36 protein-coding genes and 6 tRNA genes (1 of these 42 running past the window's edge) are annotated in these 42,316 nt (G+C 71.4%); 28 read left to right on the top strand and 14 right to left on the bottom strand.

Translation table 11 applies throughout. The annotated features are described in order from the left end of the window. The 9 genes from QQA02_RS03255 (at position 1) to msrB (ending at position 3,411) form a co-directional block, all read left to right on the top strand. Positions 1-73 (top strand) — tRNA-Gly (locus tag QQA02_RS03255). 24 nt (positions 74-97) lie between these two features. Beyond that, positions 98-169: transfer RNA gene (locus QQA02_RS03250), tRNA-Val, on the top strand. A 23-nt stretch (positions 170-192) separates the two neighbouring features. After that, positions 193-265, top strand: a tRNA-Gly gene (locus QQA02_RS03245). A 51-nt stretch (positions 266-316) separates the two neighbouring features. Next, positions 317-387 (top strand) — tRNA-Cys (locus QQA02_RS03240). A 17-nt stretch (positions 388-404) separates the two neighbouring features. Then, positions 405-476: transfer RNA gene (locus QQA02_RS03235), tRNA-Val, on the top strand. A 23-nt stretch (positions 477-499) separates the two neighbouring features. Then, positions 500-575, top strand: a tRNA-Gly gene (locus QQA02_RS03230). A 122-nt stretch (positions 576-697) separates the two neighbouring features. Next, complete coding sequence (locus tag QQA02_RS03225; RefSeq protein ID WP_284775038.1) at positions 698-1,513, top strand: pyrimidine reductase family protein; 816 nt, start codon at positions 698-700, stop codon at positions 1,511-1,513. A gap of 97 nt (positions 1,514-1,610) precedes the next feature. Continuing rightward, a complete protein-coding gene (locus QQA02_RS03220) occupies positions 1,611-2,969 on the top strand; it encodes a glycosyltransferase family 87 protein (protein ID WP_284775040.1) in 1,359 nt (452 codons plus the stop codon). Between the two features lie 19 nt (positions 2,970-2,988). Then, positions 2,989-3,411 carry a peptide-methionine (R)-S-oxide reductase MsrB gene (msrB, locus tag QQA02_RS03215; protein WP_284775042.1) on the top strand — a complete coding sequence of 141 codons (423 nt, stop codon included), beginning with the start codon at positions 2,989-2,991 and terminating at the stop codon, positions 3,409-3,411. A 102-nt stretch (positions 3,412-3,513) separates the two neighbouring features. Here the strand turns inward: msrB and hemQ are convergent, their stop codons facing one another. After that, positions 3,514-4,221 (bottom strand): hydrogen peroxide-dependent heme synthase, encoded by a 708-nt coding sequence (hemQ, locus tag QQA02_RS03210; RefSeq protein ID WP_284775043.1) that lies wholly within the window; start codon positions 4,219-4,221, stop codon positions 3,514-3,516. 147 nt (positions 4,222-4,368) lie between these two features. On the opposite strand from hemQ, the gene QQA02_RS03205 reads away from it, so the two are divergent. Beyond that, positions 4,369-4,992 carry a DUF3000 domain-containing protein gene (locus tag QQA02_RS03205; RefSeq protein ID WP_284775119.1) on the top strand — a complete coding sequence of 208 codons (624 nt, stop codon included), beginning with the start codon at positions 4,369-4,371 and terminating at the stop codon, positions 4,990-4,992. Positions 4,993-5,108: 116 nt separating this feature from the next. Beyond that, a complete protein-coding gene (locus tag QQA02_RS03200; protein WP_284775045.1) occupies positions 5,109-6,308 on the top strand; it encodes a ribonuclease D in 1,200 nt (399 codons plus the stop codon). Here QQA02_RS03200 and dxs read toward each other — a convergent pair. The 4 genes from dxs to dut all read right to left on the bottom strand — a co-directional run bounded on the left by dxs (position 6,274) and on the right by dut (position 11,231). After that, positions 6,274-8,277, bottom strand: a complete 2,004-nt coding sequence (gene dxs / locus QQA02_RS03195) for a 1-deoxy-D-xylulose-5-phosphate synthase (protein ID WP_284775046.1) — start codon at positions 8,275-8,277, stop codon at positions 6,274-6,276. The two genes, QQA02_RS03200 and dxs, sit on opposite strands and share 35 nt — an antisense overlap. 109 nt (positions 8,278-8,386) lie before the next feature. Beyond that, positions 8,387-9,862 (bottom strand): class I SAM-dependent RNA methyltransferase, encoded by a 1,476-nt coding sequence (locus tag QQA02_RS03190; RefSeq protein WP_284775047.1) that lies wholly within the window; start codon positions 9,860-9,862, stop codon positions 8,387-8,389. A 6-nt stretch (positions 9,863-9,868) separates the two neighbouring features. Further along, positions 9,869-10,753: a DUF3710 domain-containing protein gene (locus QQA02_RS03185; RefSeq protein ID WP_284775048.1), complete on the bottom strand. Its 885-nt coding sequence runs from the start codon at positions 10,751-10,753 to the stop codon at positions 9,869-9,871. A 43-nt stretch (positions 10,754-10,796) separates the two neighbouring features. Then, the gene (gene dut / locus QQA02_RS03180) at positions 10,797-11,231 is read right to left on the bottom strand and encodes a dUTP diphosphatase (protein WP_284775121.1); all 435 of its coding nucleotides are present in this window, start codon (positions 11,229-11,231) and stop codon (positions 10,797-10,799) included. Between the two features lie 139 nt (positions 11,232-11,370). Here dut and QQA02_RS03175 point away from each other — a divergent pair, with 139 nt between their 5' ends. Next, positions 11,371-11,883 (top strand): DUF3093 domain-containing protein, encoded by a 513-nt coding sequence (locus QQA02_RS03175; protein ID WP_284775050.1) that lies wholly within the window; start codon positions 11,371-11,373, stop codon positions 11,881-11,883. Positions 11,884-11,977: 94 nt separating this feature from the next. On the opposite strand, the gene QQA02_RS03170 is transcribed toward QQA02_RS03175, so the two are convergent. Continuing rightward, a complete protein-coding gene (locus QQA02_RS03170; RefSeq protein WP_284775052.1) occupies positions 11,978-12,271 on the bottom strand; it encodes a DUF4193 domain-containing protein in 294 nt (97 codons plus the stop codon). 192 nt (positions 12,272-12,463) lie between these two features. Continuing rightward, complete coding sequence (locus QQA02_RS03165) at positions 12,464-13,300, bottom strand: inositol monophosphatase family protein (RefSeq protein ID WP_284775054.1); 837 nt, start codon at positions 13,298-13,300, stop codon at positions 12,464-12,466. A 114-nt stretch (positions 13,301-13,414) separates the two neighbouring features. On the opposite strand from QQA02_RS03165, the gene ppgK reads away from it, so the two are divergent. The 3 genes from ppgK to QQA02_RS03150 all read left to right on the top strand — a co-directional run bounded on the left by ppgK (position 13,415) and on the right by QQA02_RS03150 (position 16,954). Next, the gene (ppgK, locus tag QQA02_RS03160; protein WP_284775057.1) at positions 13,415-14,176 is read left to right on the top strand and encodes a polyphosphate--glucose phosphotransferase; all 762 of its coding nucleotides are present in this window, start codon (positions 13,415-13,417) and stop codon (positions 14,174-14,176) included. Between the two features lie 53 nt (positions 14,177-14,229). Beyond that, positions 14,230-15,120 carry a nitroreductase family protein gene (locus tag QQA02_RS03155; RefSeq protein ID WP_284775058.1) on the top strand — a complete coding sequence of 297 codons (891 nt, stop codon included), beginning with the start codon at positions 14,230-14,232 and terminating at the stop codon, positions 15,118-15,120. A 235-nt stretch (positions 15,121-15,355) separates the two neighbouring features. Then, positions 15,356-16,954 (top strand): RNA polymerase sigma factor, encoded by a 1,599-nt coding sequence (locus tag QQA02_RS03150; protein WP_284775060.1) that lies wholly within the window; start codon positions 15,356-15,358, stop codon positions 16,952-16,954. A 152-nt stretch (positions 16,955-17,106) separates the two neighbouring features. Here QQA02_RS03150 and QQA02_RS03145 read toward each other — a convergent pair whose 3' ends face one another. Both QQA02_RS03145 and QQA02_RS03140 read right to left on the bottom strand, forming a co-directional pair. Then, a complete protein-coding gene (locus QQA02_RS03145) occupies positions 17,107-18,825 on the bottom strand; it encodes a DEAD/DEAH box helicase (protein ID WP_284863324.1) in 1,719 nt (572 codons plus the stop codon). A gap of 11 nt (positions 18,826-18,836) precedes the next feature. Beyond that, complete coding sequence (locus QQA02_RS03140) at positions 18,837-19,076, bottom strand: DUF3039 domain-containing protein (RefSeq protein ID WP_075664881.1); 240 nt, start codon at positions 19,074-19,076, stop codon at positions 18,837-18,839. Positions 19,077-19,137: 61 nt separating this feature from the next. Between QQA02_RS03140 and QQA02_RS03135 the strand changes: the two genes are divergently transcribed. The 6 genes from QQA02_RS03135 (at position 19,138) to galE (ending at position 24,902) form a co-directional block, all read left to right on the top strand. Then, positions 19,138-19,671 (top strand): DUF3099 domain-containing protein, encoded by a 534-nt coding sequence (locus QQA02_RS03135; RefSeq protein ID WP_284863276.1) that lies wholly within the window; start codon positions 19,138-19,140, stop codon positions 19,669-19,671. After that, on the top strand, positions 19,668-21,254 hold the full coding sequence (locus tag QQA02_RS03130; protein ID WP_284863274.1) for a DUF7782 domain-containing protein: 1,587 nt from the start codon (positions 19,668-19,670) through the stop codon (positions 21,252-21,254). The genes QQA02_RS03135 and QQA02_RS03130 overlap by 4 nt, the downstream gene beginning before the upstream one ends. 87 nt (positions 21,255-21,341) lie before the next feature. Beyond that, positions 21,342-21,773, top strand: coding sequence for a D-aminoacyl-tRNA deacylase (gene dtd / locus QQA02_RS03125; protein ID WP_284863272.1), 432 nt, complete (start codon positions 21,342-21,344; stop codon positions 21,771-21,773). 100 nt (positions 21,774-21,873) lie between these two features. Continuing rightward, positions 21,874-22,869, top strand: a complete 996-nt coding sequence (locus QQA02_RS03120) for a sigma-70 family RNA polymerase sigma factor (RefSeq protein WP_284775066.1) — start codon at positions 21,874-21,876, stop codon at positions 22,867-22,869. 345 nt (positions 22,870-23,214) lie between these two features. After that, positions 23,215-23,901, top strand: a complete 687-nt coding sequence (locus QQA02_RS03115) for a metal-dependent transcriptional regulator (RefSeq protein ID WP_284863271.1) — start codon at positions 23,215-23,217, stop codon at positions 23,899-23,901. Between the two features lie 14 nt (positions 23,902-23,915). Continuing rightward, positions 23,916-24,902, top strand: coding sequence for a UDP-glucose 4-epimerase GalE (gene galE / locus QQA02_RS03110; protein ID WP_284863322.1), 987 nt, complete (start codon positions 23,916-23,918; stop codon positions 24,900-24,902). 79 nt (positions 24,903-24,981) lie between these two features. On the opposite strand, the gene QQA02_RS03105 is transcribed toward galE, so the two are convergent. After that, positions 24,982-26,097, bottom strand: a complete 1,116-nt coding sequence (locus tag QQA02_RS03105) for a DUF4192 domain-containing protein (RefSeq protein ID WP_284863269.1) — start codon at positions 26,095-26,097, stop codon at positions 24,982-24,984. 272 nt (positions 26,098-26,369) lie between these two features. On the opposite strand from QQA02_RS03105, the gene QQA02_RS03100 reads away from it, so the two are divergent. The 3 genes from QQA02_RS03100 to QQA02_RS03090 all read left to right on the top strand — a co-directional run bounded on the left by QQA02_RS03100 (position 26,370) and on the right by QQA02_RS03090 (position 31,233). Beyond that, positions 26,370-27,389: a PAC2 family protein gene (locus tag QQA02_RS03100; protein ID WP_284775070.1), complete on the top strand. Its 1,020-nt coding sequence runs from the start codon at positions 26,370-26,372 to the stop codon at positions 27,387-27,389. 126 nt (positions 27,390-27,515) lie between these two features. Continuing rightward, positions 27,516-30,065, top strand: coding sequence for a DEAD/DEAH box helicase (locus QQA02_RS03095; protein ID WP_284863268.1), 2,550 nt, complete (start codon positions 27,516-27,518; stop codon positions 30,063-30,065). A 214-nt stretch (positions 30,066-30,279) separates the two neighbouring features. After that, positions 30,280-31,233 carry a hydrogen peroxide-inducible genes activator gene (locus QQA02_RS03090; protein ID WP_284863267.1) on the top strand — a complete coding sequence of 318 codons (954 nt, stop codon included), beginning with the start codon at positions 30,280-30,282 and terminating at the stop codon, positions 31,231-31,233. A 254-nt stretch (positions 31,234-31,487) separates the two neighbouring features. Here the strand turns inward: QQA02_RS03090 and QQA02_RS03085 are convergent, their stop codons facing one another. After that, the gene (locus tag QQA02_RS03085; protein ID WP_284775074.1) at positions 31,488-32,561 is read right to left on the bottom strand and encodes a DUF2189 domain-containing protein; all 1,074 of its coding nucleotides are present in this window, start codon (positions 32,559-32,561) and stop codon (positions 31,488-31,490) included. 124 nt (positions 32,562-32,685) lie between these two features. Between QQA02_RS03085 and hrpA the strand changes: the two genes are divergently transcribed. Further along, positions 32,686-36,615: an ATP-dependent RNA helicase HrpA gene (gene hrpA, locus QQA02_RS03080; RefSeq protein ID WP_284775076.1), complete on the top strand. Its 3,930-nt coding sequence runs from the start codon at positions 32,686-32,688 to the stop codon at positions 36,613-36,615. A gap of 39 nt (positions 36,616-36,654) precedes the next feature. On the opposite strand, the gene nrdR is transcribed toward hrpA, so the two are convergent. Next, positions 36,655-37,113, bottom strand: coding sequence for a transcriptional regulator NrdR (gene nrdR, locus QQA02_RS03075; protein WP_284775077.1), 459 nt, complete (start codon positions 37,111-37,113; stop codon positions 36,655-36,657). A gap of 81 nt (positions 37,114-37,194) precedes the next feature. Continuing rightward, entirely contained in the window at positions 37,195-37,593 is a 399-nt protein-coding gene (locus QQA02_RS03070) for a hypothetical protein (protein WP_284775079.1), read from the bottom strand. Between the two features lie 302 nt (positions 37,594-37,895). On the opposite strand from QQA02_RS03070, the gene lexA reads away from it, so the two are divergent. Both lexA and sugR read left to right on the top strand, forming a co-directional pair. Further along, on the top strand, positions 37,896-38,588 hold the full coding sequence (lexA, locus tag QQA02_RS03065; RefSeq protein ID WP_284775080.1) for a transcriptional repressor LexA: 693 nt from the start codon (positions 37,896-37,898) through the stop codon (positions 38,586-38,588). 328 nt (positions 38,589-38,916) lie between these two features. Next, a complete protein-coding gene (gene sugR / locus QQA02_RS03060) occupies positions 38,917-39,696 on the top strand; it encodes a transcriptional regulator SugR (protein WP_284775083.1) in 780 nt (259 codons plus the stop codon). A gap of 168 nt (positions 39,697-39,864) precedes the next feature. Here the strand turns inward: sugR and ptsP are convergent, their stop codons facing one another. After that, positions 39,865-41,553: a phosphoenolpyruvate--protein phosphotransferase gene (gene ptsP, locus QQA02_RS03055; protein WP_284775085.1), complete on the bottom strand. Its 1,689-nt coding sequence runs from the start codon at positions 41,551-41,553 to the stop codon at positions 39,865-39,867. Between the two features lie 173 nt (positions 41,554-41,726). Here ptsP and QQA02_RS03050 point away from each other — a divergent pair, with 173 nt between their 5' ends. Continuing rightward, positions 41,727-42,316 carry the 5' portion of a 1-phosphofructokinase family hexose kinase gene (locus tag QQA02_RS03050; protein WP_284775087.1) on the top strand. It continues 382 nt past the right edge of the window, so 590 of the gene's 972 nt are visible here — the first part of the coding sequence; it begins with the start codon at positions 41,727-41,729; its stop codon lies beyond the right edge, outside the window.

The raw sequence follows: 42,316 nt of genomic DNA, 5'->3' as shown, positions 1-42,316 counted from the left end.
GCGGATGTAGCGCAGTTGGTAGCGCATCACCTTGCCAAGGTGAGGGTCGCGAGTTCGAGTCTCGTCATCCGCTCCGGGAATTTCGATTCCCTTCCCCGCGCGATTAGCTCAGGGGGAGAGCGCTTCCCTGACACGGAAGAGGTCACTGGTTCAATTCCAGTATCGCGCACAGAGAACCTTCGGGTTCTCGATGCGGATGTAGCGCAGTTGGTAGCGCATCACCTTGCCAAGGTGAGGGTCGCGAGTTCGAGTCTCGTCATCCGCTCCGGTACCCGGTTTTCCGGGCACCCAATCAGGTGGGCCGAGGTCCTCCTGCGGTGGAATGGCCGAGTGGTGAGGCAACGGCCTGCAAAGCCGTGCACACGGGTTCGATTCCCGTTTCCACCTCGTAGTTCATCTACCCCGCGCGATTAGCTCAGGGGGAGAGCGCTTCCCTGACACGGAAGAGGTCACTGGTTCAATTCCAGTATCGCGCACAGAGAACCTTCGGGTTCTCGATGCGGATGTAGCGCAGTTGGTAGCGCATCACCTTGCCAAGGTGAGGGTCGCGAGTTCGAGTCTCGTCATCCGCTCCACCACCCCGCCGGTCCTTTTCAGGGCCGGCGGGGTTTTCCGTGTCCGGGGCCGGTCGGTCTGGACTCGGGTGGGGACTGTCCGGCCGGGACCGGCGGCCGCGGAGCGCGGCTAGTCTCGGGGTATGGACTCCGAGGACACACACCAGCCCCGCGGCACGGACGACGCCACCGCGACCGGCCCCGACGCGCTACTCGATGAACTCGTCGGCCCGGACACGCCCGCCCACGGGGAGACCGGCGCCCCGGCAGCCGGCGGCCGCCCGGCCGAGGTCCGCGCCATCATGGTCAGCGCCCTGACCGGGTCCGCGGCTGTCGACGGGACCTCGGGAGGACTCGGCAACGACCTGGACGCCGCCCTGCTCGCCGCGGTGCGCCAGTGGGCCGACGCGGTGCTCGTCGGTGCGGGCACCGTGCGCGCCGAGGACTACGGCCCGGTCTGCCCCGACCCCGACTACACCGCCCGGCGCGCCGCACGCGGCCAGGCCGCGGCCCCGGTGCTCGCGGTGCTCTCCGGCTCACTGGCCCTCGACACGTCCGCCCGTCTCTTCGCCGCCTGCCGCGGCGAGGCCCCCGGCGCGCGCCCGCCGCTGATCCTGACCGACTCCTCCGGCGCCGCCTCCGCGCGCGCCGAGACGCTCCGGAGTGCCGGAGCCGAGGTCGTCGACACCGGTGGAGGCGACGTGCGCGCCGCCGTCGACACGCTCGTCGCGCGCGGGGCGCGCCGCATCGTCTGCGAGGGCGGGCCGAGCCTGCTGGGCGCGGAGATCTCCGCCGACCTGATCGACGTGCTCTACCTGACCCTCTCCCCCGTCCTCTCCGGCGCGGTCGAGCAGCCCCTGGTCACCGGCGCGGAGACGACCGCCCGCCCGATGGAGCTGGAGAACCTGCACCGCGACGCCGACTCCACGCTCTTCCTGCGCTACCGCCGCAGGCGCTGAGTCGCGCGTCGGTCGCCGAGCCGTGCCCCGGGCGCCGGACTCGCGCCGCGCGCCGGGGCTGCCGGGAAGGCCCATTCCATTCAGTAGGGTGGACCGCGTGAAATCTCTTCGCAGCGACCCGTTCGCCGGCTTCTGGGTCGGCGCCGTGCCCGCGGCCGACGCCGCGGGTCGCGCCACGGCCCCCGCACAGTCCGCCGACTCGACTGCCGGGCTGCGCGACCTCGGCCGCCACGACGGCCTGCTGCGCGTCATCCTCTGGCCGCTGGCGGTGCTGCTGGTCGTGCACACCGTCCTCGTGCGCGCCGTCGCCGGCAGCGTCACGGACGACTTCACCACGGTCTACCTCGCCGCGCGCCGCTTCCTGGACCGGGTGCCCGTCTACGACGAGATCTACCACCACGTCGACCCGCACTACCTCTACAACCCGGGCGCGACCCTGCTGCTGAGCCCGCTGGGGATGAGCCACCACCCGAACGCGGTGCGTATGGTCTTCATCCTCGTCGGTGCCGCCGCGATCATCGCTGCACTGGCCTGGCTGACCCGTCTGTTCGGCTACCGCGCCACCTCGGCCGTGCTCCCCCTGGCCGTCTGCGCGGCGTTTCTGACCGAGGCGGTGCGCAACACGCTCGTCTTCGCCAACATCAACGGCGTCCTCCTGCTCGTCTTCGTCGCCTTCCTCGCCTGGCTGCTGCGCGGCCGCGACTGGGCCGCCGGCGTCGCACTCGGCCTGTGCATCCTGATCAAGCCGATGTTCGCCCCGCTGATCGTGCTGTGCATCGCCGTGTGGCGCTGGCGAGCGGTCATCGCCGCAGTCGCCGTGCCGGTCGTGGCCAACCTGGTCGCCTGGCCGCTGGTGCCCGGCGCCGGTGACTACCTGACCAAGCTCGCCCCGTACCTCGGCGAGGTCCGCGACTACGCCAACAGCTCGCTTCCCGGCATCGCCGTCTACTTCGGCTGGCCCGGGTGGCTGCGGCTGACACTGACCGCCGTGTGCGCCGCCGCGGTGGCCGTGGCCGTCATCGTGCTGGCCCGCTACCGCTTCACCGCTCCCCTGATGTGGCTGATCACCTCGTCGTCGGTGCTGCTGGCCGGGGTGTTCCTGCTGTCCTCGCTGGGCCAGCAGTACTACTCGATGATGCTCTTCCCGCTGGTCTTCACCGTCCTGCTGGAGCGCTCCGTGGTGCACAACTGGCCGGCGTGGGCCGCCCTGGCCGCGGTCTTCTCCCCCTTCGACTGGGACGCCGAGGCCTGGGGCCGGTGGGGCCGCTGGGTCGGCCAGTTCGCCAACACCGCCGGCTGGGCGACACTGCTCGCCGTCGCCGCGGCCGTCGCCGTGGCCTGGTGGCGCTCCGAGCGCGCCACGGGCGACCGGGCTGCCGGGCCAGCCGGGGTCACCGGCGACGCCCGGAAATACCGCACCCGCCGCGTACGCTTCAGTGAGAGGCAGCGCAAGTGAATCCCCGAGGAGGCAGACCGTGACCGACTTCAAGATGATCTCCGACGCCGAGTGGCGCGAGCGCCTCAACGACGAGGAGTACCGGGTGCTGCGCCAGGCCGGCACCGAGGCGCCGTTCGTCGGCGAGTACACCGACACCACCACCGAGGGCGTCTACAGCTGCCGGGCCTGCGGCGCCGAGCTGTTCCGCTCCGAGCACAAGTTCGCCTCCCACTGCGGCTGGCCGGCGTTCTTCTCCCCGCTGGCCGGCGACCGCGTCGTCGAACGCACCGATGACTCGCTGGGCATGCGCCGCACCGAGGTGCTCTGCGCCAGCTGCGGCTCCCACCTGGGCCACGTCTTCGCCGGCGAGGGCTACGACACCCCGACCGACCTGCGCTACTGCATCAACTCCGTGTGCCTGACCCTCGAGCCCGCCGAGGGCGAGGCCGGGGACAGGTAACCGCGCAGCCGAGACAGCGGGACCCGCGCACACAGCGAAGCGAGAGAGGACCGCCGGTGGGATACCACCGGCGGTCCTCTCTCATGGACCTGTCAGAGCCTCCTAGGGCAGCAGGTCGACCATCGCCGAGATGTCCTCGTAGCGCTGGCCGCTGTAGAACGGGATCTCCACGCGCACGTGCAGACGGGCCTCGGTGTAGCGCATCTGGTGCATCAGGTCGACGATGCGGTCGAGCTTGTCGGCCTCGAAGTTGAGCATCCACTCGTAGTCGCCCAGCACGAAGGCGGTGGTGGTGTTGGCGCGCACGTCGGCGTAGTCGTGGGCGTTCTGGCCGTGCTCACGCAGGATCTGCGAGCGCTTCTTGGCGTCCATGTAGTACCACTCGTAAGAGCGCACGAACGGGTAGACCGTCATCCACTCGCGCGGCTCCTCGCCCATGACGAAGGCCGGCAGGTGGCGCTTGTTGAACTCCGCGGGGCGGTGGACGCCGTTGCCGGTCCACACCAGCTCCGAGGCGCGGCCCAGGGCGGTGTCGCGGCGGAAGGAGTTCAGCGCCTTCTGCAGGTCGGTGAACGTCTCGGCGTGCCACCACACCATGAAGTCCGCGTTCGCCTGAATGCCGGAGGTCAGGTAGACCCCGCGCACCGTGACGACGCCCTCCTCGGCGAGCTTGTCGAAGAACTCCTGCGCCTCACGGCCGACCTCAGCGCGGTCGGCGGGAAGCTCACCGGGCAGGGTGCGGAAGACCGCGGTCTGGATGTAGGCCTGGAGGCGGTTGAGCGCCACGTAGTCGATGTCGTTGTCAGCCATGCCGACGGGACCCTCGCTTTCTGGTGATGTCTCGGGAAACCGAATTGGGTCCATCATAAGTTGTACTTCGGACGTCGCGCCAACCGACCCGCGCAACGGCGCGCCTCCCCCGCAGCCGCGCGGGCACCCGTTAGCTTGGGGGTCGTGATGTTTTCCGAGCAGTCTACGATTCCGCCGTCCCGGGACGGCCGCGCGGACGACGAGGCACTGCCCGCGGACTTCTCCGCCGCCGTCGAGTCCCTCTACCACGCGCGCCTGCGCGACGAGCTCTCGCTCGGCACGATCCGGCCACCCCAACGGCTCGCGCCCTACAGCCACGCGGTCGGCCTCGAGGTCGACCGCGGCGAACACCCCGATGACCCGCAGACCGACTCGGACGGCGACGCCTTCGGCCGGCTGATCCTGCTGCATGACCCGCAGGCCGAGGAGGCCTGGGACGGCTCGATGCGGCTGGTCGCCTACATCCAGGCCGACATGGACGACGAGGTCGCCTCCGACCCGCTCTTGCCCGACGTCGCCTGGCAGTGGCTGACCGAGGGACTGGAGAACCTCGAGGCGGGCCACACCAACCTCGGCGGCACGGTCACCTCGACGTCCTCGATGCGCTTCGGTGAGATCGGCGGCCCGCCGCGCGCCCACCAGCTGGAGATGCGCGCCTCCTGGACCGCCACCGGCACCGACCTGTCCGCGCACGTGGAGGCCTTCGCCGACGTGCTCGCCCACGTCGCCGGCCTGCCGCCCGAGGGTGTGCGCACCCTCGGCGCTCACTGACGGTGGGCGGCGCGGGGCCCGTCCGGGGCCGGGCCCCGGGCAAAGGCCAGGCCCGGGGTCAGACGCACGCGGAGCCCTTCCACACCGAGGCCGAACCCGCCGACCTGCTGCCTCGGGTGCTCGACACCCCGGAGCTCTTCGCCGCCGGCGCCAAGGTGCTCGCCGAAGGCCGCGGCCCCTTCGCCGTCGACACCGAGCGCGCCTCCGGCTTCCGCTACGACGACCGCGTCTTCCTGCTGCAGGTGCGCCGCCGCGGCGCCGGCACCCTGCTCTTCGCCCCGGAGGGCCGCCGCGAGAAACTGACCGCGGCACTTGCCCCCGTGATGACCGGCGCGGACTGGATCGTGCACGCCGCCGTCACCGACCTGCCGCCGCTGGCCTGGCTGGGACTCGTCCCCGGCCGGCTCTTCGACACCGAGCTGGCCGGGCGCCTGCTCGGCTACGACCGGGTCAACCTCGGCGCGCTGCTCGAGTCCACCCTGGGCGTGCACCTGGACAAGGGCCACGGCCAGGAGGACTGGTCGACGACCCCGCTGCCCGAGGACTGGCTCGTCTACGCCGAGGGCGACGTCGCTTACCTGCTGGAGCTGGCGGACTTCCTGGCCGAGGCGCTCGACAACGAGGGCAAGCTCAGCTGGGCCGGAGAGGACTTCGACCATATCATCGCCACCCACACCGACCCCGCCCCCGAGCGCGACTGGAAGAAGACGAAGGGGCTGCGCCGCCTGCGCCGCCCCCGCCAGCTCGCCGTCGCACGTGCGCTGTGGCAGACCCGCGAGGACCTCGCCGTCGCCGAGGACAAGAACCCGGCGATCCTGCTTCCGGACAAGGCGCTCGTCGCCTTCGCCGCCGCCGGGGTCTCCGACGCCGACCGACTGCTCAACACCGCACGCCTCAAGCCCACCCAGTACCGCCGGGTTGCCTCGCGCATCAGCTTGTGGGCACGCACGGCCGCCGAGGCGCTCGCCTCGGACCCGGCGGACTGGCCGCGCCCGGCCCCGCGCCACGACTCGATCCCGCCGCACTCGCACTGGCCGGAACACCACCCGCAGGCCGCGGAGGCCTGGGAGAAGATCCACGAGAACCTCCTCGAGCTCTCGGTGGAGCTGGGCATGCCGGTGGAGAACATCGCCGCCCCGAAGGTGCTGCGCCGTGCCGTGTGGGAGTCCACCGAGGGCCACCAGCTGCACTCGGTGAGCGAGCTGGTGGACTTCCTCGTCGACTACGGGGTGCGCGACTGGCAGATCGAGCTGGTCGTGCCGGCCTTCACCGCCGCGGTGTTCACCGCTGACGGGGGTCGTCGGCGAGGCTGGTGATCCAGCCCTCGATCGAGGTGCGCATGCCCTCGGCGTCGAGACCGACCTCGGAGAGCAGCTGCCCGCGCGAGGCGTGCAGCGGGTAGACGTCCGGGAAGGCCAGGTGGCGCACCGGGGTGTCGATCTCGGCGGCCTGCATGGCCTCGGCCAGCTGGGAGCCGATGCCGCCGCGGATCACGCCGTCCTCGACGGTGACCACCAGGTCCGCGCCCGCTGCCGCCTCGAGCAGCTCGGCGCGCACCGGCGAGACCCACCGCGGGTCCAGCACGGTCACCGCGACGTCTCCGCCGCGGTCCACCCGGTTCTCCAGCCCGTCGACGGCCTCGAGCACGGTGCCGGCGAGCGCGCCGATCGAGACCACGAGCAGCTGGAACGGGTCAGCGGCCTCCTCGGCGGCGGCGCCCTCGGCGCCGCCCACCGCAGCCGCGGCGTCCGCGCCCGCGTCACCACGCGCGGCGTCGTCAATCGGCCCCGTCTCGACGAGCACGTCGGTGCCGCCGTCGGTGCGGCGCAGCGTGGGGATGTCCGAGGGCTTCTCGCCCTTGGGGAAGCGCACCACGGTCGGGCCGTCGGAGACCTCGATGGCCTCGTCGAAGAGCTCGACGAGCTGCTGTCCGTCGCGCGGGGCGGCCAAGCGCAGGCCGGGCACCAACGAGGTGATCGCCATGTCCCAGACACCGTTGTGGCTCGCGCCGTCCGAGCCGGTCACCCCGGCGCGGTCGAGCACGAAGGTCACGGCACGGTCGATCAGCCCGACGTCCATGAGCAGCTGGTCGAAGCCGCGGTTGAGGAAGGTCGAGTAGAGCGCGACCACCGGGTGCAGCCCGGCCAGGCTCATGCCGGCGGCGCTGGTCACGGCGTGCTGCTCGGCGATGCCGACGTCGTAGAAGCGGGAGGGGAACTTGTCGTTGAACGCGGAGAGCCCCGTCGGCCCGCCCATCGCGGCGGTGATGGCCACCAGGTCGGGCCGGCGCGCCCCGGCGCGGACGAGCTCGGCGGAGAACGCCGAGGTCCAGCTGGGCCCGGCGACCTTGCGGGACTTGCCGGTCACGGGGTCGATGACCCCGGTGGAGTGCATCAGGTCCGGCGACTCGGTGGCCGCCGGGGCAAAGCCGCGGCCCTTCTCGGTCACGGCGTGCACGATGATCGGGCCCTCGAACTCGCGGGCGTAGCGCAGCACGTTGCCCAGTGCCTTGAGGTTGTGGCCGTTGACCGGCCCGATGTACTTGATGCCCAGCTCCGGGAACATCTGGTCCGGCAGCACCTGGGACTTCACGCCCTCCTTGAAGGCGTGGAGGGCCTCGAAGGTGCGCTCGCCGACCCAGCCGAGCGACTTCAGCGTCGACTTGCCCTGCTCCATGACGCGGTCGTAGGTGCGCAGCATGCGCAGGTCCGCCAGGGCGTCGGCGAAGCCGCCGATGGTCGGCGAGTAGCTGCGGCCGTTGTCATTGACCACGATGACGACGTTGCGGTCGCGGCCGGCGGCGATGTTGTTGAGCGCCTCCCAGACCATGCCGCCGGTCATCGCGCCGTCGCCGACGACGGCGACGACGTTGCGGTGCGGCTCCCCGCCCAGGGCGAAGGCCTTGGACATGCCGTCGGCCACGCTGAGTGCCGCAGAGGCGTGCGAGGACTCGGTCCAGTCGTGCTCGGACTCGGCGCGGCAGGTGTAGCCGGACAGGCCGCCCTTCTGGCGCAGGGTGTCGAACTGGTCGGCGCGCCCGGTGAGGATCTTGTGCACGTAAGACTGGTGGCTGGTGTCGAAGATCAGCGGCTCGCGCGGCGAGTCGAAGACGCGGTGCAGGGCGACGGTCAGCTCGACCACGCCGAGGTTGGGGCCGAGGTGGCCGCCGGTGGCGGAGACCTTCTCGATGAGCAGCCGCCTGATCTCCGCGCACAGCTCATCGAGGTCGCCGGGTTCCAGCGCCTTGAGGTCGGCGGGAGAGGAGATGGTGTGGAGAATTCCCATGGGGGTCAGCTCTGCTCCTTCGTGTACCGGGTGACACCGCCGGAGACGGGCCGCCTGCCACCCCCTGATGGGGGCGGCTGACACCCTACGGCGCGTTCCCTCGATCGTACTAGCGTGCCGCGCCTCCGTGGCCGACGGGGGCGGTCTGCGCCGCATCCCCCGCGGCAGAGAGCCGCGCGGTCTCCTCGGCGGCGGCGTTGCCTGCGGGGTCGGCGGGCTCGAGCCGGCAGACGACCTCGAAGTGGTGGGTGCCCGGGAAGGCGTCCACGAGCTGGCAGTCCGTCAGCCAGTAGCCGTTCTTGCGCCAGTCGGACAGGTCGCGCGAGAGCGTGGCCGGGTCGCAGCCGACGTGGACGACCACACCCGGGTGGGCGGCGGCCACGGCGGCGACGACCTCGGCGCCCGCGCCGGTGCGCGGCGGGTCGAGGACCACCGCGTCCGGGTGGGGCAGTTCGGCCATGGCGCGCTCGACGGTGACCGGGTGCACGTGGTGGTCGATGCCCTTGAGGGCCGGCTGGCTGCCCGCGCGCGCCGAGGGCGAGGAGTCGACGGTGTGGATCGCCGCGCCCTCCCCCAGCGCCGCGGCCAACGCGGGTACGAACAGCCCGACGCCGCCGTAGAGGTCCCAGCCCACCTTGGGTGCGTCGCCTTCCTGATCGCCGACGCCCGCCGCGTCGGCGTCCAGGCCCTCAGGCGCGGTTGCCGAGCCGTCCGAGGCGGGCTTTCCGGCGTCCTCGGCGACGCGCTCGCGTCCCGCCTCTGCGGCCACGCTGTCGCGGCTGGCCGCGGGCTCGGCGGCCACGAAGCGCTCCACCAGCCGCGAGTAGGCGGCCGGGGCGGCGACGTGCGCCTGCCAGAAGGCGGGGGCTGCGACGCGGAACTCGCGGCCGGCGACCTCGATGCGGCCGGCCTCGGGGCCCTCGATGATCTCGGAGACGCGCTCGGCGCGCCGGCCGCGGCCGGTCTTGCGGGTCTCGACGATCTGGCGACCCTCGTCGGTCTGGGCGACGATGACCTGCGCGTCCGGGGTGAACCGGCGCGCGCCGTCGCCGACCACGCCGTCGAGCAGCCCGGGCAGCACCTGGGAGCAGACGGCGTCGGTGACCAGCTCGTGCGAGCGGGCCTTGTGCAGCCCGGCGCGGCCCTGGGAGTCCACACCCAGGCGCACGCGGGTGCGCCAGCCGGTCACGGGGTGCAGGGCGGCGGACTCGACGGCGGGTGCGGTGGTGAACCCGCCGAGGCGGGTCAGCTGGTCGCGCAGCACGTCGACCTTCAGGCCGACCTCGGCGTCGGGGTCTACCACGCCGTAGTCGCAGCAGCCGGCGCCCTTCGCGGCCGCCGGGCAGCGCTGCTGCACGCGCAGCGGGGAGGCCTCGAGAATCTCGACGGCGTCGCCGCGGGCAAAGCGCTTCTTGGCCTGGGCGATGCGCACCGTGCAGGTGTCGCCGGGCAGGCCGCCGCGGACGAAGACGACGCGGCCGGCGACGGTGCCGATGCCCTCGCCGCCGTGCGCCATGCGCTCGACGGTGACCTGACAGGTGTCGCCGGAGGCGAGGTGCTCGGGGTGGCTGGTGGACTCAGTCATGTGCGATCACGCTTCCGTGGTGCCGCTGGGCTGACCGGCGCCACCACCCGGGTTCTGCTGGTTCTGCCGGGCCTGCTGGGCCGCGCGCTGCTTCATGGCCTGCTGCAGTTGCTCGACGAGCTGCGCGGGCAGCGCGACCGGCAGGGAGTTGCCGGCGAGCACCGGGTCCTGGCCGCGGTAGACGAAGGTGCGGGCGAACAGGTCGCGGGCCTCGTCGGCCAGGTCCTGCTCGTGGCCGGTGGGGGCGGCGAGGGTGAAGCGCAGCATCCAGCGCGGGCCGTCGACGCCGATGAGGCGCAGCTGGCCGTTCTCGTTGGGGGCGACGATCTCGCGGCCCCAGGGCCCGTCGACGATCTCGGGGGCCAGGCCGTCCTCCTTCATCTTGGCCACGATCTCGGTGACGGTGGTGCGCCACTGCCCGCCGGAGCGCGGGGCGGCGAAGGCGACCGGGGTGATGCGGCCGTGGCGGGTGACCACGTGCAGCATGCGCGGGCCCTGCTCGCCCATCTCGACCTGCACCTGGGAGTCCTTGGGCAGCGGCAGGCGCAGCGAACCGAGGTTGAGCACGCCGGAGGCGAAGTCGGAGAAGTCGAAGTCCTCGATGTTGACCGAGTCGCCGTCGAAGGGGCCGGTCTCCCCCGTGCCGGAGACCTGGACGTCCTCGCCGGCGCCCGCCTCAGCGGCGGCGTCGGCGGTGCCCGCGGACTGCGCCATAGCGTCAGCGGCCGCGTCCTGCGCCGCGGCGGCGTCGGCCGCGGTGTCGTCCACCGCGGCGCCGGCGCCGTTCCCGGCACCCGCGGCGCCCTCAGCGCCGACGCCCGGCGCGCCGGCGTCCTGCGCGGCGTCCCCGTGCTTGTGCTTGTCCTTGTTGCCGAAAGGCCAGATCGCCATGTGCTCCTCGCTCCCCTTGTGGTTGTCGTCGGTCCCGTTGGCTTCAGTTCAGCCCGGTCGAGCCGTGCCCGCCGGTGCCGCGTTCCGTCTCGCCGAGGTCGTCGGCCTCCGCGAAGTCGACGAGCTCGACCTTCTGGACCAGCAGCTGGGCGATGCGCTCGCCCCGGGCGACGTGGACGGTCTCGTGCGGGTCGAGGTTGATCAGGCTGATCTTCAACTCGCCACGGTAGCCCGCGTCGATGGTGCCCGGGGTGTTGATCACGGTCAGCCCCTGGCGGGTGGCCAGACCCGAGCGCGGGTGCACCAGGCCGACGGTGCCGGCGGGCAGCGCGATGGCGATGCCGGTGCGCACCAGGCGCCGCTCGCCGGGGACGAGGTCGACGTCCTCGGCGCTGCACAGGTCCGCGCCCGCGTCGTCGGGGTGCGCGCGCTTGGGCAGCGGCATGTCCGGGTCGATCCGGCGCACGCGCACGGTCATGTTCGGGTCCAGGGTCTCACTCACGGCCCCCACGATACGGTGCGCCCCGCGCGGCGCGCACCACCGCGCCGCCACACCCCGGCCCGGCCCCCGCGCCCGGGGTTCTGCGCGGCCGCGGCCTCCAGTAGACTCTGCGGGTGTGACTGAGACGGCGAACAATCAAGCGAAGGTGCTCTACCGCGAGCGCCAGTGGGTGCCCTTCTACTGGTGGATCCTGGCGTTCCTCCTGGTCGCGCTGCTGACTGCCCAGTTCGCGCACAACCGCACGATCACCTGGCTGATCGTGCCGGCCGTGGTGCTCTCCGCCCTGGCGGTGTGGGTGCTCGTCTCCCTGTCCTCGACGGTGCTGCAGGTCGAGGAGGACGCGGACGGCACGCGCTGGCTCTTCGCCGGCGACGCGATGCTGCCCGGCGACGTCGTCTCACGCTCCCTGGCGGTGCCCGCCAACGCGAAGCGCAACGCCATGGGCCACCAGCTGGACCCGGCGGCCTTCGTCGTCTCCCACGGCTGGGTCGCCGAGATGGTCATGCTCGTCCTCGACGACCCCGACGACCCGACCCCCTACTGGCTGATCGGTGCCCGCCACCCCGAGCAGCTGCTGCAGGCCTTCCTTCCCGGCCAGGCCGAGGAGGCCACCCGCACGCTGCGGTAGGCGTCCCCCCAGAAACGCGGTAGGCGCCCCACCTGAAACGAAATTGCCGACGTCGCGCTGCGCGACGTCGGCAATTTTCTTGCGCTCTGCGGGACTAGGCGCAGTCCTTGCAGACCGGGGAGCCGTCGGCCTCGCGGTGGTCGAGGCGGGCGGTCTTCTGCACCAGGAAGCACTCCGAGCAGGTGAACTCGTTGGACTGGCGCGGGACGACCTGGAGGTTGAGCTCCTCGCCGGAGAGGTCGTTGCTCGGCGGGTCGAAGGAGTCGACGATCTCGCCGTCCTCGTCGATCGGCGAGGAGGCGGCCTCGGCGGCCTTCAGGCCCTCCAGGGAATCCGTCTCGAGCTCATCGTCCTCGCGGCGACGGGCGTTGTCGTAATCGGTGGCCACGGCAGCCTCACTACTCCCTCACAAGGTTGGGGTCGCCCCACCTGCCTGCGGGGCGGACGACGTGTTCTTGGTGGCGGATACTAAACCACACACGCCCGCCTGTCATATATCCACGCCACGCGGCGTTTTCCGCGGGTGTAACCCGGGCCCGGGGCGGCGCCCGGCGAGGGTCCCGCCCCGGGGACGGCGGCGTCAGTGCAGCGGGGCGAGCTGGGCCGGCATGGCCAGCTCGTCGAAGAGGTCCCCCAGCGCCGGGTCCAGGGGGCCAGCCGCGGCGCGCAGCAGGCGGTACTCGGAGCTGGGCACCGAGAGCGCCGGGGCGTCGACCACAGCGCCGGCCTCCTCGGCGATGACGGCGCCGGCGGCGAAGTCCCAGCAGCTCAGGCCGTACTCGTAGTAGGCGTCCACGCGCCCCTCGGCCAGGCGGCACAGGTCGAGGGCGGCCGAGCCGGAGCGGCGGATGTCGCGCACCCGCGGCAGCAGGTCGACCAGGAGCTCGGCCTGGCGGCGGCGCGCGCGGGAGGCGTAGGCGAAGCCGGTGGCCACCAGGGAGCGCTCCGGGTCGGTCTCCCTCGAGACCGCGAGGGTCTCGGTGCCCTGCGGATCGGTGCGGGTGGCGCCGGCACCCCGGGCGGCGCTGTAGAGCGCGTCGGCCGAGGGGTCGTAGACGGCGCCGGCGACGACCTCGCCGTCGACGGCCGCGGCCACGGAGACGGCGAAGGCGGGCAGCCCGTAGACGAAGTTGACGGTGCCGTCGATCGGGTCGATGACCCAGGAGACCCCCGAGTGGGAGGCGACCTGGGAGCCCTCCTCGCCGATGACGCCGTCGCCGGGGCGCAGGCGCGCGATCTCGCCGACGATGAACTCCTCGCTCATCGTGTCGACGACGGTGACCGGGTCGACCGGCGAGGACTTCGTCATGGTGTAGGCGCGCACGTCGCCGAGCTCGGCGCGCCGGGTGCGCACGCGCACGCCGGCCTCCCGGGCGATCTCGGCGGCCAGGTCGCGCAGCTCGGTCGGCTCAGTCATCTTCTCCGTCTCACTCCTCGAGGTGGTGGGGCCCGCCCCGGCGGCGCCGGGGCGGTCGTCACACCCGCCATTGTCCCACCGCCGCGGCGCATGTGCCTCGGTAGGATGAGACGCATGGCTAAGCAGGACAACGTCGGATTCGGCGTGGACATCGGCGGCTCCGGGATCAAGGGCGCCCTCGTCGACCTGGACGAGGGCGTCTTCATCGGGGACCGCCACAAGATCAAGACCCCGAAGAAGTCGACGCCGGAGAACGTCGCGGCCGTCGTCGCCGAGGTCGTCGAGCACTTCGAGTGGGACGGCCCCGTCGGCATCACCCTGCCGGCGATCGTGCACGGACAGGTCGCGCACTCGGCGGCCAACATCGACAAGTCCTGGGTGGGCACCGACCTGCAGGAGCTCTTCCACGCCCACCTCGGCGACCGCGAGATCTCGGTGCTCAACGACGCCGACGCCGCCGGCGTGGCCGAGGCCGCCCACGGCGTGCCCGAGGCCTCCAAGGGCGCGGTGATCTTCCTGACCCTGGGCACCGGCATCGGCTCGGCGCTGCTCATCGACGGCCAGCTGTTCCCCAACACCGAGCTGGGGCACCTGATCATCGACGGCGAGCACGCCGAGCACTTCGCCTCCTCGGGGGTCAAGGACCGCGAGGACCTCAGCTACAAGCAGTGGGCCAAGCGCGTCAGCGTGGCCCTCAACGAGTACGACCGCCTCTTCTCCCCCGACGCCTTCATCGTCGGCGGCGGGATCTCGCGCAAGGCCGACAAGTGGATCCCGAAGCTGACCGTGGAGACCCCGGTCATCCCCGCCGACCTGCGCAACACCGCCGGCATCGTCGGCGCGGCCATGGCCGTCCACGACCACCTGCAGCCCTGAGCGGCCGAGCTGAGACGGACCGAGACCAACCGAGGCGAACTGAAAGGACACCGTTGACCCGACCCGAGGAGAACACCGGGAATCTGACCGAGGCGGACGCCACGGAGCTGCTCGCCGCCCGCTACGGCGCGGAGAACGCCCCGCGGACCACGCCGGCCCCGTTCACGGAGACAATCGCCAACCAGCTGCGGCACCGCTCCGTGCGCCGCTGGCTGGCCCGCGACGTCGACGAGGCCACGCTCACGGCGATTCTTTCCGCCGCGCAGTCGGCCGCGACGTCGTCAAACAAGCAGACCGTCTCCGTGGTCGCCGTGCGTGACCCCGCGACCAAGCAGAGCCTGGAGGAGGCCGCCCGGCAGATGGCCGGGCACATCGCGCGCGCCCCGGTGGTGCTCGTCTGGCTGGTCGACCACTCCCGGGCCCGGCTGCTCGCCGCACGCGCGGCCGCCGGCGGCGAGGCGCCGGACCTGGGCGGGCTGGGCTACCTCGAGGAGGTGCTCGCATCGGTCACGGACGTCGGCATCGCCGCGCAGGCCGCCGTCGACGCCGCCGAGTCGATGGGCCTGGGCACCGTCTACCTGGGTTCCCTGCGCAACGACGTCCCCCGCGTGCGCGAGCTCGTCGGCGCCCCGCGCGACGTCGTGCCCGTGCTCGGGATGGCCATCGGCCACCCGGACCCGGAGGAGAAGGCCGGTACCAAGCCGCGCCTGCCGCTCGAGCTCTTCGCCCACCGGGACCGCTACGTCGACTGCCGCACGGACCCGGAGGCGGCGGCCGCGCTGGCCGCCTACGACGAGACGCTGGCCGGGTACTACTCGCGTTACGGCGCCCACTCGGCGTGGTCGGACCAGCTGCTGGGTCGTCTCTCGGAGAAGGCGGCGACGAAAACCACTCGCCACCTGCTGCGCGAGGAGTTCAACCGCTCCGGTTACGGCCTGCGCTAGAGCGCACCCGGACCGCGCCGGGGAAGGGGTGCACACCGCCGCGCGGCTTTGATCTATACTGGGCGCTTGTCAACTCGTGGCCCTGGTGTCTCTCCGGACCGTAAGGCAGGCGCCGGGGACCACGATCCGGGGGCCGCCGAACGCCCGCTGTCAGGGCGCGGCGACCTCGTAGAGGAGGCGCCCGGCACCCCGTCGGGAACCTTCCGGGACTTGTAGGTAGAGCGAAAGGGCGTACGTGGCAGCCACCGGCACTCCAGGAAACCCCACCGACGGCCAGCAGGCCGAGAGCGCATCGGGCGAGGGGACTGTCGCGCGCAAGACGGCCAAGAAGACCGCCAAGAAGTCGGCGCGCAAGACCGCCCGCAAGGCGACTCCCCGCCGTGCCGCGACCGCCGGCACCACCGCGACCGCGGAGAAGACGCCCGCGGCGTCCTCCGCGAAGACCAAGGCCGCCGCCGACACCAAGGCCGCGGCCCCCGCCGACGCCTCCTCCGCCGAGGAGGCCGCCCCGGCGAAGAAGACCGCCAAAAAGACGGCGAAGAAGTCCACGCGCAAGGCCACCAAGAAGGCGACGAAGAAGTCCGCCCGCAAGACCACGCGCAAGGCGACGAAGTCGACGGCCAAGAAGACCGCGAAGAAATCGGCCAAGAAGGCGACGAAGAAGACCACCGCCAAGAAGGCGACCGCCAAGGCCACCTCCCCCGAGGACGTGTCCCAGGAGGACGTCGAGGAGAACGAGTTCGCCCACGACGAGGGTCACGACGACGCCCACGCCGAGGCGCACGCCCACGGTGAGGGCCACGACGACCACGACGAGGAGGAGGACGGCTCCTCGGTCTGGGACGAGGACGAGTCGGCCGCGCTGCGCCAGGCGCGCAAGGACGCGGAGCTGACCGCCTCGGCGGACTCCGTGCGCGCCTACCTCAAGCAGATCGGCAAGGTCGCCCTGCTCAACGCCGAGCAGGAGGTCTCGCTGGCCAAGCGCATCGAGGCCGGCCTCTACGCCAACCACCGCATGGAGCAGATGGCCAAGGCCTTCGCCGACGGCGACAAGGAGGCCCGCCTGACCCCGGCGGTCAAGCGCGACCTGCGCTCCATCGCCCGCGACGGCCGCAAGGCCAAGAACCACCTGCTCGAGGCGAACCTGCGCCTGGTCGTCTCCCTGGCCAAGCGCTACACCGGCCGCGGCATGGCCTTCCTGGACCTGATCCAGGAGGGCAACCTCGGCCTGATCCGTGCCGTCGAGAAGTTCGACTACACCAAGGGCTACAAGTTCTCCACGTACGCCACCTGGTGGATCCGCCAGGCGATCACGCGCGCGATGGCCGACCAGGCGCGCACCATCCGCATCCCGGTGCACATGGTCGAGGTCATCAACAAGCTGGGCCGTATCCAGCGCGAGCTGCTGCAGGACCTGGGCCGCGAGCCCACCCCGCAGGAGCTGGCCAAGGAGATGGACATCACCGAGGAGAAGGTGATCGAGATCCAGCAGTACGCCCGCGAGCCGATCTCCCTGGACCAGACCATCGGCGACGAGGGCGACAGCCAGCTCGGCGACTTCATCGAGGACTCCGAGGCCGTGGTGGCCGTCGACGCGGTCTCCTTCACGCTGCTGCAGGATCAGCTGCAGGACGTGCTGACCACGCTCTCTGAGCGTGAGGCCGGCGTGGTGCGCCTGCGCTTCGGGCTCACCGACGGCATGCCGCGCACCCTCGACGAGATCGGCCAGGTCTACGGGGTGACCCGCGAGCGCATCCGCCAGATCGAGTCGAAGACGATGTCGAAGCTGCGCCACCCCTCGCGCTCGCAGGTGCTGCGCGACTACCTCGACTAGTCCCCCACCTTCAATTTCCGACGCCCGCGTGTGCCCCCACGCGGGCGTTTCCCTTTGCGCGTCTGCGGTGCGGGCCGCGGCTGCCGCCGCGCGCCCTCCCCCGGGGCCGGTCCCTCCTTACGGTCCCTGCGACGCGGCGTCAGCCGCGTCGCCTACCACTTGCGCAGGTAGGCGATGCGGTCGCGCAGCTCCTGGGCGGAGCACAGCGCGGTCGGCGGCCCGCCGCAGGCGCGGCGGGCCTCGTTGTGGATCGAGCCGTGCGGGCGCCCGGTGCGCGCCGCGGTGATCGAGACGATCGCGTTGAGCTCCTTGCGCAGCTTCGGCAGCTCCTCGCTGGCCACGCGCTCGCGCGCCCGACGGGCGCCCTCGGTGCGCGAGGCCTCGCGCTCGCGGCGCTGGTTCTCCTCGGTCTGCTTGGCCTGGCGGGTGCGCGCGTCGAGCTGCTCGGTCTGGCGGCGTTGCAGGAGTGCCTTGACCTGCTCGGCGTCGAGCAGCCCGGGAAGGCCCAGGTACTCGCGCTCCTCGGCGGAGCCCGCGCCGGCGCCGGTGCCGTAGGTGGAGCCCTCGTAGATCAGGGAGTCCAGCTCGGCCTCGGCGCCGAGGGACTGGTAGCCGGTCTCCTCGTCGGGCTCGTTCTTCTCCCGGTTGGCCTCGGCCAGGGCCTCGTCGTCCCAGCCGCCGTTGTCGCGGTGGGGCTTGCCCAGCACGTGGTCGCGGGACTTCTCCAGCTTCGCGGCCAGGTCCAGCAGGACCGGGACACTGGGCAGGAAGATCGAGGCGTTCTCGCCGGGCATGCGCGAGCGCACGAAGCGCCCGATGGCCTGGGCGAAGAACAGCGGCGTGGAGGCGGCGGTGGCGTAGACGCCCACGGCGAGCCGCGGGACGTCGACGCCCTCGGAGACCATGCGCACGGCCACCATCCACTCGTCGGTGGAGGCGGAGAACTCGTCGATGCGGTCGGAGCTGCCCGGCTCGTCGGAGAGCACGACGGTCACCGGCGTCGAGGAGTAGCGCTCGAGGATCTTGGCGTAGGCGCGGGCGGTCTTGGTGTCGCTGGCGATGACCAGGCCGCCGGCGTCCGGCATGTTGTTGCGCAGCTGCTGCAGCCGGGTGTGCGCGGCGGAGAGCACCGCCGGGATCCAGTCGCCGCGCGGGTCGAGCGCGGTCTTCCAGGCCCGGGCGGTCTGCTCGGCGTTGAGCGGCTCGCCCAGGCGGGCGGCGTACTCCTCGCCGGCGGAGTCGCGCCAGCGGGCCTCGCCGGAGTAGGCCAGGAAGATCACGGGGCGCACCACGCCGTCGGCGAGCGCGTCGGAGTAGCCGTAGGTGTGGTCGGCGCGGCTGACCAGGTGACCCTCGCCGTCCTCCTCGTAGCGCACGAAGGGAATGGCGGCGTCGTCGGAACGGAACGGGGTACCGGTCAGCGCGAGGCGGTACTCGGCGTCGCGGTAGGCCTCGCGGATGCCGTCGCCCCAGCTCTTCGCGTCGCCTCCGTGGTGGATCTCGTCGAGGATGACGAGCGTACGCCGGGCGGTGGACACGGCGTGGTGCTTGAACGGGTGCAGCGAGACCTGGGCGTAGGTGACGGCCACCCCGTCGAAGTTGCGGTTGAAGCCGTCGGAGTTCTTGAACTCCGCGTCCAGGGAGATGCCTACCCGTGCCGCGGCCTTGGCCCACTGCACCTTGAGGTGCTCGGTGGGCACGACGACCACGACGCGGTCGACGGCGCGCACGTCGAGAAGCTCGACGGCCACGCGCAGCGCGAATGTCGTCTTGCCCGCGCCGGGCGTGGCCACGGCCAGGAAGTCCTTGGGGCGCTCGGTCAGGTACTTGCGCAGGGCGCGCGCCTGCCAGTCGCGCAGCCGCCCCCTGATGAGCTGCCGGGTCACTTCTTGCGCAGGCTCCTGTAGATCCGTTCGCAGTCGGGGCACACGGGGGAACCCGGCTTGGCCTGCTTGGTCACCGGGAAGGTCTCGCCGCACAGCGCGACGACCATTTTTCCGCTCACCGCGGAGTCCACGATCTGGTTCTTCTTGACGTAGTGGAAGAACTTCGGCGTGTCGTCGGTGGTGCCGGTGCTCTCCCGGGTGTCTGGGCGCTCGATGGTGGTCGTTCCGGTTTTCACGGACCCCATAATGCCCCAACCGTGACTCGGCGGTCCATCGGGGGTCTACCCTTGGTAGGCGATGAACGAGGGCACTGCAGGTGAGGACGCGAAGACGTCGGGCGACGACGTCTTCTTCGTCGACGCGCCCGCCGACACCCCCGCCGCGGCCGCCGGCGGCCACCACCGCTGGCGGCTGCGCCGGCGGCGCGCGGAGCTGATCACCTCGCAGCACCGCACCGCCGGGCAGAACCTGCACCGGCGCAAGGTCATCTACCTGACCCTGCAGCTGCTGCGCCTGCCGCTGATCGCGCTGGCGATCATGACCTACCTGGTCTGGGAGAACTGGTGGCTGGCGACGATCGTCTTCATCGTCTCCGTGCCGCTGCCCTGGATCGCGGTGGTCATCGCCAACGAGAAGGGTGAGGTCGCCGACAAGCGCGAGCGCAACGTCTACAAGCCGGCCGCCGCGCGCGAGTACCGCCGGGCCGTCGCCGCGCAACACGCCGAGCAGCTCGACGGGGCGCGGTACCGCGAGCTCGGCCCCGGACGCGCGCAGGCGACCGAGGAGCCCCATCCCACCATCGACGACCCGAACTGGAGGCCCAGTAAGTGACCCGACCCGACGCCGCGACCGACCACCTCTCCGGCCCCGCCGCGCGCCTGGCCGCCCGCCTCATCGAGCTCGGCTTCACCGAGCCCGGCCTCCACGACGCCCTCGACGGCGAGGCCGTCGCCGCCCTGCACCGCGGCGAGCCGGCCGCCGTCGCCTGGACCCTCGAGCGCACCGCGACCGACCTCGAGGTGCCCGTGCGCGCCTTCCTGCTGCGCGAGCCGGTACCCGAGGCGCAACTCGCCGAGGTCCTCGGTGCCGATCTTGTCGCCGCGCTGGTTGCCGCCGGCGTCTTCGAGGCCGCCCCGATTGACGACGCCCCGCGTGCCGACGCCGGCGGTTCCGGCGCCGTCGCCACCGGACGCGCACTGCGCGCGCTCGTCGACGTGCGCCCCGTCCACCTGAACGGCGCCGACCGCGTCGTCTTCTCCGACCGCGACGCCTCGGTCACCGACGCCGAGCAGCGCCTGGACCACGTGCCCGGCATGGGCCAGGCCAGCCTGACCCTGCTGCGCTCGGTGCCGGACTCCCCCGTCGGCTCCCTGCTCGACCTCGGCTGCGGCTGCGGCGTGCAGTCGCTGGCCCAGGCCGGTCTCGCCGAGAAGATCACCGCCACCGACGTGCTCGACCGCGCCCTCGAGTTCACCCGCGCCACCCTGGCCGGCGTCGGGCGCGCGGACGCCGAGGTGGTCAACGGCCCCTGGTTCGAGCCGGTGGCCGGACGCCGCTTCGACCGGATCGTGTCCAACCCGCCGTTCGTCGTCGGCCCGCCCGAGGTCGGCCACGTCTACCGCGACTCCGGGCTCGGCCTGGACGCCGCGAGCGCGACCGTCGTCTCCGGGGTTCCCGGGCACCTCAACCCCGGCGGGCACGCCCATCTGCTGGCCGCCTGGGTGCACCGCGCCGGTGAGAACTGGGCGGCCCGGGTGGCCTCCTGGCTGCCCGAGGAGGGCGTGGCCGCCTGGGTCCTCGAGCGCGACCGGGTGGACCCCTCGACCTACGTGGGCACCTGGCTGCGCGACGAGGGCGTGGACCCGCGCTCCCCGGAGGGTGCGGCGCGCACCCGCGCATGGCTGGACTACTTCGCCGCCGAGCAGGTCGAAGCGGTCGGCTTCGGCTTCGTGGCCGTGGAGAACATCGGCGAGGCACCCTCCGAGGTCGTCGCCGAGGAGCTGACCCAGGCCTTCACCGACCCGCTCGGCCCCGAGGTCGAGGAGTACTTCCGGCGTGCGGCCTGGCTGCGCGAGCGTGACGCCGAGGGCGTGCTCGCCGCGAACTTCCGGGTGCGCCCCGGGGTGGCGCTCGAGGAGGTCGGCCTGCCCGACGCCGGGGCCGGCATGGGCTTCGCGGACGAGGTCAAGCGCCTGACCCGCACCGACGGGCCGCGCTTCAGCCACGAGGTCGACGCACACGTCGCCGCCGTGGTCGCCGGTCTGCACCCGCAGGGGCTCACGCTTTCCGACGTCGCGGAGCTCTACGCCGCGGCCAAGGGGCTCGACGCCGGGGAGGTGCGCGCCGGGGCGGCGGCCGTGGCCGCCGACCTGGTGCGCCACGGCCTGCTGCTGCCGGCCGACCAGGCCGACTAGGCCGCCCACGCACCCACGGCGCGGGAACCGCCCGCGGGGCGGGGCGCGACGTCGGCAATTGAAGAGGACAAGAGGAAGAGGTAGACGATGAGAGCCGTTCTGACCCGGGTGAGCTCGGCGTCGGTGACCGTCGACGGCGAGACCGTCGGCGCGATCGAGGAGCCGGGGCTGCTCGCCCTGGTCGGCGTGCACCGCGAGGACGGGGACGCCGACATCGAGAAGATGGTGCGCAAGATCGCCGAGCTGCGCGTGCTCGACGGCGAGGTCTCCGTGACCGACGCCGCCGCCCCGGTGCTCCTGGTCAGCCAGTTCACCCTCTACGGGCGCACCGCCAAGGGACGCAGGCCCTCCTGGTCGGACGCCGCCGGCGGCGAGCAGGCCGAGGCGGCGATCGCGGAGGTGACCGCGGGGCTGCGCGAGCGCGGTGTCACGGTGGCCGAGGGGCGCTTCGGGGCGATGATGCGCGTCGCCTCCGTCAACGAAGGTCCCTTTACCGTGCTGCTGGACACGCGCGAGTGAGTTCCGGGGCACCCACGACTGACCCCGAAAAGGGGCACGGGAACTTTCCCGCCCGCCCGTGCGTTACACCCTTCGAGACGGCAACACTGAGGAGGCCTGCATGACAACTGCGTCCGCCAAGGACCACGACTCGAAGGACGCCCCCCACGACAAGGGCAGTCGCCGCAACCAGACCAACGACAACCCGTCGGCCGATCTGGTCCGCGTCTACCTCAACGGCATCGGCAAGACCGCGCTGCTGACCGCGGAGGAGGAGGTCGAGCTCGCCCAGCAGATCGAGGTCGGGCTCTATGCGGACCGGGTGCTCAATCACTCCGACCAGCGTCTCACCCGCGCCAAGAAGCGCGACCTGAAGGTCCTCATCCGCGAGGGTCGCAAGGCGCGCAGCCACCTACTCGAGGCCAACCTGCGCCTCGTGGTCTCCCTGGCCAAGCGCTACACCGGCCGCGGCATGCCGCTGCTGGACCTGATCCAGGAGGGCAACCTGGGGCTCATCCGCGCGATGGAGAAGTTCGACTACGCCAAGGGCTTCAAGTTCTCCACCTACGCGACCTGGTGGATCCGCCAGGCGATCACCCGCGGCATGGCCGACCAGTCGCGCACCATCCGCCTGCCCGTCCACCTCGTCGAGCAGGTCAACAAGCTCTCCCGCATCAAGCGCGAGCTCTACCAGCACCTCGGCCGCGAGGCGACCAACGAGGAGCTGGCCGAGGAGTCCGGCATCCCCGAGCACCGCATCGAGATGCTGCTGCGCCAGTCGCGCGACCCGGTCAGCCTGGACATGCCCGTCGGCGCCGACGAGGAGGCCCCGCTGGGCGACTTCATCGAGGACGCCGAGGCCGCCGACGCGGAGACCGCCGTGGTCGCCTCGCTGCGCCACTCGGACATCCGCTCCGTGCTGGGCACGCTCGAGGACCGCGAGGAGGACGTCATCCGCCTGCGCTACGGTCTCGACGACGGCGTGCCGCGCACCCTCGACCAGATCGGCCGGCGCTTCGGGCTCTCGCGTGAGCGCGTGCGCCAGATCGAGCGCGAGGTGATGAGCAAGCTGCGCGACGGCGAGCGCGCCGACCGCCTGCGCGACTACGCCCTCTAGCCTTCCTCCCCCGCCCGGGCCCGGTTCCGGGGGTCATCCCCTCCCGGGCCTGGTCCCGGGCACCTTCCCCGTCGCCGTGGGCGGCGGGGATTTCTGCTGCACGGGGCAGTTAGGTATGCAGTTCTGAACGGCACGTGGGTCGCAATCCGCCCACGGAAGGCGAGCCTGGCGTATTCTGGTCGCGAACGCAGGTTCGGCGGCGTTGTCTCACCGACGGCGCAGGATTGATAAGATAACTTCATTATCCGCGGCGGATTCATTGCCCGTCTGCGGATCGTCCCCCGCCGGCGCCGGTGTCGCCGACAGGTCAGCCGCTGACAGCAGAGCACGAAGAGGTCCGAGAACGTGAGAGATCTGGTCGACACGACGGAGATGTACCTCCGCACGATCTACGAACTGGAAGAAGAGGGCATCACGCCGCTGCGCGCCCGCATCGTCGAGCGCCTCGAGCAGTCCGGCCCCACCGTCAGCCAGACCGTGGCCCGCATGGAGCGCGACGGCCTGCTGCACGTGCGCCAGGACCGCAGCCTCGAGATGACCGAGGAGGGGCGCGCCCGCGCCATCTCCGTGATGCGCAAGCACCGTCTGGCCGAGCAGCTGCTCACCGACGTGCTCGACCTGGACATCCACCAGGTCCACGAGGAGGCCTGCCGCTGGGAGCACGTGATGAGCGACGAGGTCGAGCGCCGCGTGATCGCCGTGCTCGACGACCCGACGCTCTCTCCCTTCGGCAACCCCGTGCCCGGCCTCGAGGAGCTCGGCACGAAGGGCCCGGAGCCCCTGGAGCGCGGCGTGCGCCCGGTCGACCTGCCCGAGGGTGAGACCGTGCACGTGCGCCTGCTGCAGATCAACGAGATCCTGCAGGTCGACGTGCGCCAGTTCCGCGCCCTGACCGAGATCGGCGCCGTCGTCGGCGCCGAGATCGACGTGACCAACATCGACGGCACCGTCACCGTCGCCCACGACGGGCAGTCAGTCGAGCTGGCCGACTACCTCGGCCACGCCCTGCGCGTCGAGAGGATCGACGAATGAGCCAGTCGCGCCCGCTGCGCCTGCTGGTCACCGGCGGCGCGGGCTACGTCGGCAGCGTCTGCTCGCACGTGCTGGTCGAGGCCGGCCACGAGGTCACCGTCCTCGACGACCTGTCCACCGGCAACCGCGGCGCGGTGCCGGATGAGGCGGAGCTCGTCGTCGGCGACATCGACGACGCCGCCGACCAGGTCCTCGCCGAGGGAGACTTCGACGGCGTGCTGCACTTCGCCGCCTGCTCGCTGGTCGGCGAGTCGGTGGAGAAGCCGGACGTCTACTGGCACCACAACCTCGTCTCGACGCTGAAGCTGCTCGACGCGATGCGCGCCCACGGGGTCGATAACCTCGTCTTCTCCTCGACGGCCGCCACCTACGGCGAGCCGGCCGAGGTGCCGATCACCGAGGACTTCCCCACCGCGCCGACCAACCCCTACGGCGCGACGAAGCTGTCCATCGACCACCTGATCACCTCGTACGCGGCGGCCTTCGGCCTCGGCGCGACGAGCCTGCGCTACTTCAACGTCGCCGGTGCCCACGGTGCCGTCGGCGAGTCGCGCGAGGTGGAGACCCACCTGATCCCGCTGGTGCTGCAGGTCGCACTGGGGCAGCGCGAGAAGATCTTCATCTTCGGCGACGACTACCCCACCGAGGACGGCACCGCGGTGCGCGACTACATCCACATCCGCGACCTCGCCGACGCCCACCTGCTGGCGCTGACGACCAACGAGCCGGGCCGCCACCGCATCTTCAACCTCGGCTCCGGCGACGGCTACTCGGTGCGCCAGGTCATCGAGACCTGCCGCGAGGTCACCGGGCACCCGATCCCCGCCGAGGTCGCCCCGCGCCGCGCCGGCGACCCGGCCGTGCTCGTCGCCTCCTCCGAGCGGATCAAGAAGGAGCTCGGCTGGAACCCGACGCGCACGGACCTGCCGCGCATCGTCGCCGACGCCTGGGCCTTCACCAAGGACCTCGACGCCGCGGCCTACCGCGCCGGGAAGGCCTGAGCCTCCTCCTCTTCTCCTGAGCCGTCCGGACACCCGCCCGGGCGGCTCAGTTTTTGGCTGCCCGTTCCGGCCCGACCGTTCACGCCGCAAGTCCGTCGATCCCGCCGGCCGGGTCGGCGCCCGCCACGCCGAGGCGCTCGGCGACCTGACGGCTGCCGCGGCGTACCCGCTCGGCGACGATCTCCGGGCGGCACCGCAGCTGCGCCTCGCACAGCAGGCGGGTGAGCCGGTGGCCCGGGAACTCCGTGCGCGCCACCGCCAGCGCGGCGGCCACCCGGTGCCCGTGGCCGGCGGGACCGGCGACCAACGAGTAGAGGCACAGCGCGTTGGCCCGGGCGTCACCGGTGAGCACCCGCGAGAGCCGCGCCAGGACCCGCTCGGCGGCCCGGGGACGCTCCAGCACCGTCGCGGCCACCGCGTCGCGCAGGTGGATCTCGCCGAGAGCGCCCGCCAGGCAGGCGAGATCTTCCGGATCGGCGCCACCGACAAGCCCTTGACCTTGACTTTCGTCGGTCAAGGCACGTTCGGCCGCGCCGACGACGGTCGCGAACGAGGCACGCCCGGCCTCTCCCCCGCGCCGCACCGCGGCCGCCAGGCCGCGGGCGCGCTCGACGGCGACGGTCAAGGCGACGGTACCGGGCGCGACGTCGTCAATCTCTTCTCCGGCGCGCGCGAAGAACTCCAGGGCGGCCTGCCGGTCGGGCTCGGGCAGCTCACCGCGGCGCAGCAGCGGGCCCATCGCGGCGGCGGCGACGACCTCGGGGATGCGCCCGCCGTACCAGTCGTCGAGGGGCTCGGCGCCCGGCGGGGAGAACTCGAGCTCGTACGTCCCGCCGGCCAGCACCCCCTCGGTGCTCCAGCAGCCGAGCAGCTCGGCGTCCCCGGCGCGCGAGGCGGAAAACAGCAGCTCGCAGACGCGGTCGCGCTCGGCGGGCTCAGTCGTGATGACGAAGGCGGCGATGACGCACCCGCCGCCGGCCCGGTGGGCGTCCAGGCTGCCGAGGGCGGAGTCGAGGGCCTCGGCGCAGACGGGGCGCAGGTCCACGCGCAGGACGGGGCCTAAGGCGAAGCGCGTGCCGTCGTCGACGAAGGCGGCGAGCACCAGGGAGTCCTCGGGGAAGAAGCCGAAGACGGCGGGCAGGTTGGCGATCAGGTCTCCGGGAGTGTGCAGGGTGTGTTCCGTGGAATCGGTCATGGCGCCATCGTGACCGCAGCCGCCACCCGGCGCGCGGCGGTACCCGCCCGCCTGTGGACAACCCCGCACGATCCACAGGACCGGCCGCGCGGGGCGGCCCGTGAGACGCGGCGCACGGCTATAATCGACGGTTCAGACCGGGGCTTTGACCGCCCGCCGCAGACCCCCCACGGAATTATCGGCGGGGCCGGTGGCGTTGTACCCGGTGTGACCGTGAGCGTCCCGCCGACCGGGGCGGTCGCGGCGAAGCGAGAAGGTAAGGGAGGCACGTCATGAACGACGACGAGCGTCGGATGTACGAGCTGGAGTACCCCACCCCGGAGATCCGGGACGGACACCAGCACGGGCCCACCCTCGTGGTGGCGCTGCAGGGGTACGCGGACGCCGGGCAGGCCGTCGAGGCCGTCTCCGAGCACCTGCTCGCCGCCCTGGAGAACCGCCTGGTCGCCTCCTTCAACACCGACGAGCTGGTCGACTTCCGCTCGCGCCGGCCCGCAGTGACCATGGAGGACCACGAGATCATCCGCACCGACGAGATCAACCTCGACATGCGCGTGCTGCGCGACCCCGAGGGCCGGTCCTTCCTGCTGCTGTCGGGCCCCGAGCCGGACATGCGCTGGAACGCCTTCACCGAGGCCGTCACCGACCTGGTCGAGCGCTACGACGTGGAGAACACCATCTGCCTGTACTCCGCGCCGATGACCGTGCCGCACACCCGCCCGCTGGTCGTCTCCGCCCACGGCAACGCCCCCGGGCTCGTCGGCCGGATGTACCGCTTCGACGGCAAGGTGGTCCTGCCGGGATCGGCCGCGCTGCGCATCGAGGCGGCCCTGGCGCGCGCCGGGCGCAACGTCGCCGGCTACACCGCGCACGTGCCGCACTACGTGGCCGCCTCCCCCTACCCCGCCGCGACGCTGAACCTGCTGCGCTCGGTCGCCGACGCCACCGACCTCGACCTGCCGCTGCGCACCCTCGAGCACGACGCGCGCCGGGTGGCCGAGCAGCTAGCCGAGCAGACCGACGACTCCGGTGAGATCCAGCAGGTCGTGCGCGCCCTCGAGGAGCAGTACGACGAGGCCGTGGAGAAGTACCGCGAGGCCCACCCGCGCGCGGTCATGCCCGGCGAGGCGGAGCTGCCCAGCGGCGAGGAGCTCGGCGCCGAGTTCGAACGCTTCCTGGCGCGCCTCGACGAGCCGGGTGAGGACGGCGGCGACGGCCGACACGGCGAGAACGGCGAAGACGGCGGCGACGGCGAGGGCCCGGACGCCCCGCAGCCGCCCGAGGGCGAGTAGCCCCGAGCGCCCCGCCCCGATTGACGACGTCCCGCCGATCGCCGTCGGCGCGCACGCCCGGGTGCGCGGCCACCCGGCCCGGGTTCGCCCCACGCGCCGAGCGGCCGCCCGGCTAGGGTGGGCAGGGTGAATCTCGCCCAGATGCTGCCCGACCTCGACGAGGTGCCCGCCTCCCTCGTCGACGAGTCCATCCTCGACTCGTTCACCGCCTGGACCCGCTCGAAGGGCATCGAACTCTACCCCGCCCAGGAGGAGGCGGCGCTCAACCTGGTGGCCGGCGACAACGTCGTGCTGGCCACCCCCACCGGCTCGGGCAAGTCGATGGTCGCCATCGCCGCGCACTTCACCGCGATGGCCAAGAAGCAGCGCAGCTTCTACACCGCCCCGATCAAGGCGCTGGTCTCCGAGAAGTTCTTCGCCCTGTGCGACGTCTTCGGCCCCGAGCAGGTCGGCATGATGACCGGCGACGCCACCGTCAACGGCAACGCCCCGATCATCTGCGCCACCGCCGAGATCGTCGCCAACATCGCGCTGCGCGACGGAAAGCGCGCCGGCGTCGACCAGGTGGTCATGGACGAGTTCCACTACTACTCCGACCCCGAGCGCGGCTGGGCCTGGCAGGTCCCGCTGCTCGAGCTGCCCCAGGCGCAGTTCCTCCTCATGTCCGGCACCCTGGGCGACACCACGGACCTGCGAAAGGACCTCACCGAGCGCACCGACCGGGCCACCCAGCTCGTCGGCGCGGACGCGAAGCGCCCGGTGCCCCTCGAGTTCGAGTACGCCACCGACCCGGTCCACGAGACCATCGAGCGCCTCCTGGAGAACAACCGCGCGCCCGTCTACGTGGTGCACTTCTCCCAGCGCGAGGCCACCGAACGCGCCCAGGCGCTGACCTCCCTGAAGCTGCTGACCGACGAGGAGAAGGAGCGCCTGCACACCGAGCTGGCCGGCTTCCGCTTCACCACCACCTTCGGAAAGACGCTCTCCAAGCTGGTCCGCCGCGGCATCGGCGTGCACCACGCGGGGCTTCTGCCCAAGTACCGCCGCCTGGTCGAGCGCCTCTCCCAGACCGGCCTGCTCAAGGTCATCTGCGGCACCGACACCCTGGGCGTGGGCATCAACGTGCCCATCCGCACGGTGCTGATGACCGGCCTGGCCAAGTTCGACGGCACCCGCCAGCGCGTGCTGAAGTCCCGCGAGTTCCACCAGATCGCCGGGCGCGCGGGCCGCGCCGGCTTCGACACCACCGGCTACGTCGTCGTGCAGGCCCCCGAGCACGAGATCGAGAACATCCGGGCCCGCGCCAAGGCCGGAAACGACCCGAAGAAGCTCAAGAAGGTGCGCACCAAGCACGCCCGCGACGGCGAGGTGACCTGGTCGAGGAAGACCTTCGACCGGCTCGTCGACGCGCCCTCCGAGCAGATGCACTCGCAGTTCCGCGTCTCCAACTCGATGGTGATCAACATCCTGGCGCGCCCGGGCGACGCCTACGGGCACTTCCGGCACCTGCTGCGCGGCAACCACGAGACGCGCGCCCGCCAGAACCGCGACATCCTGACCACCGTCGGGCTGGTGCGCGGGCTGATCAACGCCGGCGTGGTCGAGCGCGCCCCCGGCGGCGGGCCGGACGAGGCCGGGCGCACCTACCGCCTGACCCGCGAGGTGCCCCGCGACTTCGCCCTCAACCAGCCGCTGAGCCCGTTCGCCCTGGCGGCCCTCGAGCTGCTCGACCCGGACTCGCCGACGTTCACCCTCGACGTCGTCAGCGTCTTCGAGTCCGTCCTCGACGACCCGCGCCCCATCCTACGCGCCCAGCGCAGCGAGGCGCGCGGCCGCGAGATCGCCGAGCTGAAGGCCGACGGCGTCGACTACACCGAGCGCATGGCCATCGTCGAGGACATCACTTGGCCGAAGCCTCTGGAGGAGCTTCTCGACGCCGCGTTCGAGACCTATGCGCAGGGCGCGCCGTGGGCGCGGGAGTTCGACGTCTCGCCGAAGTCGGTCGTGCGCGACATGGTCGAGCACGCCATGACCTTCTCCGACCTGGTCTCCGCCTACGGGCTCGGCCGCTCGGAGGGCGTGGTGCTGCGCTACCTCACCGACGCGTGGCGCACCCTGGCCCACACGGTGCCGGAGGCCTACTACACCGACGAGCTCGACGACATCGTCGTCTGGCTCGGCGAGCTGATCCGCCAGGTCGACTCCTCGCTGGTCGACGAGTGGGCGCAGATGGCCGACCCGGACCAGCCGGTCTCCAAGGAAGTCGTCGCCCAAGAGCTCGCCTTCGGGGTCACCGACCCCAGCGCGCTGACCGCGAACCGCCGCGCCTTCCGCATCATGGTGCGCAACGCCATGTTCCGCCTCGTCGAGCTCTTCGCCGACGAGCGGGAGGACGAGCTGGCGGACGCCTTCGACTACCTGGACGACGCCCCGGACTTCCCGGCGGCGATGGACACCTACTTCAACGAGTTCGACGGGGTGGACACCTCGCCGGCCGCCCGCGGGCCCGAGTACTTCCTCGTCGAGGAGTCGAACGAGCGGCGCTGGCCGGTGCGCCAGATCCTGAGCGACCCCGACAACGACCGCGCCTTCTCGTTCGTCGGCGAGGTCGACCTCGACGCCTCCGACGAGGCCGGCGAGGTGCGCCTGAGCTCGCTGGAGTTCCGCGGGAAGTAGCCCCGGAAAAGAGATTTACGACGCCCGCGGTGGCCCGCGTGGGCGCGCGTGGGCGCGCCGAGGGTACGCCGAGGGTACGCCGAGGGTACGCCGAGGGCGCGGTACCCGCCGCGCCGGGCGGCGCGGCGTCGGAAATTTCCCGTTCCTCGAATATCACGTGACTTATTAGGGGCCGAGATCACATTCCGAGCGGCGATAGGTTACCCTGATTGATATGTCGAACAAGGAGTACCGCCCCACGCTCGCCCAGCTGCGGACGTTCGTCACCATCGCCGAGAACAAGCACTTCGGCACCGCCGCGCAGAAGCTGAACATCTCCCAGCCCTCACTGTCGCAGGCGCTCGTGGCCCTCGAGACGGGGCTCGGGGTCCAGCTCATCGAGCGCTCCACCCGCAAGGTCATCGTCACCGCCATCGGCGAGACGCTGCTGCCCTTCGCCAAGAAGACCCTCGAGGCCGCCGACGCCTTCCTCAACCGTTCCCGCGGCGCCGGCGGCGAGCTGACCGGGCCGCTGACCATCGGGATGATCCCCACGATCGCGCCCTACCTGCTGCCGACCCTGCTGCCGCGCCTGCGCGAGCACTGCCCGCAGTTGAGCCCCTCGGTCGTCGAGGACAAGACCAAGCACCTTCTGACCATGCTGCGCGAGGGCCAGATCGACCTCGCGCTGATGGCGCTGCCCTCAGAGGCCTCCGGCATGGTGGACCTGCCGCTGTACACCGAGGAGTTCGTGGTCGTCGTGCCCGAGAACCACCCGCTGGCCGGCGCCCACGACCTCGACCTCGACGTGCTGGACAAGCTGGACCTGCTGCTGCTCGACGAGGGTCACTGCCTGCACGACCAGATCATCGACCTGTGCCGCCGCGCGGAGATCAACCCGTCGAAGGCCGCGCACGCCGTCACGCGCGCCTCGAGCCTGACCACGCTGATGCAGCTGGTCTCCGCCGGCTTCGGCGCCACCCTCCTGCCGATGAGCGCCGTCGACGCCGAGTGCCACCGCACCGGCGTGGCCACCGCCACCTTCGGCCCGATCGTGCGCGCCGACCGCGAGATCGGCCTGGTCTACCGCTCCTCGAGCTCGCGCGCCCACGAGTTCGAGCAGATCGGCCGGCTGATGCGCGAGGCCTACGACGAGGCCTCCCGCCCCGCCGAGAAACTGCTCGCCTAGGCGCGGCGTCCGGGCGGCGGGCTGCGGGTCGCTCCCGCAGCCGCTCGACGCAGCGCGACGGGCCCCGTACCCGGTGGGTCTCACCGGGTACGGGGCCCGTTTTCTCGGTCGGTGCCGGGGCGGCGGGGCGGCGACTCACGCGCGTCCTCATCCGCGCTCAGCGGCTCACGCGATCCGCGCTCAGCGGCTCACGCGCCGCCGCCCGCACCGGCGGTCACCGACACTCAGCGGCGCTCAGCCGCCCGCACCGAGGCTCAGCGGCGCGCGGGGATCACACCGCCGACGGCCTGCCGGTAGGCGTGCGCCTGCGCGTTGTAGGACGCGGGCATCACCACCAGCAGCGCCAGGCCGAAGGTGATCAGCGTCAGCACGAAGGTGATCAGGCCGAGCAGGATGCTCAGGCCCAGCAGCGGGAAGAAGTTCTTCAGGCCGGCGCGGAAGCCCACGCCGATCGCGGCGCCGAAGGAGGCGCGTCGGTCCGCGACCACCCAGGTCCACAGCGCGGTCAGCGGGCCGGCGATCAGGCCGACCAGGAGGACCAGCAGCATCACGACGCCCAGGCCGATGAGCGCACCGGCGGGCAGGTCGTCGCCGGTCGAGGTGCTGGCGGCGGAGAAGACGGTCAGGAGGAGCCCCGGGACCAGGATCACGGCGACGAGGATGCCGACGACGGCGCTGACCACCACGGACATGCCCAGCGTGGGCAGGTAGTTCAGGTTCTCCTTGAGCATGCTCCAGTCCACGCGCCCGCGGCTGACGTGGCCGAGGGCCAGGTTGTAGACGAGCGGCATCAGGAACAGCATGCCGAAGTTGACCAGCGAGTTGATCACGAAGCCGACCGCGGAGCCGGTCTCGCTGCCGGAGTTGATGTCCGCGGCGACGCCGATGCCGCCGAGCACGCCGACCACGGCCAACACCCCGAGGGTGCCCAGGACCCAGACCTGCCAGCCCGAGAAGACCGCCCGGAAGCCCCAGGCGATCGACTCGGTGATCGAGACCCGGCCGTCGCCCTGACGCACCGCAGGCTCGTCGCCGTAGCCGTAGCCCTGGTCGTAGCCGGCGGCGTCGTAGCCGTAGCCCTCGTAGTCCGCGCCGTAGCCCGCGCCCTGGTCGTAGCCCGCGGCACCGTAACCGGCGCCGGGTTTGCCGAAGTCCTCGCGGTCCTCCGGGTGGGTGGTCGACGGGTAGGCCGGGTAAGAGGGGTACGAGCCGGAGGCCGCACCCTGCCCGGAGCCGGAGCCCGAGCCGTCACCGGAGCCGGAGCCGGGGGTCATTCCGTCGCGGTCGTCCGCGTCCCCTTTGTCACGGGGATCGTTAGGTCCAGTCATCGGGAGAGACCCTTTCTTTTCGGTGCACTGAGTTTCGTACACCGTGAGGCTACCCTTTACCCCCGCCTTCCACCGGCCTGCCGGGGTGCGGCGCGCCCGGGCGGACTAGAATCTCCCCATCGACATGGACTCCAGCAACAACACCGACCGCAACCACGACGCCGACACCGCCGCGCCCTCCCGCGACGAGCTCTACTCCCGGCTCGACGAGGTGAGCATCGCCGACGAGAGAAATTTCCGACGCCGCCTGCGTAAGGCGCGCGCGCCCAAGGCGCGCGCCGCGATCGGCGCCGACATCGACGCAGCCGCGCAACGCCTGCGCGACGTCGACAAGCACGTCCCGGAGATCCACTACCCCGAGCAGCTGCCGGTGACCGCCTGGCACGACGAGATCGCCGAGGCGATCCGCGACAACCAGGTCGTCGTCATCGCCGGCGAGACCGGCTCGGGCAAGACCACGCAGATCCCCAAGATCTGCCTCGAGCTCGGCCGCGGGCGCCGCGGGCGCATCGGACACACCCAACCGCGGCGTCTGGCCGCGCGCACCGTCGCCGAGCGCATCGCCGAGGAGCTCGGCCAGAAGATCGGCGAGACCGTCGGCTACGCCATCCGCTTCGACGACAAGGTCAGCCCGACCACGGCCGTCAAGCTGATGACCGACGGCATCCTGCTCGCCGAGATGCAGCGCGACCGCTGGCTCAACGGCTACGACACGATCATCATCGACGAGGCCCACGAGCGCAGCCTCAACATCGACTTCCTGCTCGGCTACCTGAAGAGGCTGCTGCCGCGCCGGCCGGACCTGAAGGTCATCATCACCTCGGCGACGATCGACCCGGAGCGCTTCGCCCACCACTTCGCCGACGCCGAAGGCGAGCCGGCCCCGGTCCTCGAGGTCTCCGGGCGCACCTACCCCGTCGAGATCCGCTACCGCCCGCTGGAGCGCACGGAGGGCGAGAAGGTCGTCGACACCGACCCGCTCGACGGGCTGGTCTCCGCGTGCGAGGAGCTCATGGCCGAGGGCCCGGGCGACATCCTCTGCTTCTTCCCCGGCGAGCGCGACATCCGCGACGCGATGGACGCCATCGAGGCGCGCCACTGGCGCGGGGTGGAGACCACGCCGCTGTTCGGCCGGCTGAGCAACCAGGAACAGCACCGCGTCTTCTCCCCGCACTCCGGGCGACGCATCGTGCTGGCCACCAACATCGCCGAGACCTCGCTGACCGTGCCGGGCATCCGCTACGTCGTCGACACCGGCACGGCGCGCATCTCGCGCTACTCCACGCGCACGAAGGTCCAGCGCCTGCCCATCGAGCCGGTCTCGCGGGCCAGCGCCAACCAGCGCTCGGGCCGCTGCGGCCGTGTCGCCGACGGCATCGCCATCCGCCTCTACTCCGAGGAGGACTTCAAGTCCCGGCCCGAGTTCACCGACCCGGAGATCCTGCGCACCAACCTCGCCAGCGTCATCCTGCAGATGGCGCTGCTGCGCCTGGGCGACATCGCCGAGTTCCCCTTCGTCGAGCCGCCGGAGCGCAAGGCCATCCGCGACGGCGTGCTGCTGCTCCACGAGCTGGGCGCGATCACCGACCGCGAGCGCGACGGCCTGCCGCAGCTGACCGACGTCGGCCGCGACCTGGCGCGCATCCCGGTCGACCCGCGCCTGGCGCGCATGCTCGTCGAGGCGCGCACGCTCGGCTGCCTGGCGGAGGTCATCGTCATCGTCGCCGCGCTGAGCATCCGCGACATCCGCGAGCGCCCCCTGGAGAAGAAGGCCCAGGCCGACCAGCTGCACGCCCGGTTCAAGGACACCATCAGCGACTTCCTGAGCTACCTGAAGCTGTGGGACTACGTCGAGGAGAAGCGCCACGAGCTCTCCGGCAACGGGCTGCGCAAGCTGATGAAGGCCGAGTACCTGCACTACATGCGCTCGCGCGAGTGGCGCGACCTGATCCGCCAGCTCACAGAGGTCACCGTGCAGCTGGGCTGGCAGAAGACGAAGGTCGTGGGCAAGCGCGACGCCGACGCGATACACCGCGCGCTGCTGACGGGGCTGCTCCAGCACATCGGTGCCCGCGACGGGAAGTCGCGTGAGTTCCAGGGCACCCGCGGCACCCGCTTCATGATCTTCCCCGGCTCCGCGCTGGCGAAGAAGCCGCCGGAGTTCGTCATGGCCGCCGAGGTCGTCGAGACCTCCCGGCTGTGGGCCCGCGACGTCGCCGCCATCGACCCGGCGTGGGTGGAGAAGGCCGCGCCGGGTCTGGTGCGCTACCAGTACTCCGAGCCGTACTGGTCGACGAAGAAGGCCGCGGCGATGGCCCACGAGAAGGCCACGCTCTACGGCGTGCCGATCGTCGCCGACCGCCCGGTTCCCTACCACAAGGTCGACCCGGCGGCCGCGCGCGAGATGTTCATCCGCAACGCGCTGGTCGACGGCGACTGGAACACCCGCCACCACTTCTTCCGCGACAACGCGGTCAAGCTCGAGGAGGCCGCGGAGGTCGAGGAGAAGGCCCGCCGGCGCGGCATCGTCGTCGACGAGGACACGCTCTTCGAGTTCTACGACGCCCGCGTGCCGGAGATGGCGACCACGGGCGCGCACTTCAACAGCTGGTGGAAGCGCAAGCGCCACAAGCAGCCGGACTTCCTCGACTTCTCCCCGGAGAAGCTGCTCACCGACGCCGCCGGGGCCGTGACCGAGGAGTCCTTCCCCGACCACATGCGCATCGGCGACGTCGACTACGAGCTGTCCTACCGCTTCGAGCCGGGCGCGCCCGACGACGGCGTGACCGTCAAGGTGCCGGTGCCGATGCTCGCCGGGCTGGATGCCACCGACTTCAACTGGCTCGTGCCTGGTTTCCGCGAGGAGCTGTTCACCGAGCTGATCCGCTCGCTGCCCAAGCCGCTGCGGCGCACGGTGGTGCCCGCCCCGGACTTCGCGCGCAAGGCGCTCGCCCTGGCCGAGCCGTACGCGGGCACGGTCACCGAGGAGCTGGCCCGCGCGCTGCACGAGTGCGGCTCCAGCGGCATCGACGCCGGGGACTTCGACCCGACGAAGCTGTCGGCGCACTTGAAGATGACGTTCGCGGCGATCGACAAGCGCGGCAAGGTCATCGACACCGACAAGTCCCTGCCCGCGCTGCGCGACCGGCAGGCGGGCCACATCCGCTCCTCGGTGAGCAAGCTGGGCCGGGCCGCGGAGTCGAAGCGCGCCGAGAAGTGGACCCCGCAGACCCTCGGCGACGTGGCCGAGGAGGTCACCACCGTCGTCGACGGCCACGAGGTCACCGCCTACCCGGCGCTGGTGGCCACCGACGGCGGCGTGGCGGTCAAGGTGCTGCCGACGAAGCAGGCCGCGGACGCGGCGATGCTCACGGCCACGCTGACGATGCTGATGCGCGAGATCAAGGTCTCGGCCAAGCAGATGACCCGGGGGCTGCCGCTCAAGCAGCGCGTGGCGGTGGACAACTACCCGCACGGCGGGGTCGACGGCCTGGTCGAGCAGGCGCGTGTGGCCGCGATCCGGGACCTGATGATGGCCCACGGCGGGCCGGTGCGCTCCCCGGAGAAGTACCGGGAGCTCGCCGCGGCCGTGGCCCCGGAGGTGCCCGGCCAGGTGCGCCGCACGGTGGTGGCGATCGCTCCGGCGCTGGTGACGTACCTGTCGGTGGCCGCGGAGCTGGAGCGCTGGGAGGGTCCGGCAATCGACGACATGCGCGCGCAGCTGGAGTTCCTGCTGCCGGAGAAGGCGGTGCTGGTGCACGCGCAGGCGCACCTGCGCCACCTGCCGCGCTACTTCCAGGCAATGGAGATCCGGCTGACCGAGATGCAGGAGGACCCGGACCGCGACGCCGACCGCCAGGACGAGGTCGAGGCGGTCAAGGCCGCACTCCAGAAGAAGATGTCGGGCCGGCCGGCGGCATCGTGGCGTACGAAGGCGGTACGCGACGTGCAGTGGCAGATCCAGGAGTTCCGGGTCAGCCTCTTCGCCCAGCGCCTGGGCACGGCGGGTTCGGTCTCGCGCCGGCGCATCGAAAAGGCGGTCGCGAAGCTGTAGGCGGCGTCTCCTTCGGCGCCGCGCGCCGGCCACGGCCGCCTACTCGGCCTCGCGGGCACGGCGGCGCATCATGCGGATCTCCTTCTCGAAGTCCTCGGCGGATTCGAAGGACTTGTACACGGAGGCGAAGCGCAGGTAGCCGACCTCGTCGAGCTCGAGCAGCGGCTCGAGGATGGCCAGGCCGATGTCGTTGGCGTTGACCTGCGAGGGTCCCTTCGAGCGGACCTTCTCCTCGACCTTCTGGGCCAGACGCTTGAGCGCGTCGTCGGGCACGTCGCGGCCCTGGCAGGCGCGGCGCACGCCGTTGACCACCTTGTCGCGGCTGAACGGCTCGGTCACGCCGTTGCGCTTGACCACCAGCAGGACGGCCTTCTCGATCGTGGTGAAGCGGCCCTCGCAGCCGGTGCACTCGCGGCGGCGCCGGATCGCGGTTCCGGCGTCGATGACACGTGAGTCGATCACGCGGGAACGGTCGCTGTGGCAGAACGGGCAGTACACTGCGGGCACCCTCCTAGGTCCGGGACGGCTCGCCCGGAACACCCGGGCACTGCCCCGAGTCTAATGCCAGCCCGAGGCGAGCTACTTGGCCGCGGTGACGTCGAAGTCGACCGTGGAGACCTGGTGGGTGGCCGAACCCATGTTGACCGGCGGGTAGCCGGCGGCGTCGTCGGACTCACCGAAGATCAGGGCGCCCAGCACGAGCACCAGCCCGCAGATCGCGCCGACCAGCAGCGAGCTGCGCTGTTCCTGAACTCGCCGAGACGTTCGCCGGACACCGCCCTTCCGGGTACCCCCGGCGGGTATTGTCGCCCGCCCCTTCGGAGAGGCGGTTTTCGAAATCTCGAGCGTTCGAACACCGGTGGACGAACGGCTCTGGCCGGGCTCCCACACCGACGGTGCGGACGCGGTGTTCCGGGTGTCGCCCAGACCGCTGACGGAACGGACAAACTGTGCGTTACGCTGCATCGAAATGGTCATGGGGTTCTCCTTTCGCCGTGTTCGACGTCCACCCTAAAGGTCGGGCGCGACCGGTCGAACATCGACTAGTTCATCTGTTCGATTACGGGTACGTGTTCGAGTTATAGCACCCGCCCTGGCGTCTGTCCACCACGCCGGACAAATTCCTCGAACACAGTTGCCATGGACGCGCTATACTGAACGCGAACCGACCACAGCCGGACACCGGGGCCCGACCGAACCGGACCTCGACCGGCCGAGAGCGAACAGCCGGCGAGCCCGAACCGGCCGATCAGAGAGACGAAGACCAGGAGAGCGCAACCATGGCCACCAGCCGATCCACCAAGAAGCAGAAGAACTCCACCACCAGAGACCCCGCATCCCTGACCGCGCGTCAGCGCCGCATCCTCGAAGTCATCCGCGACGCGGTGGTGCTGCGCGGCTACCCGCCGAGCATCCGCGAGATCGGCGACGCAGCCGGCCTGCAGTCGACCTCCTCGGTCGCCTACCAGCTCAAGGAGCTCGAGAAGAAGGGCTTCCTACGCCGCGACCCGAACAAGCCGCGCGCGGTCGACGTCCGCGATCTCTCCGGCGCCCCGGTCAAGGGCCGCAAGGGCACCCCGGAGCCGCCGGAGCACGCCCAGACCTCGTTCGTGCCGATGGTCGGCTCCATCTCCGCGGGCGCGCCGATCCTGGCCGAGGAGAACATCGACGACTACTTCCCGCTACCCGCGGACGTCGTCGGCGACGGCGAGCTGTTCATGCTCAAGGTCTCGGGCCAGTCGATGCGCGACGCCGGCATCCTCGACGGCGACTGGATCGTCGTGCGCTCCCAGCCGGTCGCCGAGGAGGGCGAGTTCGTCGCCGCGCTCATCGACGGCGAGGCGACCGTCAAGGAGTTCCACCGCGACTCCAGCGGCGTGTGGCTGCTGCCCCACAACGACGCCTTCGAGCCGATCCCAGGCAACGACGCGGGGATCATGGGCAAGGTCGTCTCGGTCATGCGCAAGCTCTAGCCTTCTCCCCTCCGGCCGGCCCCCGCCCGCCCGGGCGGACACAAATGACCCGCCCACCCCCGATCGTGGGCCCGATCCAACCTCAGGGACTCTGCACACGCTTCCGTGACGGGTCCCTCTTTTTGCACCGCAAGTGCAGGTCGAACCGGAATGGCGATTTTTACCCGGGCACGTTCACACACAAACGTGTAGTTATTTTTCCTGCTATGGCGCCCCAGTGCTTATGAACAATGTGGGATTTTGTGGTTTAATGTTGGCATCGGGCATTTTTGCCCCCTCCCCCCGCACACTCATAAACATTTCCCCATCTGAGGAGGCGCCCAGCGAGATGTACGCCGAGGAAAGACGACGCCAGATCGCCTCACAGACCGCGGTCGAGGGCCGAGTCAACGTCACCGAACTGGCCAGACGCTTCGATGTCACGGCGGAGACCATCCGCCGTGACCTTGCCGTGCTCGACAAGGAGGGCATCGTCCACCGCGTCCACGGCGGCGCCGTGGCCACCCAGTCCTTCCAGACCACCGAGCTGTCCCTGGACGCGCGCCTGCGCTCCGCCCCGACCGCGAAGTCCGCGATCGCCCGCGCCGCGCTCGAGTTCCTCCCCGAGCCGCCCGGGGGCATGTTCCTGGACGCCGGCACCACGGTCACCGCACTAGCTGACCTCATCTCCGACTCCGGCCAGGCCAACCAGTGGTCCATCGTGACTAACTCCCTGCCGATCGCGCTGAACCTGGCAAACAAGGGCCTCAGCGAGATCCAGCTGCTCGGCGGCAGCGTCCGGGCGATCACCCAGGCCGTCGTCGGCGACACCGCGCTGCGCACCCTGGCGCTGATGCGTGCGGACGTCGCATTCATCGGCACCAACGCCCTGACCCTGGACCACGGCCTGTCGACGGCCGACGCTCAGGAGGCCGCCATCAAGTCCGCGATGGTCACCAACGCCCGCCGTGTGGTCGTGCTGTGCGACTCGTCGAAGATCGGCAACGACTACCTGGTCAGCTTCGCCTCGATCGACGACATCGACGTCGTCATCACAGACGCCACCGCGCCCGAGTCCTTCGTGCGCGCCCTGCGCGACCACAACGTCCAGGTCGTCCTCGCGGAGTGACCCCCGGCGTCGTTCAATTGACGACGTCCCGCTGATCGCCGCCGCGCGCCCCACCCCGGGGCGCGCGGCGGCGTTTGTGCACGCCCGCACATGAAAGAACCGCCCCGGTGCCTCTCTCGAGGTCCGGGGCGGTCGTGTCACGCCGGGCTCAGCCGGCGGGCTGTCGACTTACTCGCCGACGAGCATCTTGCGCACGCCCTCGCGGGCGACGACGGCGCCCACGGCGTCCAGGGCGGCCTCGGCGGCCTCCTGGCACTGCTTGAACGTGGACTCCGAGAGGCGGGTGCCCACGGCGGCGATCGCGGTGGAGGCGGCCGACAGGGAGTTGACGCCCAGGCCGGTGAGCACGCAGGCCAGCAGCGGGTCGGCGGCGGCCTCGCCGCAGACGCCGACGGCGGTGTTGGTGTCGCGGCCGACCGAGCAGGTGTGCTGGATCAGGCGCAGCACGGCGGGCTGCCACGGGTCGGTCAGGTACGCCAGCTGCGAGGACAGGCGGTCGGCGGCCATCGTGTACTGGGTCAGGTCGTTGGTGCCCACGGACACGAAGTCCAGGTGCGGCATGATCTTGTCTGCCATCAGGGCGGCGGCCGGCACCTCGATCATCGCGCCCGGGGTCAGGCCGCGCTCGCGGCAGAGGGTGGAGAACCACTCGGCCTCGCGGGCGGTGGCGACCATCGGGGCCATGACCCAGGTCGGCGCGTCCTCGCCGCGGCCCTCGGAGGCCTTGGCGATGGCGTCGAGCTGACGGGTCAGCAGCGACCGGTTCTGGCGGGCGATGCGGAGGCCGCGCACGCCGAGCGCCGGGTTCTCCTCCTCGTCCATGTTCGCGAAGGCGATCGGCTTGTCGGAGCCGGCGTCCAGGGTGCGCACGACGACCTTGGAGTGCGGGAAGGCGTCGAAGACCTTCTTGTAGAGGGCGGCCTGCTCGTCGACGCTGGGCTCCTCGGCGGCGGAGAGGAAGCTCATCTCGGTGCGGTACAGGCCGATGCCCTCGGCCTGGGTCTCGGAGGCCAGACGGGCGGCGTTGCTGTCCTGGACGTTGGCCAGCAGCTGGACGCGGTGGCCGTCGGAGGTCTGGGCCGGGCCGCGCCACTCGGCGATCTTGACGGCACGCTCCTGGGACTCGCGGACCTGGCGGCGGGCGTCCTCCTCGTCGGGCTCGACGTAGACGACGCCCTGGCTGCCCTCGACCATCACGCGGGTACCGGCGGCGATCTCGGAGATCTCGCGACCCGCGGCGACGATGCAGGGCAGGTTCAGCTGACGGGCGATGATGGCGGTGTGGCTGGTCGGGCCGCCCAGCTCGGTGACCAGACCCTTGTAGTGGTCAATGTCCAGGGCGGCGGTGTCCGCCGGGGAGAGGTCGTCGGCGAAGAGGATGGCCTCGCCGTCGACGGAGGGAAGACCGGGCTCCTCCTCGCCGCGCAGCTCGGCGATGACTCGGTCGCGGATGTCCTTCAGGTCCGTGGTGCGCTCGGCCATCAGGCCGCCGGCCGCGGTGAACATGTTGATGAACTTGCTGGTGGCCTGCACCACCGAATACTCGGCGTCGGCGCCGCCCCGCACGTTCTTGCGGACGGCCTTGCGCCAGCCGCGGTCGCGGACCATGCCGGCGGTGGCCTGCAGCACCTCGGCGGCGGGGCCGGAGGCCTCGGCGGAGCGTGCGGTGAGTCGGTCAGCGACGGTGTCTGCCGCCGTGACGAAGCGCTCGTACTCTGCGTCGCGCTCATCCTCGGCGACGGTGCGTGCGGAGCCCGGGAGCTCGGGGCGGGGACGCACCCAGACGACCGGGGCGTACGCCGTACCGGCGACAACCGCGGTGCCCGTGAAGGTGGTGGTGTCAGTGCCTGAAGTCATGCGTCCGATACTAGTGAACCATTCGTTGGATTTCCACACGAACAGCTACCGACCAGACATGAAACCCTCAGGTTCCCCACATAAACTCACATAAAAAGCTTGACATTCCCACACAAACGGGCAATGATGGAGCGCGGAACGAACTGGCCCTGCCCGCAGGAGGATGCGCCACCGTGATTGTCACGCTGACCCCCAATCCAAGCACTGACGCCACGCTCGAGCTGGACGGCCCGCTCGAGCGCGGCGCCGTGCTTCGCCTCAAGTCAACCACGCACGTCGCCGGAGGGAAAGGGGTGAACGTCGCCCACGCCGCGAAGCTGGCCGGGGCCGACACCCTCGCCGTCTTCCCCGCCGGCGCCGATGACCCCTTCGTCTCGCTCGTCGCCACCTCGGACGTGCCGCACCGCGACGTCACCGTCGCCGGTTCGGTCCGTACCAACACGACGGTCACCGAGCCGGACGGCACCACCACCAAGCTCAACGGCCCCGGCCCGGAACTGTCCGAGTCCGAGCGCGCCGAGCTGACCGAGGCGCTCATCGCCGCCGTGCCCGAGGGCGCCGGCCAGTGGGTCGTGCTCGCCGGCTCGCTGCCGCCGGGGGCCCCCGCGGACTGGTACGCGACGCTCGTCGACGCCGTCCGCGAGGCCTGTCCGGAGGCCAAGGTCGCCGTCGACACCTCCGACGCCCCGATGATCGCCCTGGGCGGTCGCTTTCCGGCCTCCGCCCCGGACCTGATCAAGCCCAACGGTCTCGAGCTCGGCCA

The organism is Corynebacterium sp. MSK006, from assembly GCF_030232385.1.
GTDB lineage: Bacteria > Actinomycetota > Actinomycetes > Mycobacteriales > Mycobacteriaceae > Corynebacterium > Corynebacterium frankenforstense_A.
The sequence above is the reverse complement of the archived record's forward strand: the minus strand, read 5'-3'. Positions and strand labels throughout refer to the sequence as shown.

Coding starts and splice junctions, on each gene's coding strand:
- dxs (WP_284775046.1), bottom strand. CDS start 8,277: ATGGGAATTCTCCACACCATCTCCTCTCCCGCCGACCTCAAGGCGCTG.
- QQA02_RS03120 (WP_284775066.1), top strand. CDS start 21,874: ATGACAACTGCGTCCGCCAAGGACCACGACTCGAAGGACGCCCCCCAC.
- QQA02_RS03185 (WP_284775048.1), bottom strand. CDS start 10,753: ATGGCGATCTGGCCTTTCGGCAACAAGGACAAGCACAAGCACGGGGAC.
- ppgK (WP_284775057.1), top strand. CDS start 13,415: ATGGCTAAGCAGGACAACGTCGGATTCGGCGTGGACATCGGCGGCTCC.
- QQA02_RS03165 (WP_284775054.1), bottom strand. CDS start 13,300: ATGACTGAGCCGACCGAGCTGCGCGACCTGGCCGCCGAGATCGCCCGG.
- QQA02_RS03205 (WP_284775119.1), top strand. CDS start 4,369: ATGTTTTCCGAGCAGTCTACGATTCCGCCGTCCCGGGACGGCCGCGCG.
- QQA02_RS03100 (WP_284775070.1), top strand. CDS start 26,370: ATGAACGACGACGAGCGTCGGATGTACGAGCTGGAGTACCCCACCCCG.
- QQA02_RS03105 (WP_284863269.1), bottom strand. CDS start 26,097: ATGACCGATTCCACGGAACACACCCTGCACACTCCCGGAGACCTGATC.
- QQA02_RS03225 (WP_284775038.1), top strand. CDS start 698: ATGGACTCCGAGGACACACACCAGCCCCGCGGCACGGACGACGCCACC.
- hemQ (WP_284775043.1), bottom strand. CDS start 4,221: ATGGCTGACAACGACATCGACTACGTGGCGCTCAACCGCCTCCAGGCC.
- lexA (WP_284775080.1), top strand. CDS start 37,896: ATGGCCACCAGCCGATCCACCAAGAAGCAGAAGAACTCCACCACCAGA.
- ptsP (WP_284775085.1), bottom strand. CDS start 41,553: ATGACTTCAGGCACTGACACCACCACCTTCACGGGCACCGCGGTTGTC.
- QQA02_RS03070 (WP_284775079.1), bottom strand. CDS start 37,593: ATGACCATTTCGATGCAGCGTAACGCACAGTTTGTCCGTTCCGTCAGC.
- QQA02_RS03090 (WP_284863267.1), top strand. CDS start 30,280: ATGTCGAACAAGGAGTACCGCCCCACGCTCGCCCAGCTGCGGACGTTC.
- hrpA (WP_284775076.1), top strand. CDS start 32,686: ATGGACTCCAGCAACAACACCGACCGCAACCACGACGCCGACACCGCC.
- dtd (WP_284863272.1), top strand. CDS start 21,342: ATGAGAGCCGTTCTGACCCGGGTGAGCTCGGCGTCGGTGACCGTCGAC.
- sugR (WP_284775083.1), top strand. CDS start 38,917: ATGTACGCCGAGGAAAGACGACGCCAGATCGCCTCACAGACCGCGGTC.
- QQA02_RS03190 (WP_284775047.1), bottom strand. CDS start 9,862: ATGACTGAGTCCACCAGCCACCCCGAGCACCTCGCCTCCGGCGACACC.
- QQA02_RS03135 (WP_284863276.1), top strand. CDS start 19,138: ATGAACGAGGGCACTGCAGGTGAGGACGCGAAGACGTCGGGCGACGAC.
- QQA02_RS03085 (WP_284775074.1), bottom strand. CDS start 32,561: ATGACTGGACCTAACGATCCCCGTGACAAAGGGGACGCGGACGACCGC.
- dut (WP_284775121.1), bottom strand. CDS start 11,231: ATGACCGTGCGCGTGCGCCGGATCGACCCGGACATGCCGCTGCCCAAG.